This window comes from Pseudomonas reidholzensis, from assembly GCF_900536025.1.
GTDB classification, from domain to species: Bacteria; Pseudomonadota; Gammaproteobacteria; order Pseudomonadales; family Pseudomonadaceae; genus Aquipseudomonas; species Aquipseudomonas reidholzensis.
The window spans coordinates 54,508-104,654 of sequence record NZ_UNOZ01000008.1; the positions used below are offsets into that span (position 1 = coordinate 54,508).

General features: G+C 66.0%; 46 protein-coding genes and 1 pseudogene (1 of these 47 running past the window's edge). 21 read left to right on the top strand and 26 right to left on the bottom strand.

The window, feature by feature from the left end:
* On the top strand, positions 1 to 420 hold the 3' portion of the coding sequence (locus tag CCOS865_RS07200; protein ID WP_119139305.1) for an AraC family transcriptional regulator. It extends 327 nt beyond the left edge of the window; the window shows 420 of its 747 coding nt (coding positions 328-747); the start codon falls outside the window, past its left edge; the stop codon is at positions 418 to 420.
* Between the two features lie 13 nt (positions 421 to 433).
* Here CCOS865_RS07200 and CCOS865_RS07205 read toward each other — a convergent pair whose 3' ends face one another.
* Both CCOS865_RS07205 and CCOS865_RS07210 read right to left on the bottom strand, forming a co-directional pair.
* Entirely contained in the window at positions 434 to 1,027 is a 594-nt protein-coding gene (locus CCOS865_RS07205) for an eCIS core domain-containing protein (RefSeq protein ID WP_119139307.1), read from the bottom strand.
* The gene (locus CCOS865_RS07210; protein ID WP_119139309.1) at positions 1,014 to 1,577 is read right to left on the bottom strand and encodes a TetR/AcrR family transcriptional regulator; all 564 of its coding nucleotides are present in this window, start codon (positions 1,575 to 1,577) and stop codon (positions 1,014 to 1,016) included. Before CCOS865_RS07210 ends, CCOS865_RS07205 begins: the two co-directional genes overlap by 14 nt.
* A 90-nt stretch (positions 1,578 to 1,667) precedes the next feature.
* Between CCOS865_RS07210 and CCOS865_RS07215 the strand changes: the two genes are divergently transcribed.
* Together CCOS865_RS07215 and CCOS865_RS07220 are read left to right on the top strand one after the other, a co-directional pair.
* Positions 1,668 to 2,399, top strand: coding sequence for an SDR family oxidoreductase (locus CCOS865_RS07215; RefSeq protein ID WP_119139390.1), 732 nt, complete (start codon positions 1,668 to 1,670; stop codon positions 2,397 to 2,399).
* Between the two features lie 28 nt (positions 2,400 to 2,427).
* Positions 2,428 to 3,018, top strand: coding sequence for a 2-hydroxychromene-2-carboxylate isomerase (locus CCOS865_RS07220; RefSeq protein WP_119139311.1), 591 nt, complete (start codon positions 2,428 to 2,430; stop codon positions 3,016 to 3,018).
* A 108-nt stretch (positions 3,019 to 3,126) separates the two neighbouring features.
* Here CCOS865_RS07220 and CCOS865_RS07225 read toward each other — a convergent pair.
* The 6 genes and pseudogenes from CCOS865_RS07225 to CCOS865_RS07250 all read right to left on the bottom strand — a co-directional run bounded on the left by CCOS865_RS07225 (position 3,127) and on the right by CCOS865_RS07250 (position 8,319).
* Positions 3,127 to 4,360: pseudogene (locus CCOS865_RS07225) on the bottom strand (DUF1835 domain-containing protein).
* A 150-nt stretch (positions 4,361 to 4,510) separates the two neighbouring features.
* Entirely contained in the window at positions 4,511 to 4,804 is a 294-nt protein-coding gene (locus tag CCOS865_RS07230; protein WP_425272951.1) for a DUF7693 family protein, read from the bottom strand.
* An 8-nt stretch (positions 4,805 to 4,812) separates the two neighbouring features.
* Positions 4,813 to 5,358 (bottom strand): cupin domain-containing protein, encoded by a 546-nt coding sequence (locus CCOS865_RS07235; protein WP_119139313.1) that lies wholly within the window; start codon positions 5,356 to 5,358, stop codon positions 4,813 to 4,815.
* 90 nt (positions 5,359 to 5,448) lie between these two features.
* Positions 5,449 to 6,654 carry an MFS transporter gene (locus CCOS865_RS07240; protein WP_119139314.1) on the bottom strand — a complete coding sequence of 402 codons (1,206 nt, stop codon included), beginning with the start codon at positions 6,652 to 6,654 and terminating at the stop codon, positions 5,449 to 5,451.
* Positions 6,655 to 6,742: 88 nt separating this feature from the next.
* Positions 6,743 to 7,276, bottom strand: a complete 534-nt coding sequence (locus tag CCOS865_RS07245; RefSeq protein ID WP_119139316.1) for a cytochrome b — start codon at positions 7,274 to 7,276, stop codon at positions 6,743 to 6,745.
* Positions 7,273 to 8,319 (bottom strand): catalase family peroxidase, encoded by a 1,047-nt coding sequence (locus CCOS865_RS07250; protein ID WP_119139318.1) that lies wholly within the window; start codon positions 8,317 to 8,319, stop codon positions 7,273 to 7,275. Before CCOS865_RS07250 ends, CCOS865_RS07245 begins: the two co-directional genes overlap by 4 nt.
* 133 nt (positions 8,320 to 8,452) lie before the next feature.
* Between CCOS865_RS07250 and CCOS865_RS07255 the strand changes: the two genes are divergently transcribed.
* Both CCOS865_RS07255 and CCOS865_RS07260 read left to right on the top strand, forming a co-directional pair.
* A complete protein-coding gene (locus CCOS865_RS07255) occupies positions 8,453 to 8,974 on the top strand; it encodes a sigma-70 family RNA polymerase sigma factor (protein ID WP_119139320.1) in 522 nt (173 codons plus the stop codon).
* On the top strand, positions 8,971 to 9,723 hold the full coding sequence (locus CCOS865_RS07260) for an anti-sigma factor family protein (protein WP_119139322.1): 753 nt from the start codon (positions 8,971 to 8,973) through the stop codon (positions 9,721 to 9,723). The genes CCOS865_RS07255 and CCOS865_RS07260 overlap by 4 nt, the downstream gene beginning before the upstream one ends.
* 280 nt (positions 9,724 to 10,003) lie before the next feature.
* On the opposite strand, the gene CCOS865_RS07265 is transcribed toward CCOS865_RS07260, so the two are convergent.
* The gene (locus CCOS865_RS07265; protein ID WP_119139324.1) at positions 10,004 to 10,663 is read right to left on the bottom strand and encodes an HAD family hydrolase; all 660 of its coding nucleotides are present in this window, start codon (positions 10,661 to 10,663) and stop codon (positions 10,004 to 10,006) included.
* 100 nt (positions 10,664 to 10,763) lie between these two features.
* Here CCOS865_RS07265 and lexA point away from each other — a divergent pair, with 100 nt between their 5' ends.
* The 4 genes from lexA to CCOS865_RS07285 are packed head-to-tail and all read left to right on the top strand — an operon-like array spanning position 10,764 to position 16,494.
* The gene (lexA, locus tag CCOS865_RS07270) at positions 10,764 to 11,372 is read left to right on the top strand and encodes a transcriptional repressor LexA (protein WP_119139393.1); all 609 of its coding nucleotides are present in this window, start codon (positions 10,764 to 10,766) and stop codon (positions 11,370 to 11,372) included.
* On the top strand, positions 11,372 to 11,992 hold the full coding sequence (gene imuA / locus CCOS865_RS07275; protein ID WP_119139326.1) for a translesion DNA synthesis-associated protein ImuA: 621 nt from the start codon (positions 11,372 to 11,374) through the stop codon (positions 11,990 to 11,992). Before lexA ends, imuA begins: the two co-directional genes overlap by 1 nt.
* Before the next feature lie 6 nt (positions 11,993 to 11,998).
* Positions 11,999 to 13,417 carry a Y-family DNA polymerase gene (locus tag CCOS865_RS07280; RefSeq protein ID WP_119139328.1) on the top strand — a complete coding sequence of 473 codons (1,419 nt, stop codon included), beginning with the start codon at positions 11,999 to 12,001 and terminating at the stop codon, positions 13,415 to 13,417.
* Complete coding sequence (locus CCOS865_RS07285) at positions 13,414 to 16,494, top strand: error-prone DNA polymerase (RefSeq protein WP_119139330.1); 3,081 nt, start codon at positions 13,414 to 13,416, stop codon at positions 16,492 to 16,494. The genes CCOS865_RS07280 and CCOS865_RS07285 overlap by 4 nt, the downstream gene beginning before the upstream one ends.
* A 9-nt stretch (positions 16,495 to 16,503) precedes the next feature.
* On the opposite strand, the gene CCOS865_RS07290 is transcribed toward CCOS865_RS07285, so the two are convergent.
* The gene (locus tag CCOS865_RS07290) at positions 16,504 to 17,325 is read right to left on the bottom strand and encodes an aldo/keto reductase (protein ID WP_119139332.1); all 822 of its coding nucleotides are present in this window, start codon (positions 17,323 to 17,325) and stop codon (positions 16,504 to 16,506) included.
* A complete protein-coding gene (locus CCOS865_RS07295; protein ID WP_119139334.1) occupies positions 17,313 to 18,218 on the bottom strand; it encodes a LysR family transcriptional regulator in 906 nt (301 codons plus the stop codon). Before CCOS865_RS07295 ends, CCOS865_RS07290 begins: the two co-directional genes overlap by 13 nt.
* A gap of 120 nt (positions 18,219 to 18,338) precedes the next feature.
* On the opposite strand from CCOS865_RS07295, the gene CCOS865_RS07300 reads away from it, so the two are divergent.
* The 3 genes from CCOS865_RS07300 to CCOS865_RS07310 all read left to right on the top strand — a co-directional run bounded on the left by CCOS865_RS07300 (position 18,339) and on the right by CCOS865_RS07310 (position 20,163).
* Complete coding sequence (locus tag CCOS865_RS07300) at positions 18,339 to 19,037, top strand: CoA transferase subunit A (protein ID WP_119139336.1); 699 nt, start codon at positions 18,339 to 18,341, stop codon at positions 19,035 to 19,037.
* 34 nt (positions 19,038 to 19,071) lie between these two features.
* Entirely contained in the window at positions 19,072 to 19,728 is a 657-nt protein-coding gene (locus CCOS865_RS07305) for a CoA transferase subunit B (RefSeq protein WP_119139338.1), read from the top strand.
* 84 nt (positions 19,729 to 19,812) lie between these two features.
* Positions 19,813 to 20,163: a hypothetical protein gene (locus CCOS865_RS07310; RefSeq protein ID WP_119139340.1), complete on the top strand. Its 351-nt coding sequence runs from the start codon at positions 19,813 to 19,815 to the stop codon at positions 20,161 to 20,163.
* A 907-nt stretch (positions 20,164 to 21,070) separates the two neighbouring features.
* On the opposite strand, the gene CCOS865_RS07315 is transcribed toward CCOS865_RS07310, so the two are convergent.
* Both CCOS865_RS07315 and CCOS865_RS07320 read right to left on the bottom strand, forming a co-directional pair.
* Positions 21,071 to 21,955 carry a dihydrodipicolinate synthase family protein gene (locus CCOS865_RS07315; RefSeq protein ID WP_119139342.1) on the bottom strand — a complete coding sequence of 295 codons (885 nt, stop codon included), beginning with the start codon at positions 21,953 to 21,955 and terminating at the stop codon, positions 21,071 to 21,073.
* A gap of 32 nt (positions 21,956 to 21,987) precedes the next feature.
* Entirely contained in the window at positions 21,988 to 22,770 is a 783-nt protein-coding gene (locus tag CCOS865_RS07320) for an aldolase (RefSeq protein ID WP_119139344.1), read from the bottom strand.
* A 164-nt stretch (positions 22,771 to 22,934) separates the two neighbouring features.
* Between CCOS865_RS07320 and CCOS865_RS07325 the strand changes: the two genes are divergently transcribed.
* On the top strand, positions 22,935 to 23,474 hold the full coding sequence (locus CCOS865_RS07325) for a helix-turn-helix domain-containing protein (RefSeq protein ID WP_119139346.1): 540 nt from the start codon (positions 22,935 to 22,937) through the stop codon (positions 23,472 to 23,474).
* A gap of 10 nt (positions 23,475 to 23,484) precedes the next feature.
* A complete protein-coding gene (locus CCOS865_RS07330) occupies positions 23,485 to 24,276 on the top strand; it encodes an AraC family transcriptional regulator (RefSeq protein WP_119139348.1) in 792 nt (263 codons plus the stop codon).
* On the opposite strand, the gene CCOS865_RS07335 is transcribed toward CCOS865_RS07330, so the two are convergent.
* Positions 24,277 to 24,861: a LysE family translocator gene (locus CCOS865_RS07335; RefSeq protein ID WP_119139350.1), complete on the bottom strand. Its 585-nt coding sequence runs from the start codon at positions 24,859 to 24,861 to the stop codon at positions 24,277 to 24,279. It lies immediately after the preceding gene.
* A 278-nt stretch (positions 24,862 to 25,139) separates the two neighbouring features.
* Between CCOS865_RS07335 and CCOS865_RS07340 the strand changes: the two genes are divergently transcribed.
* The gene (locus tag CCOS865_RS07340; protein WP_119139352.1) at positions 25,140 to 26,711 is read left to right on the top strand and encodes a TerC family protein; all 1,572 of its coding nucleotides are present in this window, start codon (positions 25,140 to 25,142) and stop codon (positions 26,709 to 26,711) included.
* Here the strand turns inward: CCOS865_RS07340 and rarD are convergent.
* A complete protein-coding gene (gene rarD / locus CCOS865_RS07345) occupies positions 26,674 to 27,561 on the bottom strand; it encodes an EamA family transporter RarD (RefSeq protein WP_119139354.1) in 888 nt (295 codons plus the stop codon). The genes CCOS865_RS07340 and rarD overlap by 38 nt on opposite strands.
* 33 nt (positions 27,562 to 27,594) lie before the next feature.
* Positions 27,595 to 29,166, bottom strand: a complete 1,572-nt coding sequence (locus CCOS865_RS07350) for an EAL domain-containing protein (RefSeq protein WP_119139356.1) — start codon at positions 29,164 to 29,166, stop codon at positions 27,595 to 27,597.
* Between the two features lie 306 nt (positions 29,167 to 29,472).
* On the opposite strand from CCOS865_RS07350, the gene hppD reads away from it, so the two are divergent.
* Positions 29,473 to 30,549 carry a 4-hydroxyphenylpyruvate dioxygenase gene (gene hppD, locus CCOS865_RS07355; protein ID WP_119139358.1) on the top strand — a complete coding sequence of 359 codons (1,077 nt, stop codon included), beginning with the start codon at positions 29,473 to 29,475 and terminating at the stop codon, positions 30,547 to 30,549.
* 24 nt (positions 30,550 to 30,573) lie between these two features.
* Here hppD and CCOS865_RS07360 read toward each other — a convergent pair whose 3' ends face one another.
* Entirely contained in the window at positions 30,574 to 31,365 is a 792-nt protein-coding gene (locus CCOS865_RS07360) for a CSS-motif domain-containing protein (RefSeq protein ID WP_119139360.1), read from the bottom strand.
* A gap of 132 nt (positions 31,366 to 31,497) precedes the next feature.
* A complete protein-coding gene (locus tag CCOS865_RS07365) occupies positions 31,498 to 32,187 on the bottom strand; it encodes a type 1 glutamine amidotransferase domain-containing protein (protein WP_119139362.1) in 690 nt (229 codons plus the stop codon).
* 201 nt (positions 32,188 to 32,388) lie between these two features.
* Between CCOS865_RS07365 and CCOS865_RS07370 the strand changes: the two genes are divergently transcribed.
* Positions 32,389 to 34,500: an ATP-binding protein gene (locus tag CCOS865_RS07370; protein ID WP_244216071.1), complete on the top strand. Its 2,112-nt coding sequence runs from the start codon at positions 32,389 to 32,391 to the stop codon at positions 34,498 to 34,500.
* Positions 34,501 to 34,507: 7 nt separating this feature from the next.
* On the opposite strand, the gene CCOS865_RS07375 is transcribed toward CCOS865_RS07370, so the two are convergent.
* The 5 genes from CCOS865_RS07375 to mexE form a co-directional block, all read right to left on the bottom strand.
* Positions 34,508 to 36,118 carry a response regulator gene (locus CCOS865_RS07375; protein ID WP_119139366.1) on the bottom strand — a complete coding sequence of 537 codons (1,611 nt, stop codon included), beginning with the start codon at positions 36,116 to 36,118 and terminating at the stop codon, positions 34,508 to 34,510.
* A gap of 102 nt (positions 36,119 to 36,220) precedes the next feature.
* On the bottom strand, positions 36,221 to 37,279 hold the full coding sequence (locus CCOS865_RS07380) for a tetratricopeptide repeat protein (RefSeq protein ID WP_119139368.1): 1,059 nt from the start codon (positions 37,277 to 37,279) through the stop codon (positions 36,221 to 36,223).
* Positions 37,280 to 37,462: 183 nt separating this feature from the next.
* Complete coding sequence (locus tag CCOS865_RS07385) at positions 37,463 to 38,878, bottom strand: efflux transporter outer membrane subunit (protein ID WP_119139370.1); 1,416 nt, start codon at positions 38,876 to 38,878, stop codon at positions 37,463 to 37,465.
* Entirely contained in the window at positions 38,875 to 42,054 is a 3,180-nt protein-coding gene (locus CCOS865_RS07390) for an efflux RND transporter permease subunit (protein WP_119139372.1), read from the bottom strand. The genes CCOS865_RS07385 and CCOS865_RS07390 overlap by 4 nt, the downstream gene beginning before the upstream one ends.
* A 12-nt stretch (positions 42,055 to 42,066) precedes the next feature.
* Positions 42,067 to 43,308 carry a multidrug efflux RND transporter periplasmic adaptor subunit MexE gene (gene mexE, locus CCOS865_RS07395; RefSeq protein WP_119139374.1) on the bottom strand — a complete coding sequence of 414 codons (1,242 nt, stop codon included), beginning with the start codon at positions 43,306 to 43,308 and terminating at the stop codon, positions 42,067 to 42,069.
* A gap of 328 nt (positions 43,309 to 43,636) precedes the next feature.
* On the opposite strand from mexE, the gene CCOS865_RS07400 reads away from it, so the two are divergent.
* Complete coding sequence (locus CCOS865_RS07400; RefSeq protein ID WP_119139395.1) at positions 43,637 to 44,761, top strand: MFS transporter; 1,125 nt, start codon at positions 43,637 to 43,639, stop codon at positions 44,759 to 44,761.
* A 119-nt stretch (positions 44,762 to 44,880) separates the two neighbouring features.
* On the top strand, positions 44,881 to 45,786 hold the full coding sequence (locus CCOS865_RS07405; RefSeq protein WP_119139376.1) for a LysR family transcriptional regulator: 906 nt from the start codon (positions 44,881 to 44,883) through the stop codon (positions 45,784 to 45,786).
* A gap of 72 nt (positions 45,787 to 45,858) precedes the next feature.
* Here the strand turns inward: CCOS865_RS07405 and CCOS865_RS07410 are convergent, their stop codons facing one another.
* Positions 45,859 to 46,275 carry a RidA family protein gene (locus CCOS865_RS07410; RefSeq protein ID WP_119139378.1) on the bottom strand — a complete coding sequence of 139 codons (417 nt, stop codon included), beginning with the start codon at positions 46,273 to 46,275 and terminating at the stop codon, positions 45,859 to 45,861.
* Positions 46,275 to 47,597, bottom strand: coding sequence for a flavin-containing monooxygenase (locus tag CCOS865_RS07415; RefSeq protein WP_119139380.1), 1,323 nt, complete (start codon positions 47,595 to 47,597; stop codon positions 46,275 to 46,277). The genes CCOS865_RS07410 and CCOS865_RS07415 overlap by 1 nt, the downstream gene beginning before the upstream one ends.
* A gap of 333 nt (positions 47,598 to 47,930) precedes the next feature.
* On the opposite strand from CCOS865_RS07415, the gene CCOS865_RS07420 reads away from it, so the two are divergent.
* Positions 47,931 to 48,608, top strand: coding sequence for a DUF1028 domain-containing protein (locus tag CCOS865_RS07420; RefSeq protein ID WP_119139382.1), 678 nt, complete (start codon positions 47,931 to 47,933; stop codon positions 48,606 to 48,608).
* Positions 48,601 to 49,767: an acetylornithine deacetylase gene (gene argE / locus CCOS865_RS07425; RefSeq protein WP_119139384.1), complete on the top strand. Its 1,167-nt coding sequence runs from the start codon at positions 48,601 to 48,603 to the stop codon at positions 49,765 to 49,767. Before CCOS865_RS07420 ends, argE begins: the two co-directional genes overlap by 8 nt.
* A gap of 29 nt (positions 49,768 to 49,796) precedes the next feature.
* Here argE and CCOS865_RS07430 read toward each other — a convergent pair.
* Positions 49,797 to 50,147, bottom strand: a 351-nt coding sequence (locus CCOS865_RS07430; protein WP_147406494.1) for a carbohydrate porin, incomplete at its 5' end; no start/stop codon positions are given.

The window sequence follows — 50,147 nt, forward strand, 5'->3', positions numbered from 1 at the left end:
CCGGATCACCCGCAGGAGGGCCGCGAGGCGCGGATCATGCAGTTGATCCTCGACGAGATCCGCGTGCTGCCGGTGCTCGCGCTGCATGTGCCGTGCCCGGCTGATCGGCAGTTGCTGGCGCTGTGCGAGGCCTTGCGTGCGGCGCCGGGTGAGGACTGGAGCCTGGCACGCGCGGCGGCGCACAGCGGGCTGACGCCGCGCACGCTGACCCGCGGCTTTCAGCGCGAGACGGGTTTGAGCCTGGTGCAGTGGCTGCGCCGGGTGCGCCTGATGGCTGGCCTGGATGCGCTGGCGGCAGGGCAGTCGGTGCTCGAGGTGGCGCTGGACCTGGGCTATGACAGCCCCAGCGCGTTCAGTGCGATGTTCCGGCGCACGCTGGGTGTGTCGCCTTCGGGGTACTTTGGCCGAGCGGCCGGCTAGCCCCGTGTGACGGTCAGCGGGCCTGCCCGGACTGCCGTTCGCGCAGCGCCTTGGCCACCTCGGCCTCGATCTTGTAGGCCGGGCCTTCGAGCTCGTCATAGTTGCGGGTATAGCGCCGCGCAAACTCGTCCACCCCCAGCTGCTGGTACTGCTGCACATGCTTGAGTTCATGCGCCCACAGGGCGACGTTGTCTTCGGCGTCCTTGGCATGCCTGAAGATGATCGTGTCGATCAGGGTCACGGCGTTGACGTCGGGGTTCTGCAGCATCGCGTTGGCTGCGCTGATCTGCTGCTCGTCGCCGACCTGGTAGCGCGCCGCGTCGAGCACGGCGAAGTCGTACCAGGTTTCCAGCTGGGCGCGGATATGCAACGGGATCGGCTCGCTGCCCTTGGCCGTGGCCTCGTCGCGGGCCTGCTGGAGGGCGAAGGCAAGGCTGGAGGAGGCCATTCGCTCGACATCCTTGAGGATCTGCCCGCCCTGCCCAGGGTCGATCGGCGCGCAGAAGCAGCCCAGCAGGCACACCTGATACTGCCCAGGCGGGCAGGCGTTTTCGGCCAGGGCAGGGGCGGCCAGCAACAGGCCCAGCAGCAGGCTAGCGCGCTTCATCCAGTACCTTGCCAACGAGATTGCGACTGGCCTGCAGGACCTCGTCCTGGAACGCTTCGCTGGCCAGCATGCGGCCGACCACAAGGGCGCCTACGCACTGGCTGATGAGTGCCCAGGCGAGCGCCGAGTCCTGCAAGGTTTCGGCCCAGGCCGCCTGCAACGCCACCAGCCAATGCTCGGCCAGCTCGCGCACCGGGCGCTCGGCACGGGCGATTTCCACGCCTAACGGTGGCAATGGGCAGCCGCCCTCGATGTTGTGCAGGTGGGCCAGGCTCAGGTACTGCTCCAGGCAGCGAGCCAGGCGCGCGCGGTCGGCGCCGCGTTCGGCCAGGCGTGCCAGCGGGCTGTTGCTCAGCTCTTGCCGGACGATCTCGCTGAACAGGTCGTCCTTGGATGGAAAGTGGTTGTAGAACGCCCCACCGGTCAGGCCAATGGCGTTCATCAGCCCTGCCACGCCGGTACTGGCGAAGCCGCCACGCTTGGCCAGCGCACCGCTGCTGGCGAGCAGCTTGTCTCGCGTCTGTTGCTTGTGGTCGGTGGAGTAGCGCATCCGAAAAACCTCCGCGCGCTGGCTTGACGATAGGGGCGATCATAGCATAGCGTTCGTTTACTAAATGATCGTTCATCAATGGAGGTGGCCGTGACCGAACAACCCAAAGTCGTGCTGGTGATTGGCGCCGGTGATGCTACCGGTGGCGAGATCGCCAAGCGTTTTGCCCGCGAGGGCTATATCGCCTGCGTCACCCGTCGGCAGGCGGAAAAACTCCAGCCGCTGGTGGACGAGATTCACGCCGCCGGTGGCCAGGCCCACGGTTTTGGCTCGGATGCGCGCAACGAGGACGAGGTCGCGGCACTGGTCGAGACCATCGAGCGTGATATCGGCCCTATCGAAGCCTTCGTCTTCAATATCGGCGCCAACGTGCCGTGTAGCATCCTTGACGAGACCCCGCGCAAGTTTTTCAAGATCTGGGAGATGGCTTGCTTTGCCGGCTTCCTCACCGCGCAGGCAGTGGCCAAGCGCATGGTCACTCGTGAACGTGGCACCTTGCTCTTCACCGGGGCCACCGCAGGCACCCGCGGCGCTGCCAATTTTGCCGCGTTCGCCACGGCCAAGCATGGCCTGCGGGCATTGGCCCAGAGCATGGCGCGCGAGCTGGCCCCACGTAACATTCACGTCGCGCATGTGGTGGTGGACGGGGCGATCGACACCGCCTTCATCCGTGACAACTTCCCCGAGCGCTATGCGCTGAAGGACCAGGACGGCATCCTCGACCCGGCGCACATCGCCGACAGCTACTGGTTCCTGCATGCCCAGCCACGGGATGCATGGACATTCGAGCTCGACCTGCGGCCGTGGATCGAACGCTGGTAAGCCCCTTCACCTCTACAAGGATCGAACCATGAGCAAGTGCGTCGAGTTCTTTTTTGACCTGGGCAGCCCGGCGAGCTATCTGGCCTGGACTCAGTTGCCTGGCCTGTGCGCCCGGCGTGGGGCGCGGCTGGAGTACCGGCCGATGCTGTTGGGTGGGGTCTTCCAGGCGACCGGCAATGCGTCGCCGGTAATGGTGCCGGCCAAGGGTAAATACATGTTTGTCGACCTGGAACGGTTCGCCCAGCGTTATGGCGTGCCGTTCGGGCTGCCGCCAGGGTTTCCGATCAATACCCTGGGGTTGATGCGCGGGCTGATCGGCACCCAGTTGCACGCGCCGGAACGCTTCGAGGCGTTGCTGGGGGTGTTGTTCAGGGCGCTTTGGGTTGATCGGCGGAATCTGGGCGATCAGGCGGTGCTCGATGAGACGCTGGACAAGGGCGGCTTTGATCCCGCTCAGTTCCGTGCGCTGGCGGGTATGGCCGAGGTCAAGGAAGCGCTCAAGCAGGTGACGGAGGAGGCCGTGGCGCGCGGTGTGTTTGGCGCGCCGACCTGTTTTGTCGAGGGGCAGATGTTCTTTGGCCAGGATCGGCTGGATTTTGTCGAGCAGGCGTTGGCTTAGCCGTTATGGCCTCATCGCGGGCAAGCCCGCTCCTACAGCTAATTCGCGCGTTTTTGCATGTCAGCGCGGTCCTGTAGGAGCGGGCTTGCCCGCGATGAGGCCACCCCGTCAGCCGCGCCAGACCGGCTGCAGCGCTTCATCCAGCGCCCAATGCGCCTGGCCTGGCACCAAGCGCACGCCACCGACCCAGCGCTCCTGCCCGATCAATTCCAGGCCATACGCTTGCCCCGCCAGCACCCGTTCACCTTCCTCGGTAAGGCTGACAACCCGCTGCGGCCACGCCAGTTGCTGTTCACCTTCGTGAATCAGCGGCCGCTCTGCATCGATCAGTGGCCGCAACAGCGCATGGAACATCAGGTCGCCCAGAAACGGCAGCGGCTCGCGCTGCATCATCAATACGCCAAACGCCTTGCCCATCGGCATCGGCCCCAGGTCGCGAAGAATCTCCAGGCTCAGGCGCTCGGTCAGCGACAGGCCATCGACCACACTGGGCAGCTCCTGCAACTGCCGCAACAGCGCCGGGCCCAGCAGCGGCAGCGCCTCATGGCGCGTGTGTGCCAGCGCCGCAACAGCCTGCGGTGAAGGCGCGCGATAGGCCGCCCATGCAGCGCGGGCCAGCCGCAATATCGCCGCGTCCACCGGCTTGCGCTGCGGCCACAGCCAGGCCAGCACTTCCGGGGCCAACTGGCCAATGCCAATAAAACGCTGCACCCCCCGGCACCCGGTCGATCTCGATCAGGCTGAGGTTGGCCGGCACCGCCTCGAGCCCGGCCAGCACCCGCACCAGAAACAGCTGGTCGTAGGCATCGGCTTCGCACCAGAGCACCCCTGGCATCTGCTGACCGAGCCGGGCCAGGGCGGTGTATTCATCGTCCTGGCGCTGGCGCACCTGCTGCGGCTCGAGGTTGAACGCATGGCTGATGAAGCTGGCGCGCACGGCGCTGTAGCTGGCTTCGTCCAGTGCCGGCACCGGGCCCATGCACAGCGGGTCGGCATACATGCGCAACTGGCCCTTGAAGCCGGCGACTTTCAGGCTGTGCTGGATGTCGTTGCCACAGCGCCAGTGGCAGGTGTCGGGGGTGTCGCTGGCGACGAAATCGGGGTGGGCGAGGGCAAAGGCGAGGGCATCGCAGTGCGCCTTGAGCTTGGGCCAACTGACGAAGCCGAGGTCACGGGCGATCAGGTATTGCGCATCGGCCAGTTGCGCGGGGCGCTGGGCCGAGAGGTTGGGCAGGCGGGCGTCGGGCGCGCCATTGCGCAAGCGGCGCAGCAGCTCTTTGGCGCGTTTACGTTGCTGCTCGAGGTTGAGCCGGCCGTTGTCGGGCAGGTTTTTAACAGACATGCGAACTCCTTGATGAGCCTTGTCCGCTGTCAGGCTGGAGTCGTCATGGGCGATGTTCCAAGCAGGTTCCTGGGCGCAGCCCTTTCCGCGGACGGGAGGCGTCGGAGTACGCCGCCGCAGACTATAGAAGCCTGGCGGCGGCGATTCAAGTCAGGCGTGGGCCAGCAGGCGCTCGAGCTGGGCGCGCTCCCAGATGCTCAGCAGGTCGACCGGGTTGGTGCCGTAGCGCTGCCAGGCATCGGCGGCGGCATCGACCCCTTGCGGGGAGCGGCACTGGACGCACTGCGCGAGGCCTTCGGGGTCCAGCACCAGGGTCAACTGCCAACCGGCGCTGCGCACCTCGACCCGGCCATCGGCGTGGCGCCCGCAGATCGTCAGGGGCTGCACGCCCAGCGCGGCATCGCGCAGGCACTGGTAGACCTCGCGGCTGCTCGGTGCGGGCAGGGCGTCGGTCAGAAGTTGGCCGGGGTATTGGCGCTGATGATCTCGGCCTCGTCCTGGCCGATGTTCTTGAAGCTGTGGGCGAGGGTGGTGGGGATGTAGTAGCCATCGCCCGAGTTGAGCACGCTCACCTGGCCATCGACCCACAGCTCGATGGTGCCACGGGTGACCAGGCCACATTCTTCGCCTTCAGCGTGCACGATCGGTTCGCCGGAGTCGGCGCCTGGCGCGTACAGCTCGCGCAGCATGCGCATCTGCCGGCCTTCGACGCTGGCGCCGACCAGCAGCATGCGCAGGCCGTTGCGGCCCAGGTCAGGCTGGTCGCCGCCACGGAACACGAAGCGCTCTTCGCGCACCGGCTCGTCAAAGCTGAAAAATTCCGCGAGGGACATGGGGATCCCTTCCAGCAGCTTTTTCAAGGAACTGACCGAAGGGCTGACGCGGTTCTGCTCGATCTGCGAAATGGTCGAGTTGGTCAAGCCACTGCGGCGGGCCAGCTCCCGTTGGGAGAGGTTGTTGCGCTCACGCACCAGTTTGAGTCGTGTCCCCGTGTCCATAGCCGCCTTTTTTGGTGAAAGTGTTCTGAGGTGTAAAAAATAATAAGCGACGCATTAAAACACACTCTCGGCGGCAACGCGCTGTGCTTGTCAACGGCGCGCTGCGGCGGGCATTGGCCAGAGTCCGACCAGCAGCAACAGCAGGGCCACGGCCACGAACGGCAGCCGCGGATCGACCGCGTAGACCAGCGTGCCGGCCAACGGCCCGATCACCGCGCCCATGCCCTGGGCGGCGCCGATGGAGCCGGCGGTAGCGCCTTGTTCGGAGGCGTGCATGGCGTTGGCGGCCAGCGCCGAGAAGGCCGGGAAGACAAAGCCCATGCCGCCGGCAGCGATGAAGAACGACGCCCACAGCCACTCTGCGCTGCCGGCCAGCGATGCTGCGGCGAAGCCGATGGCGGAGAGGCTCGCGCCGACCCGGATCATCTTCAGCGGCGGCCACTCCAGGCGGCGCAGCAGCACCTGCGACAGCATCAGTGCCACGCCTACCGTGGTCAGGGCGATACCCGCCGTCTGGGCCGCCTCGGTGGGGGGCAACTGCAGGCGGTCGAGGGCAAAGAAGCCGACGGTGATCTGCGACACGGTCACGCTGAACATCGCACTGAAGGCCACCAGCAACGGCCGGCGCAGGCGTGGGTCGGCGAGGCGCACCGGGTTGGGCGCGTAGGTGTGGGCCAAGGGTTGCGGCTTGAGCTTGAACAACAGCACCAGAAACGCCATCGCCGGCAGCAGCGACATGATCCAGAACGGCAGGCTCAGGCTGTGCCGGGCCAGCAGCGCCGCAACCGCAGGGCCCAGCACCAGGCCGACCGCGTTGGCGGCGCCCAATGAAGCCATCGCCCGCGCGCGGTGCTGCGGCTCGACGTGGTCGGCAACCAGCGCATTAGCGGCCACCGGCAAGGCGGCATAGAACGCACCGATCATGCCGCGTGCGAGCATCAGGCCGAGAAACGCCAACGACGCACCGGGCAGCCAGTGCAGGGCACCTTCGATGAACAGGCACAGCAACCAGTAGGCCAGGGTGAAGCCGGCGCTGCCCAGCAGCAGTACCCGCCGCCGACCATAGCGGTCAGCGGCGCGCCCCCATGGCCGGGCGAGCAGCACCCAGACCACCCCGGCCACGGTCACCGCCGCGCCGGCCTGCCAGGTGGCCAGGCCGAGCAGGCGGGCGATCGGGCCGATCAGGGCGACGAAGGCCATCATCGACATGGTGCAGGCCATGTTCACCAGCAACAGTGGACGCAAATCCAGGGTGCTGGCGGGTTTCAGAGAAGCAGGATCCTTTGCGGCAGTCATGGGGCAGTCCAGGGCAGTACGACGAAAAGAGCGACGATCTTAATAATGATCATTTGCGTATGTCGACCCTTGGGCTGTCAGGCGGTGCTCATTCGCTGCGGCGCAGGGGGCCTGGCCACATGCTCCGCAACACGCCATCGCGGCGCACCCAGGCGTGCATCAATGCCGCGCCCATGTGCACCAGCACGGTGGCGAACAGCAGGTAGCCGGCCCAGCCGTGGGCGGTACGCAGCACGGCGTAGAGCTGCAGGTCGTGGGGCGCGATCGCCGGTAGCTGCAGCGGCCGCGGATAGCCGCCCGCCGAGAGCATTGCCCAGCCCAGCAACGGCATGGCCAGCATCAACGCATACAGCAGCAGGTGCGAGGCGCCCGCCGCCAGGCGCTGGATCGCCGGCAGGTCGGCGGGCAGCGCCGGGTGCGGCAGGCTCAGGCGCAGGGCGATGCGCAGCACCACCAGCACCAGCAGAGCCAGGCCAGTGGCCTTGTGCAGCTCGACCAGCAGCGGGTGGCGCAGCGACAGGTCGCTGACCATGCTCACGCCGATGAACAGCATGGCCACGATGAGTACGGCCATCAGCCAGTGCAGCAGGCGCGCCAGGGGGTGGAAGGCAGTCGGTTTCATGGGCGGGCTCCTGTGTGCAGCGACTCGCGGCTGCGGCGGTTGAAGGACTCCGAGTAGGCCGCCGAACGGGCAGCGAGGATCGGGTCGGCGGACGGTTCGATGCCGTTGGGCAGGATCAGCGGGTCGAAGTTGAGGTCACGGCAGGCGCCTTGCTCGGGTGCCTCGACGCTGTCGAGGACCAGCGTGCCGGCATCGATGCTGCGCCGCTCCGCCGGCCACTGGCGTGCCGGGTCGTCGATCGGGTCGCCCGGCTCGGCCAGGACCAGGCGCAGGGTCCAGCGCAGCGGGCCTTGTTGCAGGCGGCGTTGCAGGTCGTGCTGCAGGTAGCGATTGTCGTCGACCTGGGCGGGCAGGGCGCTGAACGGTGTCTGCGGCTCGACCTGCCAGCGCACGGGATGCGCGTTGCCGGCGGCGTCGATCAGGCGAAAGGCGTTGATGCTGTGGTAGGACGTGCTGGCGAAACTGTCGCTGGGTTTGTAGGCGCCTGCCCACTGGCGAAACGCCGCGCTTTCCGGGTGGGCGGCGAAAAACGCCTGCATCCGCGCCGGATCCGCCTTGCCGGTGGCCGGGTCGGGGGTCATCGCCAGGACCTGCTGGTAGAACGCCTCGGGAGTGCTGATGGCGAGCACCGGCGGGTTGTTCATGCCGGTACGCCAGACCTGGCCATCGTCGCTGGACAGCTGCAGGGCCAGGCTGCGCACCGGCACCCCGGTGTCTGGGGTGGACGGGTTGGCGCCGCCGATGGCGAAGCGGCCGATCACCGCGACCCGCGGCTGCTGGAACACCCGCGCGGTAGACAGCTCTGCGGCCAGCCCGCTGCTCTCGAAGTAGCCGCTGACGCACAGGCCCTTGGCGTGGTTCTTGCGATAGCCCGGGTGGTGGCCGGCCTGCGCCTCGAAGGTGTCGATGATGCGCTGCGGGGTCAGTGCCGGGGTGCCGATCCAGCCGGCGGCATAGGCGAAGCCGGCACCGACGGCCAGCAGGCCGGCGCCGATCGCGGCCAGGCGCCAGGCCTTGGCGGGGCCGTGCAGGGGAGTGTTCATGGTGGAGGTCCGGGTCAGTGAATGTGCGAGTACGACGCAGCCGGGCGAAACTTATTCCACAGGAGATGGAATAGATTTCGTGACCACGCGTCTGCCCCTTACACTGACTGCCCATGGGGGCCGGAACCTGACCATGCACGACTTGGATGAACAGCAGTGGCGCGAGCTGCTTCAGCGCTTGCGCCGCTTCGCCCTGTGGCTGACCCGCGAGCCGGGGAGCGCCGACGATCTGGTCCAAGGCACCGTCGAGCGTGCACTCAGCCGCCGTGACCAGCAGCGCGAGGCCGACGCCTTGCGGGCCTGGCTGTTCACCATCCTTTATCGGCTGTTTCTCGACGGCAAGCGCCGCGACCGCCTGCACTCGCGTTGGCTGGCGTGGTTCAGCGGTGCCCACGACAGCGGCGAAGCGGTCGGCGACAACACAGAGAGCATCATCCTCGCCCAGGCCGACCTGCAGGCCTTTGCCCGCTTGTCGGCAGAGCAGCGCGCCTTGCTGTTGCTGGTCAGCGTCGAGGGCCTGAGTTACAAGGAAGCCGCCCAGACCCTGGGTATTCCCATCGGCACGGTGATGTCGCGCTTGTCGCGGGCGCGTGCCGCATTGCGTGAACTGACCGAGGGCAGCCCGCCGCCCCCGGCCTTGCGGAGACTGAAATGACACGCCTGATCCCTACCGAGCATGAGTTGCATGCCTACGTCGACGAGCGCCTGGAGCCTGCCCGGCGGGCCGAGGTGCAGGCGTGGCTGGCGGCCAATCCGCACGAGGCGGCGCGCATCGAGGCGTGGCGCAACGATGCCCGGCGGCTGCGCACGGCGCTGGCCGGGCTGGGCGACCTGGGGGGCGGGCCACAACTCGACCTCGGCCAGGTGCGCCGGCGCTTGCGCCAGCGTCGGCAACGGCGCCTGGCCACGGCGGCGGTGTTGCTGCTGACGCTGGGCGTCGGTGGGCTTGGCGGCTGGCAGGCGCGGCAGGTCACCCTGGTCGCCAGCGACCTGCCGATGGCCGATGCCGTGCAGGCGCACCGGATGTTCGTCGCGGCCACCCCGCTGGACATCCAGGCCAGCGATCCGGTTCAGTTGCAGGCGTGGCTGGGCCGCCATTTCAACCGCGTCGGCCAATTGCCGGACCTCGCGGGCTTCGGCTTTCAGCCGGTCGGCGCACGGCTGCTGAGCAATGAACAGGGCCCGGCGGCGCTGCTGGTGTTCCAGGACGGCCAGGGTGAGCGGATCAGTCTGTTCCTGCGCCTGCCCGGTGAGCGCTTTGAAAAAATGCCCAGTGGCCAACGCACCGATGGCCAGCTCGAGGCGCGCTACTGGTCGCATGGCGCCTACAACTTCGCGCTGGTCAGCGCGGCGGACGATCAGCGCAGCGAGTCGCTGCGTCGGGTGCTGGGCGTGAGCCTCTAGGCCTGCGTTCAGTCATGACAGCAATGCGCCGGGCTCGCCGGCTCCCACGCAGTCGTGTTAACGCCCGGATTCCGGAGGCTTCAACACAATCCTGTGTGGGGGCTTGCACCAATGCCGTTCAGTTAAGGAGTTGTTGCCTGTATTGGGGCCGCTTTGCGGCCCATCGCGACACAAGGCCGCTCCCACAGTATCCGCGCATGCCCTGTAAAGATGGGCATGACGCGGTCGGCGTGGGAGCGGCCTTGTGTCGCGAAAGGGGCGCGCAGCGGCCCCAGGATGTTCAGCCTTGCATCGCTTCGATCAACGCCCACAGTCGTGGGTCATTGAAGTCGTCGATCACCAACTGCGCCCCAGCCGCCATCAAGCGCTCTGGCGTCTGAGTGGTCGCGATGCCCACGGTATAGATCCCCGCACCACTGGCGGCTTTCACCCCAGGCAGCGAGTCCTCGAACGCCAGCGCTTGCGCCGCCTCGGTGCCCAGGCGCTGCAAGCCGGTGAGGTACGGCAGCGGGTCGGGCTTGGGCCGGGCCAGCTCGTCCGAGACCAGCACATGCTCGAAGCGTTGCTCCAGGCCCATGGCCGCCAGCATGTGCTCGGCGTTCAGGCGTGGCGCGTTGGTCACCACGCACATGCCGATGCCCTGCGCCTGGCCATGCTCGAGCAGACGCAGCAAACCGGGCAGGGGCTGCAGGTGCGGCGACATCTCGCGGAACAACGCCTCCTTGCGCTCGGCCAGTGCCTGGCATTGCTCGGCACTGGCCGCCGGGAACAGCTCGGCGAACAGTTCGCCGTTGGAACGCCCGCTGACCTGGGCATCGAACTGCGCCTGGCTGAGCTGGCGCCCGTCATAGGCGTGGAGCAACTGGCGGAAGGCCTCCAGGTGCAGGGTGTCGGTGTCGGTGAGGGTTCCGTCGAGGTCGAACAGCAGGGCAGTCAGCATCAGGTATCCAGAGGCGAAAACGTCAATCCTCGGCATGATAGACAATCCGACGACGAAGGGGGCTGTTCAGTGTGCACGGAAAAGAGTACAAATGTGCTCCATGGATAATATGACTCCCAAACGCCGCGCCATCCTCGCCTTCATCCGCGAACGCATCACCGAGCACGCCCAGCCGCCAAGCCTGGCGGATATCGCCGAGCGTTTCGGGTTTGCCTCGCGCAGCGTGGCGCGCAAGCACATCACTGCCCTGTGCCAGGGCGGCTACATCGAGGTCACGCCCAACCAGGCGCGGGGTATCCGCCTGGCCGAGCCTTTGCGCCGCCCGGAAATCCTCGAGCTGCCGGTGCTGGGCCAAGTGGCTGCCGGTGCGCCGATCGGCCCTGACCTGGATATCCACGAACAGTTGCTGCTCGACCCGAGCCTGTTTCGTCGTACCCCTGACTACCTGCTCAAGGTGCGCGGTGAGTCGATGGTCGACGACGGTATTTTCGACGGCGACCTGGTCGGCATCCTTCAGCAGGGCGATGCCCGGGATGGCCAGATCGTGGTTGCCCGGCTGGATGGCGAGGTGACCATCAAGCGCCTGCAACGCACCCCCGAGGGCTTTCGCCTGGTGCCGCGCAACCCGGCCTATGCGCCAATCGAGGTGGGGCCGGAGCGCGAGTTCTTTATCGAAGGGGTCTTCTGCGGCCTGCTGAGGCGTGACTGATGGGCGCGGTGGTCGACCTCGATGGCCTGCTCGATCAGCGCCGGGTCTGGCGAGGCCGGCAAACCCAGGCGCGCCCGCTGGGCCTGCAGCCCACCGGGCATGCGCACCTGGACCATCGCTTGCCTGAAGGCGGCTGGCCGGCTGCAGCGCTCAGTGAGTTGCTGCTGGCGAGCCCCGGCTGTGGCGAATTGCACTTGCTCTGGCCGACCCTCGCGCGCCTCACCGCCGAAGGCGGGCGGGTGGTGCTGGTGGCGCCGCCGTTCATTCCCTACGCACCCGCCTGGCAGGCGGCGGGGGTCGACCTGCGTTGGCTGGTGCAAGTCGAAGCCGACCCCAGCGAGGCCTTGTGGGCCGCCGAGCAATGCCTGCGTTCTGGCAGTTGCGCGGCGGTGCTGTGCTGGCCGCAGCGGGCCGACGACCGCGCCTTGCGCCGCTTGCAGGTGGCCGCTGAAACCGGCCAGACCCTGGCCTTTGCCTGCCGACCGCAGCAGGCCGCTTCCAACCCTTCACCGGCCGCACTGCGCATCGCTATCGACACCCGCCCGGTGCAGTGGCGGGTGCTCAAGTGTCGCGGCGGGATGCCACCGGCCGCGCCTATCGCCAGCCCGGGCCGAGGCTAGTGCACCATGCTCTGGGCCTGCATCGTATTCCCCCAGTTGGCGCTGGATTGCGTCCTGCGTGAGCGTGACGACGTCGATACCCCGCTGGTGTTGATCGGCGGCCCGAGCCAGCGGCGGGTGCTGCAATCGGTCAACCCGGCGGCTGCCAACCTGGGCTTGAGGGCAGGGCAGACACTCACCGCCGCGCGTGCCTTGGCCGACGGCTTTACCTGTGTCGAGGCCGACCCGGTGCGGGCCGCGCAGGTCGAGCAATTGCTGGCTGCCTGGGCCTACCGCTTCAGCGCTCAAGTCAGCCTGCACTACCCGCGCGCGTTGCTCATCGAAGTTGGCTCCAGCCTGCAACTGTTCGGCCCCTGGCCGCTGTTCGAGGCGCGCTTGCGTGCGGAGCTGGATGCCTTGGGCCTGCGTCAGCGGATCGTCGTCGCCAGCAACCCAGTGGCGGCACGCATGCTGGCCAACGCGCATGACGGCTTGGCCGTGACCACTGCCGAGGACACCCGCGCCGCGATGTTGAACCTGCCGATTGGCAAGGTCGGCTTGCCCAAGGAGGCCGCCGAGGCGTTCGCCCGCATGGGCCTGCGCACCCTCGGCGAAGTGCTGGGCCTGCCGCGCGAGGCCTTGGCCCGACGCTTTGCCGCCGGGGTGCAACTGCACCTGGACCAGTTGCTGGGGTTGCGCACCTTGGGCCTGACCTTCTATCTGCCGCCGGACCGCTTCGAAACCCGCCTGGAGCTGAATTTCGACGTCGAGTCGCATCAGGCCTTGCTGTTCCCTCTGCGGCGGATGATCAACGACCTCGCGGCGTTTCTGGCCGGGCGCGACTGTGGGGTGCAGCGCTTTGAGCTGCTCCTGGAGCACGTCGAAGGGCCGGACACGCGGATCCCGGTCGGCCTGCTGGCTGCCGAGCGCGATGCTGGCCTGCTGTTCGAACTGGCCCGCGGCCGACTGGAGCCACTGCGCATCGCCGCGCCCGTGCGTACCCTGCGCCTGCTGGCCGAAGACCTGCCGCCGTTCGTCCCGCAGCACCAGGCGCTGTTCGACCCCCGGGCCCAGCAGGCCCAGCCTTGGGAGCAACTGCGCGAGCGCCTGCGGGCGCGCTTGGGTGACGAGGCGGTGCAGGGTGTGCGCGCCGAGGCCGACCACCGCCCCGAGTGCGCCTGGCAATTGGCCGAGCAGGGCCTTAGCAGCCCCCTGCAGATGCCCCCAGGCAGCCGTCCGGGCTGGCTGCTGGCCGCCCCGCAGCGGCTGCCGGACGGTGGCGTGCTGCGCGTGAGCGACGCCGAACGGATCGAGTCCGGCTGGTGGGACGGTGGCGACGTGCGCCGCGACTACTACCGCATCGAGACCCGCGAGGGCCTGCGCGGCTGGGCCTACCAGGACCTCGCCGCGCCTGGGCCGTTGTGGCTGCAGGGCTGGTTCGCATGAGCACCCAGGCCTACGCCGAGCTGCACTGCCTGTCGAACTTCAGCTTCCAGCGCGGTGCCTCCAGTGCCGACGAGCTGTTCCGGCGTGCGCGTGAGCAGGGCTACCAAGCCTTGGCGATCACCGATGAATGCACCCTGGCAGGTATCGTGCGTGCCTGGCAGGCGGCCAGGGAGCATCAGCTGCGGCTGATCGTGGGCAGTGAAGTGCGGGTGCAGGATGGCCCCAAGCTGGTCTTGCTGGCCGAGGACCTCGGCGGTTACCAGAACCTCTGCGCGCTGATCACCCGCGCACGGCGGCGTGCGCAGAAGGGCGAGTACCAGGTGCTGGCCGAAGACCTGCAAGCCCACTGCCAGGGCTTGCAGGCGTTGTGGATCCCGGACGACCTGACGGACCCGCAGCCAGGCCAATGGCTGCAGCAGGTGTTTGCCGAGCGCCTGTGGCTGGCGGCCCACCTGCACCGTGGCAGCGATGACGGCCGCCGGCTGCTGCAGTTGCGTGCACTCGCCAGCCAGCTGGGCATCCGCGTCGTGGCCTGTGGCGATGTGCACATGCACAGCCGCGGCCGCCGCGCCTTGCAAGACTGCATGACCGCCGTGCGTCAGCATTGCAGCGTCGCCGAGGCCGGCCGCTACCTCTACCCCAACGGCGAACGCCACCTGCGCAGCCTTACGCAACTCGCCGAGCTGTATCCGCCCGAGTGGCTGGCCGAGAGCCTGCTGATTGCCCAGCGCTGCCGTTTCGACCTGAGCGAACTCAAGTATCAGTACCCGCGCGAACTGGTCCCGGCCGGGCAGACCCCGGCCAGCTGGCTGCGCCATTTGTGCCAGCAAGGCTTGCCCAGGCGCTGGCCACAGGGTGCCAGCGCCGAGGTCCATGCGGTGCTCGACAAGGAACTGGCACTGATCGAAGAACTCGGCTACGAGAGTTATTTTCTCACCGTGCACGACATCGTCGACTTTGCCCGCAAGCAAGCCATCCTCTGCCAGGGACGCGGTTCGGCGGCCAACTCGGTGGTGTGCTTCGTGCTGGGCATCACCGAACTCGACCCCATGGAGCACCACCTGCTGTTCGAGCGCTTCCTGTCGCGCGAGCGCAATGAGCCGCCCGACATCGACGTCGACTTCGAGCATGACCGTCGCGAGGAGGTGATCCAGTACGTGTTTCGCCGATACGGCCGCCACCGTGCGGCGCTGACTGCGGTGGTCAGCACCTACCATGCCGCCGGCGCGGTGCGTGATGTCGCCCGGGTACTGGGCCTGCCCGCCGACCAGGTCGACGCGCTGGCCAAGTGCTGTGGCCGCTGGAGTGACCGCATCCCCGACGGGCAGCGCCTGGCCGAGGCCGGTTTCGAGGCGCACAGCCCGTCACTGCGGCGCATCCTGGTGTTGGCCGGTGAGCTGATCGGGTTCCCTCGGCACCTGTCGCAACACCCCGGCGGCTTCGTCATTTGCGAGCAACCCCTGGACCAGTTGGTGCCGGTGGAAAATGCCGCGATGGCCGACCGCACGGTGATCCAGTGGGACAAGGACGACCTCGACCTGGTCGGCCTGCTCAAGGTCGATGTGCTCGCGCTGGGCATGCTCAGCGCCTTGCGTCGCTGCTTCGACCTGATTGCCCTGCATCGCGGGCGCCAACTGAGCCTGGCGACTATTCCCAGCGAGGACCCGGCCACTTACGCGATGATCAGCCGCGCCGAAACCATGGGCGTGTTCCAGATCGAATCCCGCGCGCAGATGGCCATGTTGCCCCGGCTCAAGCCGCAGACCTTCTACGACCTGGTGATCGAGGTGGCGATCGTCCGCCCCGGGCCGATCCAGGGCGACATGGTCCACCCGTACCTGCGCCGGCGGCTCGGGCAGGAACCGGTGACCTATCCCTCGCCCGCATTGGAAGCCGTGTTCAAGCGCACCTTGGGCGTGCCGTTGTTTCAGGAACAGGTGATGGAGCTGGCGATGGTCGCGGCCGACTACAGCCCCGGCGAAGCCGACCAGTTGCGCCGCAGCATGGCCGCCTGGAAGCGCCATGGTGGCCTCGAACCACACCGTCAGCGGCTGCTCGAGGGCATGCAACGCAATGGCTACGAGTCGGCCTTTGCCGAGCGTATCTTCGAGCAGATCAAGGGCTTTGGCAGCTATGGCTTCCCCGAGTCGCACGCCGCCAGCTTCGCCTTGTTGTGCTATGCCAGCAGCTGGCTGAAGTGCCACGAACCGGCGATTTTCACCTGCGCGCTGGTCAACAGCTGGCCGATGGGGTTCTACAGCCCTGACCAGTTGCTGCAAGAGGCCCGGCGCCAGGGCATCGAGGTGCGCCCGGTGGATGTTCTGCACAGTGACTGGGACTGCACCCTGGAGCCGTTGGGGCAGGGCGTCCTGGCGATTCGTCTGGGGCTGCGGCAGATCCGTGGCTTTGCCGAGGCGGACGCCCGGCGGTTGGCGCAGGCGCGGGCGCAGCGCCCCTGGCGTGATGTCGAGGACCTGTGCCTGCGGGCCGGGCTCGACAGCCGTGCCCGTGCGCGGCTGGCGGACGCCGGTGCCTTGCGCGCCTTGGCCAGTGACCGTCATCAGGCGCGCTGGCTGGTGGCGGCGGTGCAGGCACAGTTGCCGTTGTTCGCTGAGGTGATGGCGGCGCCGGAACAGGCAGTCGCGCTGCCGGTGCCGACGGTGGGCGAAGACCTGGTGGCCGACTACGACACCCTCGGCACCACGCTCGGGCCGCATCCGCTCAGCCTCCTGCGCACGCGACTGCGGGCTTTAGGCTGTCGCAGTTCGAGTGAGCTGGCCGGGGTCGAGCATGGCGACAGTATTGCCGTGGCGGGGTTGGTGGTCGGTCGGCAGCGGCCACAGACGGCCAGCGGGGTGACCTTTGTCACCCTCGAGGACGAGGCGGGGATGGTCAACGTCGTGGTCTGGCGCGAGTTGGCCGAGCGCCAGCGGCGGGCGCTGGTCGGCGCGCAGCTGCTCAAGGTGAGTGGCCGGCTGGAGCAGGAAAACGGCGTCAGGCACCTGATCGCCAGGCGCCTGGAGGATGTCAGCCCCTTGCTGCAGGGGCTGGATGTGCGCAGCCGGGACTTTCACTAGCCGAGCGGTTCAGACCATCGCCAAGCGCTGTTTGCGGGTCGGTGGCGCAAACGCCTGGTCGATCGCGCGCAGGTCTTCATCGCTCAGGGTCAGCTCACCCGCCGCCGCATTCTGTGCCACGTGCGGGGGGTCGACCGCCTTGGGAATGGCGATCACGCCGTCCTCCCGGGTGACCCAGGCCAGGCTCACCTGCGCCGGGGTTGCCCCATGCCGCTCGGCGATTTGTGCCATCACCGGGTGCGTGAGCAAGCGGCCGGCCTGGGCCAGCGGGCAATAGGCCATGGTCGGCAAACCGTTGGCCTGGCTCCACGGCAACAGATCGAACTCGATACCGCGCTGGCTCGGGTTGTACAGCACCTGGTTGGTCGCGCAGGCGGCATTGTCCAGTTCGCGCAGGTCGTCGGTGTCGAAATTGGACACACCCCAACGACGGATCTTGCCCTGCTCGCGCAAGCGCTCGAACGCCTCGACCGTCTCCTCCAGGGGATACTGGCCGCGCCAGTGCAGCAGGTAGAGGTCGATGCAGTCGGTCCGCAGGCGCTTCAGGCTGCGCTCGCAGGCCTGCGGCACGCCGCGCTGGCTGGCGTTGTGCGGGTAGACCTTGCTGACCAGAAACACCTGCTCGCGGCGCCCGGCGAGGGCCGCGCCGACCACCTCCTCGGCAGCGCCCTCGGCATACATCTCAGCCGTGTCGATCAGGCTCAGACCGAGCTCGATGCCTTGCTGCAAGGCACTGACCTCGGCGGCCCTGCGCGCAGGGTCTTCGCCCATGTACCAGGTGCCCTGGCCAATGGCCGGGACGGTTGAACCTGCAAGTTTCACGGTACGCATGTCACCTCCTGTGGATGGGTATGGGTCAGCACGACATCGAGCAGCGCCTCGGCTGCGGTAGAAAGCTTGTGGTCGCTCAGCGCGATGACGCCGATGCGCCGCTCGATGCTGGGTTCGACCAGGGGAATACAGCGCGCGCCCAGCTCCTGCATCTGGTTGATGCACAGCGCCGGCACGGCACTCACGCCCAGGCCGTTGGCGACCATGCGCCCGACGGTCGACAGCTGATGGCTCTCGAACGCCACCGTCAGCTTGCCGTGCTCGGCCGCAACGTGCTGCTCCAGCAATAGGCGCACGGCCGACGGCCGCTGCAGGGCAATGAAGTCTTCGCCCAGCAGTGCGTGCCAGGTGACCTGGGGCTGCAGGGCCAGCGGCGAGTCGGCGGGCACCACGGCGACGAAGCGGTCCAGGTACAGCGGATGAAAGCGCAGGCCGTCGAGGTTGTCCGGTTCAAAGCCGATGCCCAGTTCGACGCGGCGGTGGCGCACCAGTTCCAGCACCTGCTCGTTGATCACGTCGTGCACCGTGACATTGACCTTCGGGTAGCGCTGGCGAAACACCTTCAGTGAGTGCGGCAGCAGGTTGCCGGCAAAGGCGGGCATGGCCGCCACCGAAACCCTGCCCAGCTGCAGGGTGAAGCGCTGGCGGAGCATCTCTTCGGTGTCATCCCAGTCGGCCAGCAGGCGCCGCGCCAGCGGCAGCAGCACCTCGCCTTCCGGGGTCAGGCTGACGCTGCGCGTGGTGCGGGTGAGCAGGGCGCCGCCGAGGTTCTCCTCGAGCGCCTTGATGGTCAGGCTCAGCGCCGGTTGCGAGACGTGCAGATGCTCCCCGGCCTGGGCAAAGCTGTGGTGCTTGGCCACGGTGACAAAGGCGCGTAGCTGCTTGACGTTCATGTGCGGGGGCCGACCTTTGTTTTGGAAAATTTATTAATCGATGACGAAAACAAAATTAACAAATCAGTCGCCAGCGGTGAAGATGGCCGCACGCACAAACAACGACAAAGGCGAATCAGCATGGCCGGACTGGACAAGCGCGTTGCAACCTACCAACAGGCCCTCGAAGGCCTGACCGACAACATGACCGTGCTGGCCGGCGGCTTCGGCCTGTGTGGCATCCCGGAAAACCTCATCGGCGAAATCAAGCGCCGCGGGGTCAAGGGCCTGACCGTGGTCTCGAACAACTGCGGCGTCGATGGCTTCGGCCTGGGCGTGCTGCTCGAAGAGCGGCAGATCGCCAAGATGATCGCCTCCTATGTCGGCGAAAACGCCGAGTTCGAGCGCCAGTTGCTCAGCGGTGAGCTCGAAGTCGAACTGACCCCGCAGGGCACCCTGGCCGAGAAGATGCGCGCCGGCGGCGCCGGCATCCCGGCCTTCTACACCGCCACTGGCTACGGTACGCCGGTCGCCGAGGGCAAGGAAGTGCGCGAGTTCAACGGCCGCAAGTACATCCTTGAAGAAGCCATCACCGGCGACTTCGCCATCGTCAAGGGCTGGAAGGCCGACCACTACGGCAACGTGGTGTACCGCAACACCGCGCAGAACTTCAACCCGCTGGCCGCCACCGCCGGCAAGATCACCGTGGTCGAAGTCGAGGAGATCGTCGAGCCCGGCGTGCTCCTGCCCAGCGAGATCCACACGCCGGGGATCTTTGTCGACCGGGTCATCGTCGGCACCTTCGAGAAGCGCATCGAAAAGCGCACCGTCAAGGCCTGAGCGCCCCCTACAGAACAATACAGAGATCCTGACCATGGCATTGACCCGCGAACAGATGGCGCAACGCGTCGCCCGTGAACTGCAGGACGGCTTCTACGTCAACCTCGGCATCGGCATCCCGACGTTGGTGGCCAACTATGTGCCGGCCGACATGGACGTAATGCTGCAGTCGGAAAACGGCCTGCTGGGTATGGGCGAGTTCCCCACAGAAGGCACCCTCGATGCCGACATGATCAACGCCGGCAAACAGACGGTCACCGCGCGCCGCGGTGCGTCGATCTTCGACTCGGCGCAGTCGTTCGCGATGATCCGCGGCGGCCATGTCGACCTGACCGTGCTGGGCGCATTCGAGGTGGATGTCGAAGGCAACATCGCCTCGTGGATGATCCCCGGCAAGCTGGTCAAGGGCATGGGCGGTGCCATGGACCTGGTAGCCGGCGCCGAGAACATCATCGTCACCATGACCCACGCCTCCAAGGACGGCGAGTCCAAGCTGCTGTCGCGCTGCAGCCTGCCGCTGACCGGCGCCGGCTGCATCCGCAAGGTGCTCACCGACCTGGCCTACCTGGAGATCGACAACGGCGCGTTCATCCTGCGCGAGACCGCGCCAGGGGTGAGCGTCGAGGAGATCATCGAGAAAACCGCAGGCAAGTTGATCGTCGCCGATGATGTGAAGGAAATGACCTTCTGAGGGTTGCGTGAACGATGACCGTGCGATGGCACTTTAATGCCGAGGTGCGGTCAGAGCCGGGCACACATTCGAACAGGAGTTGTCATGAAGAAGATTTCACTGTGTCTCGGCGCTGCGTTGCTGACCAGCCTGGTGGGTTGCGCCGCCAACGAGACCCTCGACACCAGCCGTCTGACCAAGGTCGACGAGAACCACGCGAGCATCGAGGCCAATGGCGCGCGTTATACGCTGGACAGCTACATCATTCCGTTCAACCAGCCGTACTTCATCAGTGTGCAGCGTGATGACGGCAAGCCGCTGACCGTTGCCGAGGCGGCGGCGGTTGCCCAGCCGTATATCGAGCCGCGGGGTTGCACCCAGCCGGTGGCTCGGCGTCCGGACCTGGACAAGAGCAACGGTAGCAAGACCCAGTGGATCGTCGGCATCGAGTGCTGAGGTTGGGCGGGTAAAAAAGGGACGACAGGGTCGCCTCTTTTTTTGCGTGGGTTCGGTGTAGATGCGTTGGGCGTTGGGCTTTTTGGGGCTTATCCGTTTGATGTGGAGGCGCTTATGGCCCCTTCCGCCCTTACGGCGGGTCACTTTTTTTCTTGGAAAAAAGTAACCAAAAACCGCCGGCTCCCACATCAGTCCCGCTCGAAGCGGGATTCCCTCACTCCGGCCTTGCTCCCGCGTGGACCGGGCTGTACGGGCCTTCCTGGCCCGCAGCCCTTGCCGGCCTTCCTGGCCGTCACCCCGCTCCGCAAGACCTCCGTTCGGCCTCCTGAGGTCGCCAAGTTAGGGGCGGCGCCTGGGCTGGCGTTATCTTCGACAGTGACATTTGTGGTGGATATTCGAGCCTATTCGCGGGGCAAGCCCGCTCCCACAGGATCTCCGTTGACCGAAAGAGCGACGCTATCCTGTGGGAGCGGGCTTGCCCCGCGAAGAGGCCGGGACTGCCAGTACAAGTTCTGGCGCTGACGCGCTGTACCGCCCTTATAAACCCGCGAGAGCGCAGCGATTCGCCAGCCGTTGCCCTTGATCTTGATCTTGATCTTGATCTGGCTGGTGATCTTGATCTACTGCGACTTCAGGAGGCCGAACGGAGGTCTTGCGGAGTGAGGTGACGGCCATGGATGGCCGGCAAGCGCCGCGGGCCAGGAAGGCCCGTCCGGCGCGGTCCTCACGGGAGCAAGACCGGAGTGAGGGAACCCGTAGCGCAGCGAAGGGCCGTATGCAGGAGCGAGCGGCTTTGCCTACTTTGGCCAAGACCAAAGTAGGCCGCCGTAAGGGCGGAAGGGGCCAGCAGCAGCCCCCCATCAACCGGATAAGCCCAACAATCGAAACGCGCCCCCCAGCCCATCAATCAGCGCAATTGTTCGAGCAACCCCCGCAACCGCTCAGTCCCTGCCTCATCCAGCCCGAACACCGGCCGCCGCGGCTCCCCAACCGGCAACCCGGTCAACCCCAAGCCAGCCTTGATCGTCGCCGGCAAGCCACCCTTGAGAATGAAATCGAGCAACGGCAACTGCCGGTAGAACAGCGCCCGAGCCTGTTCCAGCTCCCCGTCCCGGACCGCCTGATACAAACCCAGGTTCAGCTCGGCAATCAGGTTGGGTGCCGCCGTGCACCAGCCCTTGGCGCCCGCCACGAAGGCTTCCAGCGCCAGCGGATTGCAGCCGTTGTAGAACGGCACCTGGCCCTCACCGAGCACTTGCAGCTGGTGCATGCGCTGAATATCGCCGGTGCTCTCCTTGACCATCGTCACGTTATCGACCTCACGCACGATCTGCAGGATCAGCTCCACCGGCAGGTCGGTGCCGCTGGTGGCCGGGTTGTTGTAGAGCATGATCGGCAAGTCGACGGCCGCACCGATCGCCCGGTAGTGCTGGCGAATCTCGGCCGGGCTGAGCTTCCAGTAGGCCGAGGGCAACACCATCAGCGCATCGGCGCCGTGCGCCTGGGCGAAGCGGGCGCGGCGAATGGCGCCGGCGGTGGTCAGGTCGGAGACGCTGACGATGCTCGGCACGCGCCGGTCGATCTGCGCCAGGCTGTACTGCGCCACCTGCTGCCATTCGCTGTCACTCAGGTAAGCCCCTTCGCCGGTGCTGCCCAGCGGGGCGATGGCGTGTACGCCGCTGTCGATCAGGCGATCGATCGACTGGCCGAGCGCGGGCAGGTCGAGTCCCTCGCCGTCCGGGCTGAAGGGGGTGATGGTGTAACCGATGATGCCGTGGATTTCTGGGGTCATGGGTCTAGCTCCGCAAGCAAGGCGTTCAGGGGTCAGTTCAGGCAATCGGCATGGCCACGCAGGCTCTGCCGGGCGTAGTAGGCGAAGGCGGCGGCGTGGCGTTTGGGGCGGTCGATCCAGTCGTGCGCCTCGCGGCCCAGTTCAGGCGAGATCGGTTTCACGGTGCCTGCGGACATGGCCAGCAACTGCAGGCGAGCGGCGCGCTCGATCAACTGTGCATAGACACACGCCTGCTCGACGCTGGTACCGGTGGACAACTGACCATGGTGCGACAGCAGGATGGCGCGCTTGTCGCCCAAGGCCTGGCTGATGATCTCGCCCTCTTCGTTGCCGACCGGTACGCCCGGCCAGGCGGCGAGAAACGCACAGTCTTCGTACAGCGGGCAGAGGTCCATGTGCGAGACCTGCAACGGTACCTCGAGCATCGACAGTGCGGCGACATGGGTCGGGTGCGTGTGGATGATGCAGTTGACGTCGGGGCGTGCGCGGTACACCCAGCTGTGGAAGCGGTTGGCCGGGTTGGGCATGCCCTGGCCCTCGAGCACCTCGAGGTCCTCGTTGACCAACAGCAGGTTGCTGGCGCAGATTTCATCGAAGCCCAGGCCCAGTTGCTGGGTGTAGAAGGTGCCCGGTTGCGGGCCACGGGCGCTGATCTGCCCGGCCAGGCCCGAGTCGTGGCCATGCTCGAAGAGAATTCGGCAGGTCAGGGCCAGCTTTTCGCGCACGCTCCACGTATTATCGGCGAGTGAACCTTGCATCTGCGTCAGGGCCTGGCGCACCAGTTGCTCTTTGCTGTGTGTCAGGGTCTTGGCCATGGGGGGAAATCCTCGGTGGCGTGATGATGAAGGTCAGTGCTTGCTGGCCCGGACCTGCTGTGTGGTGTGGTGCGGTCTGGGGTGGCAATGCAGATGACACAAACAATCCTATATGACACAAAGTGTCATGCGCAAGTGCGATTTGCCTGGGAAAGCCGCGTCACATGTCTATTCGACTGAAACTGCTGAGAAAGAAACTGGGGATTACCCTCGAAGTCCTCGCCGACAAGGCCGGGATGACCAAGAGCTACCTGTCCAAGGTCGAGCGGGGGCTGAATACCCCGTCCATCGCCACGGCGTTGAAGCTGGCGCGGGCGCTGAACGTCAACGTCGAGGAGCTGTTCGCCGAGGATCAGCCTGACCAGGCCCGCTACAGCCTGGTGCGCCGTGGCGAGCGCCAGGCGCTGGTAGGCAGCGGGGAAGGGCCGGGCTATGCGGTGCTGACCTCGCAGGTCGGCCAACGCAGCCTGTTGCCGTTCCTGATCCAGCCGCCGACCGCCTTTAGCGACCCGACCTTCAAGGAGCACCAAGGTGAGGAGTTCCTGTTCGTCCACGAGGGGCAGGTGGAGGTCGACTTCATGAATGAGCGGGTGCTGCTGGAGCAGGGTGATGCCTTGCACTTCAATGCCCAGACGCCCCATCGCCTGCGCTCGGTAGGCCCCCACCAGGCGCAATTGCTGGTGGTGGTGCAGGGCGGCGAGTGAGGGCCGGGCGATGATCGAGGTGTCGCGGTTCTGGCGCGATCCGGCATTGCCCTTTGTCGAAGCGCGGCGGGTCGGGGACGGGCGCCAGGTGTGCTATGCCGCGCACTCGCACGCGAGTTTCTCCATCGGCGTGATTACCGCCGGGCGCAGCACCTATGTCACAGGTGACACCCACCGAGACGTGGCGGCGGGTGCCACGGTGCTGATGAAACCGGGCGTGGTGCACACTTGCAACCCGATCGATGGCGAGCCGTGGGCGTACCTGATGCTGTTCGTCGATGTGCCGTGGTTGCAGGCGCAGGGCGTTGACCTGCCCGAGGCTACCCTGAGTACATCGACCGCCCTTTACAGCAGGCTGTTGCAGCTGTTCGCCGGCTTGTTCGACGCCGATACGGTCGACCGCGAAGGCCTGCTGGCGGCATTTTTCCTGGCGCTGCCTGGGTACCTCGAGGCTCCGCCAGGGGCCCGCCTTGATGACCATCCGCGGCTCGAGGCCGCCGCCGCGTTTATCCGCGCCCACCGCCTCGATCCCTTGAGCCTCGAAGACATCTGCACGGCCGCGGGGCTGTCACGGGCGTATCTGATCCGTGCCTTCCGCCAGCGCTTCGGGCTGACCCCGCATGGTTACCTGCTGGATCAGCGGGTGCAGCATGCACGCGGCCAGTTGCGGCTGGGCCGGGCGATTGCCGAGGTGGCGCTGGAATCCGGGTTCGCCGATCAGGCGCATTTGCAGCGGGCGTTCAAGCAGCATCTGGCGGCGACGCCAGGGCACTACCGCAGCGGCGGCGCCGCGCGCGGCTGATCACCCGAGGATCAGGTACAGCGCGCTGGCGACCAGCAGCCCCGCCAATGTGCGATTGAACCAGCGCAGGTGTCGCGGGTTGCCCAGGTACTGGCGGATCACGCTGCCGGCCCAGGCCCAACTGGCAATCGATACGAAGCAGATCGGGCCGTAGATCCAGCTGAACAACCACAGCAATTGCTGTTCACCGCCGGTGTAGGCGCCGACGCCAGCGACTGCTGCCAGCCACGCCTTGGGGCTGAGCCACTGCATGGCCGCGCCCTGCCAGGCCGACGGCGCGCGCTGCTCGGTCTGACTGCCCAGCTCGCCCTGGTCAGCCGCCAGTTTCCAGGCCATGTACAGCAGAAAAACCACCCCGCCCCAGTGCAACGCCCAACCGATCAGCGGCCAGCGCAACAACAGCTCGTGCACGCCCAGGCCCACGATCACCAGCAGCAGGCAGAACCCCAGGGTAGCCCCCACTGCATGTTTCAGGCTGGCACGCAGGCCATGCCGCGCACCGCTGCCGAGGGCGACGATATTGACCGGCCCCGGTGAAATCGAGGCCGCCAGGGCAAAGGCGGCCATGGACAGGGAAAGGCTCATGGGTAGACGCTCCAGGTTGTTCATGTGTCCACTATCCTGATCCACAGGCGGGGCAGGGTATTGAACAAAAGTCCCCTGGCGCCGGTACCGGACACGTCCCTTTACAGGTTTTGTAATAGTTTCCCACTGTCAGAAAAGTCTGCTGTGCTTGTAGGATCTCAGTCCGTATTTCTTATCAAGGTATGTATGAACAGCTTCTCGGAGCCCCCCAGTCCCAGGCCGTCCCGGCCATCTTTCTCCCTCCGTCCCCGTGACGTCTCTGCTATGAGTACCCGCTAATGGAATGGCTAGCCGACCCCACGGCCTGGCTGGGCCTGCTGACGCTTATCGTCCTCGAGCTGGTACTGGGTATCGATAACCTGGTGTTCATCGCCATTCTTGCCGACAAGTTGCCGCCGCATCAGCGTGACCGCGCGCGGGTGATCGGCCTGAGCCTGGCGCTGATCATGCGCCTGGGCCTGCTGGCGAGCATCTCGTGGATGGTGACCCTGACCGAGCCGCTGGTGGATATCTTCGGCAAGAGCTTCTCCGGCCGTGACCTGATCATGCTGTTCGGTGGTGTGTTCCTGTTGTTCAAGGCCACCATGGAGCTGCACGAGCGCCTTGAGGGGCATGTGACCCAGGCGTCCGGCGCCCTGCGCCACGCCGCGTTCTGGCCGATCGTGGCGCAGATCGTGGTGCTCGACGCGGTGTTCTCGCTGGACGCGGTGATCACCGCCGTGGGCATGGTCGAGCACCTGTCGATCATGATGATCGCGGTGGTGTTCTCGATCGGCATCATGATCGTTGCCAGCAAGCCGCTGACCCGCTTCGTCAATGCCCACCCGACGGTGATCATGCTGTGCCTGGGCTTCTTGATGATGATCGGCTTCAGCCTCACCGCCGAAGGCCTGGGCTTCCATATCCCCAAAGGCTACCTGTACGCGGCGATCGGCTTCTCGATCCTCATCGAGCTGTTCAACCAACTCGCCCGGGCCCGCCGCAAGCGCAGCCTGCAGCAGCATCGGCCGTTGCGTGAACGCACTGCCCATGCGGTACTGCGCCTGCTCGGCGGGCGTCGGGTAGAGGCCGACGAGGTCGGTGAAGAGATTGCCGACCTGGTCGAAGGTGGCGAAGCACAGGTGCTGTTCGACCGCCGCGAGCGGGTGATGATCAGCGGTGTGCTGAACCTTGCCGAACGGCCGATCCGCACGGTGATGACGGTGCGCACCGAAGTCGATGCGCTGGACCTGGCGCAGCCCGCCGAGGCGATTACCCTGGCGCTGGCCAACTCGCCGTACTCGCGCCTGCCGTTGATCCGTGACGGGCGCAGCGAAGAGCCGCTGGGCTTCGTGCACAAGAAGGAACTGCTCAAGGAGTTGCTGGGCGGTCATGAGCCCGACCTCGAGCGCATGGTGCGCGAGCCGCTGAACCTGCTGGAGAGTTTCAGCATCCTCAATGCCCTGGAGCAGATGCGCAGTCAGTCGACGCACATCGCCTTTGTGGTCAACGAGTTTGGTGAGTTCACCGGTTTGCTGACCATGACCGATATTCTCGAGTCGATTGCCGGTGAGCTGCCGGACGCCAGCGAGGTGGAAGGCCCTGAGATCGTCGAGGAAACCGACGGCTTTGTCGTCAGCGGCGCCCTGAACCTGAGCCAGGTGCAGGCGCGGACCGGTTTCAGCGCCCGCGCCACCGAGGACTACCAGACCCTCGCGGGCCTGGTGATGAGCCTGCTCGACCGGCTGCCGGTGGTCGGTGACTGCCTGGCCTGGAACGGCTGGACCATGACCGTGATCGCGGTGGAGGAGCGCCGGGTGCGCCAGGTGCGCCTTACACCGAGCGCCGACGCTGGCGCAGCAGGTGCCTGAAGCCTTCCAGCACCAGCACCAGCACCGCGGCCCAGATCGGCAGGTAGGTCAGCCACTGGTCGGGGCCGATGGTCTCGCCCAGCAGCAAGGCGACGCCGACCAGCAGCACCGGTTCGACGTAGCTGAGCAGGCCGAACAGGCTGAACGGCAACATCCGGCTGGCCAGCACGTAGGCGATCAGGGCGCAGGCACTGATCGCCCCGAGCAGCGGGATCAAGCCGTACAACCCGGGGTGCTGGAGCAGGTCGGCGGTTGACAGCGGGCCCTGGATGACAAAGTACAGGGCCCACGGCAGCAGCAGGCACATGTCGCACCAGAGGCCGCCCAGGTGGTCGGTCTGGCAGCGCCGACGCAGGACGAAGTAGATCGGGTAGCCGATCATCACCACCAGGGTTTCCCAGGCAAAGCTGCCGTTCTGGTACAGCTCGTGGCCAACCCCCAGCGCAGCGCAACTGACCGCCACCTTCTGCAGGCGTGACAGGCGCTCGCCGTACACCAGCCGCCCGGTCATGACCATGGTCAGCGGCAGCAGAAAGTAGCCCATCGACACTTCCAGGCTGCGCCCATGCAGCGGCGCCCAGAGGAACAGCCACAGCTGCACGCCCATCAACCACGAGGTGCCGACCATGCCCAGCAACAGCCGCGGCCGCTGGCGGACCCGGCCGAACAGCTCGCCGACCCTTTTCCAGTCTTTGCTGACCAGCATGAACAGCGTCAGGCAAGGCAGGGTCAGCAGCGTGCGCCAGCCAAAGATCTCCTCGCCGTCGAGCGGCGTCAGGAGAGAGGTATAGAAGTACATCACGGCGAACAGGCAGGACGCCATGACCGATGAAACAATGCCTTTTGACACGAATGCCTCGGTTACAGGAGAGGAGCGGTTGGATCAGCCGCGCATGATCTCAGGGCGCGCGTCGGGCGGCAACCGGGTACTCCCCGCCAGCGCCTGGAGGAAGTCGTCCAGCGGCATCGGCCGGGCGAACAGGTAGCCCTGCTGGAAGTCGACCCCGTGGCCCGCCAGGTAATCACGCTGGGTCTCGGTTTCGACCCCTTCGGCGACGATCCCCAGCCCCAGCTTTGTCGACAGCTCGATGATGCTGTCGAGGATGTGCTGCGACAGGGCGTCGCCGCCGATCATGGCGACAAAGCTCTGGTCGATCTTCAGGTAATCGACCTTGAACTGGCGCAAATAGTTGAGGCTCGACTGGCCGGTACCGAAGTCGTCCAGGGCGATCATCACCCCCAGCTCATGCAGCTTCTCGAACAGCTCCAGGGTCATCGGCGTGGCCTCGATCAGCTTGCGTTCGGTCAGCTCCAGGGTCAGTACCACCCGCCCCGGGGGAAAATGCTGGAGAAACGTCCGGCAGTCGTCGAGCAGGCGCAGGTCACGGCAATGGTCGGCGGTAATGTTGACGCTGATGTGGAAGCCGTCCTCGAGCAAGGCCGCATACGGCGCCAGGCCCTGCGCGGTGTGCAGCATCAGCGCACGGGTCATGGCGACGATCTGGCCGCTGTGCTCTGCGTAGGGGATGAACAGGTCCGGCCGCACCAGGCCTTCGCGCGGATGGTTCCAGCGCATCAGCACTTCGGCGCCCGCCCAGCGGTAGTCGCCCTTGCGCACCACCGGTTGGAAATACGGCAGGAATTCGTCCGCCTCCAGCGCCCGATCAAGCTCTGCGCGGGACGACGAGGCCCGCCGCAGTTGCCAGCGACAGGCACCGCCCGCGGCCCCGCCCAACAGCAGCAACAGGCTGAGCAGGGCAGGGTAATGCTCGCGCATGCGCTCGGCCTGCTTACCCGCGGCATAGCCGCTGTGCACACTGAACGGGTAACGCGCCGAAGGCTGCAGCACCGCTGCACTGGCCGCCACCGAAGGCGCGCCTGGGTGAACCACGCCGTCCTTGCCCATCCAGTGGTCGCCGACCTGCAATTGCAGCTGTTCATCAGGGCCGATCAGGCGCAAGGCGGTCAACAGGTGCACACCGTCGACCGTGGCGATCGCGGCGCGGTCGGCTTGGCTGGCGCGATAGACCAGCAACGGATGGCCCGGGGTGACTGAGTTGCCGTCCATCAGCCAGAGGCGGCCATCGGTGTAGTCGGCGGGGTCGACCGGCTCATCGTAATCGCCGAACAGCGAGTTGCAGTACAGGGTGTTGCCCGTGACCAGGTTGGTCGAGCGCACGAAGGCGTTGCGGGTGACTTCGCCGCGCATGGCTACCTGAATGTCGGCACACGGCTGCCCCGACAGCGGCAGCAACGCCTCGGTGGCGCCAGACAGGTTGTCGAGGATGCGCTCGACATGCGCGACCACCTGTGCGCTGGTCGCCTGGCTGCTGTTGTGCAGTTCGCGCCCGGTCTGCCAGTACATGACCACCAGGCCGCACAGCACCGGCAGCACGCCGATGATCCAGGGCAGCAGGGCGCGCCAGCGGGCGGGACGTTTAACCGAAAGCGGCATGCTCATCTAGTCTTGTATAAGGAAGTGGCGCTGAGGATAGCCGCTCGTCGGCCTGTCCGGCGAACTAAAAACGCGACAAACCGAGTTACGCCATATAGAATCCGGTTACGAATACAACAATAAGGTCTTCCTTGCCGGAGGATCAAACCCGCCGAGAATGGGTCCTATGACTTACCCTGGGTTCACGCTGATCATTGGTACCTTCCTCGCCCGCAGCGTGCGCGGCATCCCCTGCTCGCCACCCCGTTCGTCCCCCCTCTGAAACAATTGACCGACTGTTTTTACGCTGTAGATGAGGACACGAACATGGCTGATATCTTCGAAAATCCAATGGGCCTGATGGGCTTCGAGTTCATCGAGCTGGCGTCGCCGACCCCGGGCGTGCTGGAACCTGTATTGCAGATCCTGGGCTTTACCAAGGTCGCTTCGCACCGCTCCAAGGATGTCGACCTGTATCGCCAGGGCGACATCAACCTGATTCTCAACAACGAGCCGAAGAGCGTTGCCTCGTACTTTGCCGCCGAGCATGGTCCGTCCGTGTGTGGCATGGCGTTTCGTGTGCGCAACGCCCACCAGGCCTATGCCCGCGCGCTGGAGCTGGGCGCTCAGCCGGTGGAGATCGAAACCGGCCCGATGGAGCTGCGCCTGCCGGCGATCAAGGGCATCGGCGGTGCGCCGCTGTACCTGATCGACCGTCATGAAGAAGGCAGCTCGATCTACGACATCGACTTCACGTTCATCGAAGGGGTCGATCGCCACCCGGTGGGTGCCGGCCTTAAGATCATCGATCACCTGACCCACAACGTCTACCGCGGGCGCATGGCCTACTGGGCCGGCTTCTACGAGAAGCTGTTCAACTTCCGCGAAATCCGTTACTTCGACATCAAGGGCGAGTACACCGGCCTGACCTCGAAGGCGATGACCGCGCCAGACGGCATGATCCGCATCCCGCTCAACGAAGAGTCGTCCAAGGGCGCCGGGCAGATCGAAGAGTTCCTCATGCAGTTCAACGGTGAGGGGATCCAGCACGTGGCATTCCTCACCGACGACCTGCTCAAGACCTGGGACGCCCTCAAAGGCTTGGGCATGCGCTTCATGACCCCGCCGCCGCAGACCTACTACGAGATGCTCGAAGAGCGTCTGCCGGGCCATGGCGAGCCGGTCGACCAGTTGCAGCCGCGCGGCATCCTCCTGGACGGCGCCTCCGAACAGGGCGACAAGCGCCTGCTGTTGCAGATCTTCTCGGAAACCCTGCTCGGCCCGGTGTTCTTCGAGTTCATCCAGCGCAAGGGCGACGATGGCTTTGGCGAGGGTAACTTCAAGGCGCTGTTCGAATCCATCGAGCGTGACCAGGTGCGTCGCGGCGTGCTCACCGCCGACTGAGTCCCGGGCGCACCCCGCCAGCAGCTAGGCGGCGGTGCGCTTTTCTCGGCGATTGCGGAAGATCCCCCAATAGGTGATCGCCGCCGTCACCAGCCCCACCAAGGCCAGCGAAGGCAGAATCTGCAGCATCGACTGGCGGGCCTCCTTGACGAAATGCCCCTCTGCATAGCCAGCCTTGACCGTGTAGTCATGGTGGCTCGAGCGCGCGCTGTGGAAAAACTCGGCCTGCGACGGTCGTTGCGCGTCGCGGCTGTCGCCGATGCTGCCGATATAGTGCTCACCAAACTCCAGCAACAGTGTCAGCTCACCCTGAAAACCATGCAGTTCCTTGCGCAACTCGATGCCATAGCTGGTGGCGACCACGCCCGGGTCGGTGTTGCCCAGACGGTACTCGACCACCACCCCGTTGGGTGTCGTCAGCGAATTGAAATTCAGCCGCAGGTGGCTGCCCGGCTCGAATGCGACCGGGTAGGGCGCGAGCATGGGCATCGAGCTGCAATACACCTGGTTGTCCCGGGTCAGCATCAACGAGCGGATCCGCGGGTCTGCGCTGGCCAGGGCGCGCAGCTCTTCGCTTGCCGAGGCGCAGGCGGCCCCGCTGTAGCGGGCGGCATCGCTCGCCGCCAGGTGCAGGTTGTCGAGCACCCGGTCGATCGCGAACAGGGCTTCGTGGGTCGAGACCCGGGCGTCGTCCTGGAACTTTCTTTCCAGCTGGTACAGCATCACCGCCAACCCCGAGGCCATGGGCACCAGCCCGATGGCCAGGATCAGCAACAGCTCGAGCAAGCTGCGTCCCGCATGCATGAATTTCGACATCAGCCTTCGGCTCTCCGGTCAACGGCTGTCCTTGGCTGGACAGCTTCCACCAGAGAGTACGGAGGGCCGCGCCCACGAGCTGTAGGCTATTGTCGGTCTGCGCTGAGGTAAACCGGTCGCGAGGTGTCGGAGTCAGGCCTCGCGCGCGAGCGTTTCGAGCACTTTGCGGGCGACCTGTGCGCTGGATGCCGGGTTTTGCCCGGTGATCAGGCGACCATCGCACACGACGAATTCCGCCCAGGCATCGATGTGGCTGGAATACTTGCCGCCGCGCGCGACCAGCTCGTTTTCGGTGAGAAAGGGCACCACCTTGTCCAGCTCCACCAGCTTTTCTTCGGTATTTGAGAAGCCGGTCACTTCACGGTCTTTGACCAGCAGGGTGTTGTCGCTGAGCTTGATGTTGAGCAAGCCCACCGCGCCATGGCACACCGCGGCCACCACGCCGCCCTGTTCGTAGATGCGCCGCGCCAGGTCCTGTAGCGCACTGTCGTTGGGGAAGTCCCAGATCACGCCGTGGCCGCCGGTGTAATAAATCGCGCTGTAGTCCTCGGCCTTGGCTTGGCCGGGGCTCAGGGTGCTGCCGAGGCGGTTCATGAAGGCCTTGTCGGCATACCATTGCCAGTCCAGCTCGGGCGCCATTTCCAGGCTCTTGGGGTCGATCGGCACATAGCCACCGTTGGGGCTGACGAAGTCGACGGCGTAGCCGTGCGCTTGGACCTCGTCGACAAAATGGACCGCTTCGCCCAGCCACAGCCCGGTTGCACGGTTGAGTGTCGGGTACTTGGCAGTGTTGGTCAGCACCACCAGGATCTTCTTGTTCATGGCCACGCTCCCATCGACAGCAAAGGGCCCGGTTGCACCGGGGCGCAGAGAAAACCTACTCAGCATAGCTGCCGATCAGGCCGACGCCATTCGCCGTAGGGCTGGCAACGCGCAGCCGCCCTCTGCATACCCCGGACGAATGTGCGCAGCCCGTGCCACGCCTGCTCGCAAGCATTGCAGAAAGCACCGTTCAGGCAGATGATGCGCGCATTGGGCGGCAACCCACCACATCAAGGATTGAACACAGTGGTCGCTAAAGGCAACGCACCCGGTCCCGCCATTCAGGTGGTCCACCTTACCCCCGCCGCAACGGTCGACGGCATGAGCGAGTCGATCAGCTGTCACGATTGGGCGCAGACCCGCCTGGGCGCGCTGCCGCACTGGCCACCGGCGTTGCGCATCGCCGTCGACATGATGCTGCAGTCGCCCTTTCCCTCGGCGTTGGTCTGGGGCACCGAGCTGACGGTGATTCACAATGACGCCTACCGGGCGCTGCTGCCGCGCCCGGATGGGGGCTTGGGCGCTGCGTTCGATACGTTGTGGCGCGAGCACTGGGCGAACATCGGCCCCTGGGTGTTCAAGGCGCTGGGCGGGCACTCCAGCTTTGTCGAGGACACACCGGTCAGGATCGCGCTACCGGGCACGGGCGGGCACGCCTGGTTTGCCTTCAGCTATACCCCGATCAGGGACGACCACGGCGCGGTGGCCGGCTTTCTGCACACGGTGATCGACACCACGGCGAGCATCGAGACCATCGACGCCTGGCGCGAGCGCGCGTTGACCTTCGAAAAGCAGATCGCCCGCTACCGGGTCGACCGCGATCACATCTGGCAGTTGTCTCAGGATGCGATGATCGTGGTCAGCCGTGACCTGCGCCTGCAGGCGGCCAATCCGGCCTGGTACCAGATGCTCGGCTGGCGCGAGACGCAGTCGCCCGGCATGCCGCTCATCGACCTCGTCCACCCGGCCGATCGCCATGAGGCGTCTACCGCAGCGCTTGAGGTGTTGCACGGCAAGGGCGTCGACCAGATCGATACGCGGGTGCGCCACAGCGAGGGGCATTACCGCTGGTTCCGCTGGAGCGCGCGGCTCGAAGGCGAGCTGTTGACGGCCGTCGGCCGAGATATCAGCAGTGAGCGCGAAGAGGCCATGCGCCAGACCCAGGCGTTGCTGCGCAACAGCCAGCGCCTGGGCGCAGTGGGTCAGTTGGCCGGCGGCATGGCCCACGAGATGAACAACCTGCTCTCGGGGATCGGTGGCAGCCTCGAGTTGCTGCAACGGCGCTTCGCCCAGGGGCGCCTGGAGCGTATCGACAACTACGTGCAGCTGGCGCGCGACTCGGTGCAGCGGGCGATGCTCCTGACCCATCGCCTGCTGGCGTTTTCCAAGAACCAGCCGTTGTCGGCCAAACCCCTGGAGGTCAACCAGCATCTGCTGGCCCTTGAGCCGATGTTGCTGCAGGCGCTCGGCCCCGAGATGCGCCTGCAATGGCAACTGGACATGGCGCCCTGGCGCGTGCGAGTGGATGCCGGCCAGCTGCAGAACGCCCTGATCAACCTGTGTGCCAACGCTCGCGATGCCTGCCTGCCGTCCGGCACCTTGACCCTGCGCACCGCCAACCAGCGGCTGACCAGCAGCGACCCTGAGGACAGCGGCCTGCCGGCCGGTGACTACGTCGCGATCCACCTCGAAGACGATGGCCATGGCATGACCGCCGAAGATGTCGCACGGGCATTCGAGCCGTTCTTCACCACCAAGCCTGCTGGCCGCGGCGCGGGGTTGGGGCTGTCGATGGTCTATGGGTTTGTCAGCCAGTCAGACGGCCATGTGTGGATCGAGTCGACCCTGGAGCAGGGTACCCGGGTCGTGCTGCTGTTCCCGCGCTGCCTGGAGGCGCTGGAGGAACCTGCGCCAGTCGAACCGCTGGCGGCCCTGCAAGCGGCGCGCGGCGAGCGCCTGCTGTTGATCGACGACGAAACCAACCTGCGCAAGCTGATGAAGGAAGCGTTGGTCGACCATGGCTTCGAGGTGCATGACGTGGCGGATGCCAACGCCGCCATGGCGCAGTTCCGCCATAACGGCGCGTTCGACCTGGTGATCACCGACATCGGCTTGCCGGGGGGCTTCAGCGGGCGTCAGTTGGCCAAGGCCATGCGCTTGCTCAAGCCAGAACAGAAGATCCTCTTCATCACGGGCTACACCGAGGACCCCGTCGAACAGCAGTTGCTCGACGAGCCGGGCACGGCCCTGATGCTCAAGCCGTTTTCCCTGAGCCTGCTGGTCGGCCAGGTGCAACGCCTGTTCAACCCCTGACGCGGCGTCATTGCTTGCCGAGGATTCGCGCCACCTGCTCCTGCAGGTGACCCAGCTCGAAGGGCTTGCAGATCAGTTGCATGCCCGCCTCGAGAAAATCTTCGCGGGCCATGGCCGTCTCGGCATAGCCGGTAATGAACAGCACCGGCAGGTCGGGGCGCAGCTTGCGGGCGATTTCCGCCAATTGCCGGCCGTTCATGCCGGGCAGGCCGACATCGCTGATCAGCAGGGCGATCGGCTGTGGTGACTGCAGGACCTGCAGCGCTTCGTTGGCATTGCTGGCGGTGTGGCACATCAGGCCATCGTCGCTCAGCGCCTGCGACAACAGCTGGCGCACATGCCGGTCGTCTTCGACCAGCAGCACCTCGGCGCTGGCCCCCGACGGCGGTCGCGCCACCGTAGCCGGTGGCGTCAGCGGTGTGGCTTGGCCCGGGTGACGTGGCAGGTACAGGTCGACCTGGGTGCCACGGCCGATTTCGCTGTGCAGCACCACATGGCCCTGCGATTGCTTGCTGAAGCCATAGACCATCGACAGCCCCAGGCCGATGCCCTGGCCCACCGGCTTGGAGCTGAAAAACGGCTCGAAGGCGCGGTCCAGGGTACTTTGCGACATGCCGTGGCCCGTGTCGCTGATGCTCAGGCACAGGTAATCGCCACTGTGCAGTTGCGCGCCGGTGAACCGCGAGCCGTCGATGTGCTGGTTGCTCGCCTCGACCTTCAACTCACCGCCACTGGGCATCGCCTCGCAGGCATTCAGCAGCAGGTTGTCCAGGGCCTCCTGGAGCTGCGCGCCGTCGGCTTGCACCGGCCACAGGTCGGCGGGTACCCGCAACTGCAACACCACCGAGGCATTCACGCTTGCCCGCAAGCCCTCGGGGGCGAGCATCGTGCGCAGATCGACGCTGCGGCTGTCCAACGATTGCCGAGAAGAAAACGCCAACAAGCGGTGGGTCAGGCGGGCGGCGCGTTGCACCGCTTCCTGCCCCATGCGCAACACCCCGGCGAGTTTCTCCGGGCGGCCGTGCTGCAGATGTCGGTCGATCAGCTCGAAGCTGCCGCCAATGCTGGTCAGGAGATTATTGAAGTCGTGCGCTACGCCGCCGGCCAACTGGCCAATGGCATCCATCTTGCGCGCCTGGTGCAACGCCTGGACTTCGTGGTGACGCTGCTCCAGCTGTTTTTCCAGCTGTTGATTGAGTTTGAGCAGTTGATCGCGCGCCACGTACTGCCGGCGCCGCGCGCGCAGGGCAGACTGGCTCAGGTTGAGCAGCTGACTGTCGTTGAGCGGCAGTTGCAAGAGCAGCAGGTTACCCAGGCGTTCGCGTGGCGGCCCGGTTGCCGGGGCGTGCTGGGCAGACAACAACACGATGGGCAGATCGGACCAGTCTGGCTGGCCATCGATAAAAAGCTGCAAGGGCGAGTGCTGGTCGTCCGACAGGCTTTCTTCGGCGACGATCGCCACGCCTACGCCTTCCTCCAGCCAGCCGCCGAGGCAGGCGATGTCGGTGGTGCGCTGGCAACCGATCCCGGCAGCCGCGAGCATCTTGCTGGCGTGCGCACCCATTCGCGCTGGCGCGAGGATCAGCGCACGCTCGTCAAGTGACAGCGAAGCGGCCAAGGTGACTCTCCTGAAAACACTGGGCAGGCCCGGGAATGACCCTACCTTCTATGCTCTGGACCACCGCCCTTCGGCCAGGGTTCAATTGTCTTGATGACGTCGCTACAGGCCTTGCTGAAGGAACGGGTCATCGGGGTTTTGCCGCTCCAGTTCGGCAAGCAATACCTGCACATTCTGCAGCTGCCCGGTTTCTTTCCAGTACTGGATCAGCAGGACCCGTGCCTTGCGATTGGCCGGTTGCCGCGCCAGCACGGTCTCCAACTGCTTCTGCGCCGCCTCGACCTGCTCCAGCTGGTGCAGGGTCACGGCCAGCTCGTAGCGATAATCGGTATTCTCGGGCTCCAGTTCGACCGCGCGGGAGAACGCCAAGAGGGCGTATTCGGCCTGTGCGTGGCGGGTCAGCCAGAGGCCCAGCTGGTGCTGCAGGAACGCCGAGTCCGGGCGCAGCGCCAGGGCTTTGGCGAGCACTTGGCGGGAGGCGTCGTGCTGGCCCTGCTGTTCCAGCACGCGCACCTGGGTGGCCAGGGCGTCGAGGTCGTCCGGGGCTTGCTGGAGGCTGCGTTGCAGAGCGGCCTCGGCTTGCGGGTAATCGTCCTCGTGCAGGTACAGGCGGGCCAGGTGAACCTGCGCCGCCGGGTCGTCGGGTTGTGCCTCGAGCGCCTGTTGATACTGTTCGAGGGTGTGCTGCAGCGGCCCGAAGTACAGGCCGATGGCATCCGGGTCCAGGCCCAGCAGGGCATCCACGGCGGCGAAACGCACGCTCTGCTCGTCGTCGTCCAGCAGTGGCCCGAGGACCAGGCTGCGCTGGGCGGCGGGCAGTAGCCGGCGGATACTCGCGATGGCGGCGCGGCGCACCAGGGGGTCGCCGTGCTGCAGGTCGAGCTTGGCCAGTTCGAGGGCCTTGGGCGACGGGTAATTGGCCAGTTCGGCGTACAGCGCCGCGCGGCGGATGGGCGGCAGGTCATCGCGCTGCAGTTGTTGGTAGAGCACCCGTGCGGCGCCGGGCAGGCCTTCGTGGGCCTGGCGCAAGGCTTTGCCGTAGCTGTGTGGCGGCAGGGCCGGCGCGAGGGTGGGGGCGTCGCTGCGCGACAGGTAGCCGATCACGGCCGATACCAGGATCAGGAGCAGCAGGGCGATCAGGTAGCGACGGTGTCTGGGCATCGGCCGGTCCGGTGGGGCAGGAGGGATGAGCTTGGGGGAGCTGGGTGGGAAATGCAATCTTGCCGGGGGCGAGTTACCTGATGGGCCTGAACCGATCAACAGGCAAAAAAAGCCCCGCAAGCCAAAGACCAGCGGGGCAAACGGTTGGGGGAGGAGCCAACCAAAGGAGTCGTTGAAACAGGTTTACTTCACGCTGGCCACCGCCTCAGGCTGCCAGCCGCCACCCAGGGCCTTGTAGATCGCGACAATCCCGCGATACAGCTCGACCTCGCCCTGGGCCTGGGCATCTTCGGCGCTCAAGCGCTCGCGCTCGGCGTCGAGCAGCACCAGGTAGTCCACCGTGCCCTCGCGATAGCGCACCGAGGCCAGCTCGGCCGCCCTGCGGCTGGCATCGCTCTGGCGCATCAGCGCCTGCAGGCGCTGCTGACGCTTGCCGTAATCGCTGAAGGCATTCGATGACTCTTCCAGCGCCAGCAGCACCTGCTGCTCATAGGTCGCCAGGGCCCCGTCGGCATCCGCCTTGGCGCCGCGCAAGCGTGCCCGCACGCTGCCCAGGTCGAAGGCTGCCCAGGTAATGCTCGGGCCAAGCGCCCAGGCATTGGCCGCCGACGAACCGATCTGCGAGCCGCGCGCCGCGGTAAAGCCCAGGAAGCCGCTGAGGCTGACCCGCGGGAACAGGTCGGCCGTGGCCACGCCGACCGTCGCCGTGGCCGCCGCCAACTGGCGTTCGGCACTGCGAATGTCCGGGCGACGGCGCAACAGCTCACCCGGGTCACCCACCGGCAGCGCCTTGGCAATCGCCGGCAACTGCTTGGGCGACAGGTCGACCGTCAGCGCATCCGGGCGCTGGCCGAGCAGGGTGGCGATGCGGTTGCGGGCGCGCACCTGCTCCGCCTGCAGTTGCGGCACCGTGGCTTCTACTGCCGCCAGGCGCGCATCGGCGCGGACCACATCGAGCTCGTTGCCGACACCGGCATCGCGCAAGGTTTCGGTGATGCTGCGCGAGTCCTGCTGGGTCTTGAGGTTGGCCAGGGCGATCTTCTCGCGCAGTTGCGCACCGCGCAGCTGGCCATAGGCATCCACCAGCTCGGCGATCAGGCTGACCTGCAACTGCTGCAGGTCGGCTTCGGCCGCCGCTTCCTGGGCCTCGCTGGCCTCGATCTGGCGCTGGATGCGGCCGAACAGGTCGAGCTCCCAGGCCATGTCCAGGCCCAGGTCGTAGCGCTCGCTGTTGACCCGCTGCTCGGTCTGGCCAGGCACCTGACCTTTGCCGAGGTCGCTGCTGGCACGGCTGCTGACCACCGGCAGGTTGTCGTTTTCGGCATCCTCGCGGATCGAACGCGCCGCCTTGAGCCGAGCGAACGCCACGCGCAGGTCGCGGTTGCCCTCCAGCGACGCCTGCACCAGCTGGTTCAGCGCCGGGTCGTCGAACTGCTTCCACCACACCGCTTCGAAGCGGCTGCGGTCGAACGCCTTGGCCTGCAGCTGGCTGTCCAGCTGCGCAGGCTCGGTGGCCGGCGCCTGGTAGTCAGGGCCTACTGCGCAGGCCGCCAGGGCCAGTGCCAGCAGGCTTGGGGTCAGGGGTTTGAGCAGGTTCATGCGTGGTGCTCCAGCGGTTTGGCGTGCGCCGCCTTGCGGGCCTGGCGACGCTCGACGGATCGACGGATGAGGACGAAAAACACCGGCGTCAGGAACAGGCCGAACACGGTCACGCCGATCATCCCGGAGAACACCGCGACGCCCATCGCATGGCGCATTTCGCTACCGGCTCCGGAGGAGAACACCAGCGGTACCACGCCCATGATGAAGGCGATCGAGGTCATCAGGATCGGCCGCAGGCGCAGGCGGCAGGCTTCCAGCACTGCAGCCAGCGGGTCCAGGCCCTCGGCCTGTTTGTCCTTGGCGAACTCGACGATCAGGATCGCGTTCTTGCACGCCAGGCCCACCAGCACGATCAGGCCGATCTGGGTGAAGATGTTGTTGTCGCCCCCCGACAGGATCACCCCGGTAATGGCCGACAGCAGGGTCATTGGCACGATCAGGATCACCGCCAGCGGCAGGCTCCAGCTTTCGTACTGAGCGGCCAGCACCAGGAACGCCAGCAGTACGCAGAGCGGGAACACCAGCAGCGCGGTATTGCCCGAGAGGATCTGCTGATACGTCAGGTCGGTCCACTCGTAGGTCATGCCGTTGGGCAGTTCTGCCTTGAGCAGCTTCTCGACGGCGGCCTCGGCCTGGCCCGAGCTGTAGCCCGGTGCCGCGCCACCGTTGATTTCAGCGGTGATGAAGCCGTTGTAGTGCATCACCCGATCCGGCCCGGAGGTGTCGCTGACCTTGAGGAAGGTCGCCAGCGGGATCATCTCGCCGACGTTGTTGCGCACCTTCAGCTGGCCGATCTGCTCGGCGTCGAGGCGGAACTGCTGCTCAGCCTGGACGTTGACCTGGTAGGTCCGGCCAAAGCGGTTGAAGTCGTTGGTGTACAACGAACCCAGGTAGATCTGCAGGGTGTCGAAGATGTCGGTGATGGCCACGCCGTGGGTCTTGGCCTTTTCCCGGTCGATGGCGGCATCGACCTGCGGCACGTTGACCTGGAAGCTGGTGAATAGCCCGGCCAGTTCCGGCACGTTGTGGCTCTTGGCGATGATGTTCTGGGTTTCCTGGTACAGCGCTTCGTAGCCCAGGTTGCCACGGTCCTCGATCTGCAGGCGGAAACCGCCAATGGTGCCCAGGCCTTGTACCGGCGGCGGCGGGAAGATCGCGATGTAGGCGTCCTGGATGTCGGCGAACTTGGCGTTCAGCGCGGCAGCGATGGCCGCGGCCGACTGGCTCGGGTCCTTGCGCTCATCGAACGGCTTGAGCGGGGTGAACACGATGCCGCTGTTCGGGCTGTTGGTGAAGCCGTTGATCGACAGGCCCGGGAAGGCCACCGAGTCGGCCACGCCAGGTTGGTCCAGGGCGATCTCGCTCATGCGCTTGATCACCGCTTCCGTGCGATCAAGGCTCGCCGCGTCAGGCAGTTGGGCGAAGGCCACCAGGTACTGCTTGTCCTGGGCCGGGACGAAACCGGTCGGGGTCGACGAGAAGCCCAGGTAGGTCAGGGCCATCAGCCCGGCATAGACGAACAGGGCGATGCCGCTGGAGCGGATGACCCGGCCCACGCCGGCGACATAGCGAATGCTGGCGCGGTCGAAGAAGCGGTTGAACGGGGCGAACAGCCAGCCACCGAACAGGCGCTCGAGCAGGCGCGAGAAGCGGTCCTTGGGTGCGTTGTGCTCCTTGAGCAGCACGGCGGCGAGGGCCGGCGACAGGGTCAGCGAGTTGAAGGCCGAGATCACGGTGGAGATGGCGATGGTCAGCGCGAACTGCTTGTAGAACTGCCCGGTGAGGCCCGAGATGAACGCGGCCGGCACGAACACCGCGCAGAGTACCAGGGCGGTGGCGATGATCGGCCCGGTGACTTCGCTCATGGCCTTTTGCGTGGCCTCGAGCGGTTTCAGGCCAAGGCCGATATTACGCTCGACGTTTTCCACCACGACGATGGCGTCATCGACCACGATGCCGATCGCCAATACCAGGCCGAACAACGACAAGGCATTGAGCGAGAAGCCGAACAGGTGCATCACCGCAAAGGTACCGATCAGCGACACCGGCACGGCCAGCAGCGGGATGATCGAGGCACGCCAGGTCTGCAGGAACAGGATCACCACCAGCACGACCAGGATCAGCGCTTCGAACAGGGTGTGCACCACCGCTTCGATCGAGCCCCGGACGAACACGGTCGGGTCGTAGACGATGCTGAAGTCCATCCCCTCGGGGAAGTCCTTTTTCAGCTCGGTCATCTTCGCCCGGACCTCGTCGGAGATCTCGATGGCGTTGGAGCCTGGGCGCTGGAAGATCGGGATGGCCACTGCCGGCTGGTTGTTCAGCAGCGAACGCAGGGCGTACTGGCTGGAACCCAGCTCGACCCGGGCGATGTCCTTCAGGCGGGTGATTTCGCCATCGGCACCGGCGCGGATGATGATGTTTTCGAACTCTTCCTCGTTGACCAGCCGGCCCTGGGTGTTGATCGACAGCTGGAAGCTGGTCGAGCCGGGGGCAGGTGGCGCACCGAGCTGGCCGGCGGCGACCTGGCGGTTCTGCTCGCGAATGGCCGCGACCACGTCGGTGGCGGTCAGGTTGCGCGAGGCGGTCTTGTTCGGGTCGAGCCAGACCCGCAGCGAGTAGTCGCCCATGCCGAACAGCTGCACGTCACCGACGCCGCCGAGGCGGGCCAGCTCATCCTTGATATTGAGGATGGCGTAGTTGGACAGGTAGAGCATGTCGTAGCGCTGGTCTGGCGAGGTCAGGTGGACGACCATGGTCAGGTCCGGCGAGGCCTTGTCGACGGTGATGCCGATGCGCGTGACTTCTTCCGGCAGCTTGGGCTGGGTGCGGGTCACGCGGTTCTGCACCTGCACCTGCGCGTTGTCCAGGTCGGTGCCCAGGGCAAAGGTGATGGTCAGGGTCAGCTTGCCGTCGGCGGTGGACTGCGAGGACATGTAGAGCATGTTCTCGACACCGGTGATGGCTTGCTCGAGCGGCGCGGCGACGGTATCGCCGATCACCTTGGGGTTGGCGCCGGGGAAGTTGGCGCGCACCACCACGGTCGGCGGTACCACTTCCGGGTATTCGCTGATCGGCAGCTGGAACAGCGCGATGGAGCCTGCGATCAGCAGGATCAGCGACAGCACCGCGGCGAAGATCGGCCGGGTAATAAAGAATTTGGAGAAGTTCATCGGTATCGTCCCTTAACCGCGCGGTGCTTGGGCACTGGCGACTTTGACACTGGGCCCGGCCACCTGCGGCGCCGGATTGCTGGCCTCGAGGGCCTGGCGCTGGCGGGCGAGGGTAGCGAGGGTCTGCTCACTGGCCATGGCGGTTTCTTCTGGCGTCACCGGCGAGCCCGGGCGTACCCGTTGCAGGCCTTTGACGACGATGCGGTCTTCCTTGGCCAGGCCGTTGCGGACGATGCGCAGGCCTTCGAGTTTCGGCCCCAGCTCGACGGCGCGGTAGGCGGCCTTGTTGTCCTTGTCCATGACCAACACGAACTTCTTGCCCAGGTCGGTGCCGACCGCTTCGTCATTGATCAGCACGGCGTCGTAGGTGGCGCTGCCGACCAGCTTGAGGCGCGCATACAGGCCTGGGGTGAACTGGCCGTCGCGGTTGTCGAACACCGCGCGGCCGCGGATGGTGCCGGTGCGCGGGTTGACCTGGTTGTCGACGAAGTTCATCTGGCCCAGGTGCGGGTTGCCGGTTTCGTTGGTCAGGCCCAGGTACACCGGGGTGCTCTGGCCACGCTGGCCGTCGCGGGCCAGCTGGCTGTACTTGAGGTAGACGCGCTCGTCGGCATCGAAGTAGGCGTAGACCTTGTCGGTGGAGACCACCGAGGTCAGCGGCGTGACATCGGCGGTGACGATGTTGCCGGCGGTGAACGCGGCGCGGCTGACGCGGCCACTGATCGGCGCGGTGACGCGGGTAAAGCTCAGGTTGAGGCGGGCCAGGTCGAGTTGCGCCTGGATCGCCGCGACACCGGCGCGGGCTTCGGCCGCGGCGCTGGTGCGCGACTCGGCAAGCTCTGCGGAGATGGCGTTGCTGTCGCGCAGGCGCTCGCCACGGCGTGCTTCGTTGTCACTGCGCACGGCGGTGGCGCGGGCTTGTTGCAGTTGTGCTTCGAGGCGGCGGACCTCAGCCTGGAACGGGCGTGGATCGATCTGGAACAGCAGGTCGCCCTTGTTGACCTTGGCGCCTTCGGTAAAGCCGACCAGGTCGATCTGACCCGAGACGCGCGGGCGTACTTCGACGGTTTCTGGCGCTTCGAGGCGACCGGTGAACTCGTCCCACTCGTTGATCGGTTGTTCGATCACCTTGGCCACGGTGACCTTGGGCGCGGCGGGAGCCTGCGCGGCATCGGGGGTTCGGCCGCACGCGGCGATCACCAGCACTGCCAGGGCAGCGAGGGGATAGCGCAAGGGTTTGAGTGATTGTTCCATGGAGAAATCCGCCAATGTATGGATAGTGGGGCGAATTCTGCGGTCCGCGCGCGTGGGGAACGAATCGAATGGGGCGAAGGTTATTATCACGCAGAATGATAGGAGGGCATGGTCCATCGATGATGGGCATGGTTCTGCGGCCCTCATCGCGCGGCACGTCGCCTCGGCGATGGCCTCAGTGCAGGCAGCAAATGCCTCTACTGAGGGGCATTGAGGTAAGCTCGCACCCCGAGCCCGCACACCGGGCGATACGATTCCAAGGCGATAAGGCTGTCATGTGACTACCGATGTTCGACACCCCAGCGCCTCGGCCATCATCGGCCTGGGCGTGCTGCAGATCCTGGTCTGGGGCGGTTCTTTCTTCATCCTGGCGGTCATGGCCGAGCCGATCATGCGCGAGACTGGCTGGGCCAGTCAGTGGGTATACGGCGCGTTGTCATTGAGCCTGATGGTCTCGGCCGTGCTGGCGCCGTTGTCCAGCCGACTGGTCGCGCGTTATGGCGGTCGGCCGCAGCTGGCCGGCAGCGGTGCGGTGGTGGCGCTGGGCCTGTTGATCATGGCCGGCAGCCATGGCCTGCCACTGTTCCTGCTGGCCTGGGCAGTGATTGGCGTGGGCATGGCGATGGGCTTGTACGAAGCGCTGTTCTCGACCCTGGGCGCGTTGTATGCCGAGGGCGCCGGCCGGGCGATCACCGGCATCACGCTGATCTCCGGCTTCGCCTCGACCTTGTCGTGGCCGGCGGTGGCGCTGCTGATCGAGCACGTGGGTTGGCGTGAGGCCTGTGTGGCCTACGCCTGCGTGCTGCTGGTGGTGGTCGCGCCGCTCTACTTGAAGGTGCTGCCCAAGGGCGGCCAGCGCGAGCAGGCCAAGCGGGCCAGCAGCACCGAGACTGGTACGGTGGACCGGCGCCTGTACCTCCTGCTGACGGCCATCTTCGCCCTCGGCGCGATCATCATGACCGCCGTGGCGGTGCAACTGGTGGCCGTGCTGCAAGGCCTTGGCCACTCGCTGCCGGCGGCGATCGGCCTGGCAGCGATGCTCGGCCCGAGCCAGGTGGCTTCGCGCATCCTGCAGATCATCGCCGGCAAGCGTCATCCGATCTGGACGGCGCTGTTCTCCGTGAGCCTGGTCGCGCTAGGCCTGCTACTGGTGGCATTCGCCCCGGGCATCACCGCGCTGGGCCTGCTGATCTTTGGGTGCGGCAATGGTCTGCGCGCCATCGTCCGCGGCCTGCTGCCGCTGGCACTGATGCCGCCGGCGCAGTACGTGCTGCTGATGGGGCGCATGTCGCGACCGTCACTGATCGGCCAGGCCCTGACGCCCTTGGTCGGCGGTTATCTGTTCGCCCATTTTGGCGCCATGGGCGTGCTGGGCACCTTGTGCCTGCTGGCACTGGCCAATGTGGTGCTGGTGCTGGTGGTGATGCGCCAGGTGCGCGGGCAAGCAGCCTAGGCAAACTATCTTCAAGGCATAGGCAAATCCTTGCACGGCCACGCGCTGGGCTGGCCGGGGCTAAGGTAAGGTGACAGGAATAATTCGAGCACGCCGCCTACGGCGTCAAAGAGGTGCCTGTGGCTTCCTATACCTTGCGTCAACTGAAGTATTTCGTCACCACGGTGGAGGCCGGCAGCGTCGCCGAGGCGTCGCGCCAGCTGTACATCGCCCAGCCGTCGATCTCTACCGCGATCAAGAGCCTGGAAGAGAGCTTTGGCGTGCAGCTGTTCATCCGCCACCACGCCCAGGGTGTATCGCTGACGCCGAGCGGCAAGCGCTTCTATGCCAAGACCAAGTCGTTGCTGCAGATGGCCCACGAGTTCGAGCAGAACGCCCTGGCCGACAACGACACGGTGGCCGGGCAGATCGACATCGGCTGCTTCGAGACCGTCGCGCCGTTGTACCTGCCACGGCTGATCGCGGGGTTTCGCGAACGCTATCCGGGGGTGGATATCCGCTTGCGCGATGGTGAGCAGCAGGAGTTGATCCAGGGCCTCACCGCGGGGACCTTCGACCTGGCGTTTCTCTACGATCACGACCTTGATGGCACCATCGAGGCCGAGCCGTTGATGGCGCCACAGAAGCCTTATGTGCTGTTGCCGGAGAAGCACCGGTTTGCCGGGCAGGCCCAGGTATCGCTGCGTGATTTGTGCCCGGAACCGATGATCCTGCTCGACGTGGCGCCGAGTCGGACCTATTTCGTCAGCCTGTTCAACGAACTGGGGCTGACGCCGAACATCGTCTTCAGCTCGCCGTCGATCGAGATGGTACGCGGGATGGTGGGGCAGGGCTTTGGGTTTTCACTGCTGGTGACCCGGCCGCATTCGGAGTGCACCTATGACGGGCAGCGCTTGGTGATGGTCGATATCGCCGAGCCGGTGAGCCTGTCGGGGCTGGCGGCGGCGCATCTGAAGCGTGTGCAGTTGACCAAGCCCGCGCAGCTGTTCGTCGAGTTTTGCCGAGAAGAGTTGGCCAAGTTCTGAAACGCATCGCGGGCAAGCCCGCTCCTACAAGGTCTGTAGGAGCGGGCTTGCCCGCGATGCTCTCTCAGCGAATCACTGCGGGTCCGGTACCACCGCGATCACATCGATCTCCATCAACCATTCCGCCTGGGCCAGCCCGGCCACCACCAGCCCGGTGGAAATCGGGAACACGCCCTTGAGCCACTTGCCGACCTCCTGGTACACCGGTTCGCGGAAGCGTGGGTCGGTGATGTAGGTGGTGGTCTTGACGATGTGCGACATGTCCGAGCCGGCTTCCTCAAGCAGCTGCTTGACGTTCTTCATGGCCTGTTCGGCCTGGGCGCGCGGGTCGCCGAGGCCGACCAGACGGCCTTCGAAGTCGGTCCCGACCTGGCCGCGCACATACACCGTGTTGCCAGCCCGCACGGCCTGGCAGAGGTCGTTGTCGAGCGACTGGTTAGGGTAGGTGACCTTGGTGTTGAACATGCGCACGCGAGTATGAGTAGGCATCAGTGGGCTCCGAGGGTGCTGACGTTGCTGATCGAGGGTTGAGTGTCGTGGGCATCCGCGTCGCGTTGATCACGGTCGCGGTAGGCCAGGTAGGTGCGTTGCGTGGCGATGTGCCCGGCGACGTGCTTGGCGTCGTGCCAGACACCCCAGATGAACGACGAACCCCGGCGCGACAGCCACGGCAGGCCGAGGAAGTACACGCCATGTTCCTTGGACACGCCGCGCTGGTGCACCGGCTTGCCGTTGGCATCGAACGCATCGACCTGCAGCCAGCTGAAGTCGACGCCATAGCCGGTGGCCCAGATAATCGTAGTGACACCGGCCTGGGCCAGGTCCAGCTCGCGGATCGGCTGGCTGATGCACGCGGGGTCGGCCAGGCGCGTGCGCGCTTCGGGTTCTTCCGGCAGGTCGAGGCCGTTGCGCTCGATATAGGCATCGGCAGCATCCAGCAGCGCCAGGTAGTTCTCATCGCCGCGGTTGATGTTCTCGGCGAGGTTGTCCTGGAAGCGCACCTTGCCGTCTGCGAACGACTGGGTCAGGCCGACCAGGGTCATGCCTTGGTGGGCGAGGGCACGGAAGTCCACGGTGTGGCCGCCGCGCGCGCCGCTGACGGCGATGGTCACGTGTTCGCGGCCAGGCTTGGCGATTTCCGCGTCCCACTCCCCGAGCACGCCCAGCCACCAGCAGAAGTCGCGGTTGCGGTAGGCGCGCGGTGGGCGGTCATGGGCACCGACCGACAGGTACACCTGGCGCCCGGCGCGCATCAGCTCTTCGGCGATCTGCACACCAGAGGAGCCGGCGCCCACGACCAGTACCGCGCCTTCAGGCAGTTGTTCAGGGTTGAAGTAGGCGGCCGAGTGGATCTGGTGCAGGCGCTCGTCCTTGGGGGCGATGGCCGGGATCACCGGGCGCTGGAACGGGCCGGTGGCAGCGACCACGCGGTTGGCGCGGATCGTCCCCTGGTTGGTCTCGATGGTGAAGCCCGGGCGGTCGGCGTTGCGTACCACCTGCTTGACCTCGACCCCGGTGCGCACCGGCAGGTTGTATTTGCGCACATAGCGCTCGAAGTAGTCGGCGACCTGCTCCTTGCCGGCGAAGGCGTCGGCGTCGAGGTCGAATTCCAGGCCCGGGAAGCGGTCGTGCCAGACCGGGCCGTTGGCGACCAGCGAGTCCCAGCGGCCCGTGCGCCAGGCTTCAGCGATGCGGTTGCGCTCGAGCACCAGGTGGGGCACGCCGAGTTTGCTCAGGTGTTCGCTCATGGCAACCCCGGCCTGGCCGGCGCCGACTACCAGTGTGTCGATTTCGATATTGTTCAAAGTCATGTCTGAGCCCTTCTTGGAAGGCGGGTTTATTCAGGTCGGTGGGTGGACCGCCTTTGCCTGGAGCCAGACTAGGGACGTGCTGTGAATGGCGAAAATACTATTTAGCTAATGATTGCCGATAGTTTGGCGAAGGCCCCGTCGTGCCTGGGCTGCAGCAGTCTCTGGGCGGTATTTGAAGGTGCATTTCGTGGGTTTTGCGGGGGCTTAGTTTTTTCCTCTTCAAGGGTGAGGAAAAAGTTGGTTTCGTGGCCTGGGGGCTTCTGTCCAGAATGCATGCAACGACTCGCGAAAGTGCGCTTTCGCTGCGCATCCGCACAGAACAGGAGCTGCACCATGACCTTCTCTATCATTGGCCGCTGCCAGGAAACCGGCCAGGTCGGTATCGCCATCAGTTCATCGAGCATCGCCGTGGGCGCGCGTTGCCCGTGGGTGAGGGCCGGTGTCGGCGCCGTGGCCACCCAGAACATCACCTTGCCGGCGCTCGGGCCGCAGATCCTCGATGCGCTCGAACAGGGCCAGTTGCCGCCCGCCGCTGCGCTGGACCGGGTGCTCAGCGCCAATGGCTGGAGCGAGTACCGCCAGGTGACGGTGATCGACAGCCACGGCCAGGTCGCGCTGTTCACCGGCAAGGAGGCCTTGGGCGTGCACAACGCCGTGGCCGGCGAGCAGTGCGCGGCGGCGGGTAACCTGCTGTCGTCGCTTGCGGTGATCGAAGCGATGGTTGCCGCCTTCGAACAGTCCGGTGGTCACCTTGCCGATCGACTGCTGGCAGCCATGCACGCGGCGGTCGCGGCGGGTGGCGAGGCGGGGCCGATCCACTCGGCGGCACTGAAAGTCGCCGGCGAGCTGACCTGGCCGCTGGTGGACCTGCGCGTCGACTGGGCCGATGAAGACCCGATCGGTCAGCTGGACGGCCTGTGGCAGGCCTATCGGCCACAGATGCAGGACTACGTGACCCGTGCGCTGAACCCCACCAGCGCGCCGAGCTATGGGGTGCCGGGCGATGAATGAGCCGTTGTCCAGCTGCGAGCTGCTGGCGCGGCTGATCGGTTTTGCCACGGTCAGCCGGGACTCCAACCTGCAGTTGATCGGCTTCATCCGCGATTACCTGGCTGGGCTGGACGTAGAGAGCGAGCTGTTTCACAACAGCGAGGGCACCAAGGCCAATCTGTTCGCCACCATCGGCCCGCGTGACCGGGGCGGCGTGGTGCTCTCCGGCCACACCGACGTGGTACCGGTCGACGGCCAGGCATGGACGCTAGATCCGTTCTGCCTGACCGAGCGCGATGGGCGCCTGTATGGCCGTGGCGCCGCCGACATGAAGGGCTTTATCGCCTCGGTGCTGGCGGCAGTGCCGGCGTTTCTCGCGCAACCGTTGCAGACGCCGGTGCACCTGGCGTTTTCCTACGACGAGGAGGTTGGCTGCCTGGGCGTCCGTTCGATGCTCGAAGCGCTCGCACAGCGCCCGCACAAACCACGGTTGTGTCTGATCGGCGAGCCGACCGAGCTCAAGCCGGTGCTGGGGCACAAGGGCAAGTTGGCCATGCGTTGCCAGGTGCACGGCGCGGCGTGCCATTCGGCCTATGCGCCGTACGGGGTGAACGCCATCGAGTATGCGGCGCGGCTGATTGGCAAGCTGGGGGAGATTGGCGATGCCTTGGCCGAGCACCAGGATGAGCGTTTCGACCCGCCGTTCTCGACCGTGCAGACGGGTGTGATCAAGGGCGGCCGGGCGCTGAACATCGTGCCCGAGGAATGCGAGTTCGACTTCGAAGTGCGGGCGTTGCCGGGCTTCGAGGCGCAAGGGGTCGCCGATCAGTTGCAGACCTACGCCGAGGCAGAACTGTTGCCGCGCATGCGGGCGGTGAATGCCGGGAGTGATATTCGGCTACAGCCGTTGAGTGCCTATCCCGGGTTGGCCACGCCGGCGGACAGCGATGCGGCGCGGTTGGTGGCATTGCTCAGTGGCTCTACGGAGTTTGGTACCGTGGCGTTTGGTACCGAAGGCGGGCTGTTCGATCAGGCGGGGATACCGACCGTGGTGTGCGGGCCGGGGAGCATGGAGCAGGGGCACAAGCCGGACGAGTTCGTCAGTGTCGAGCAGTTGGCGGGGTGTGATGCGATGTTGCTGAGGCTGGTCGAGTATCTCAGGGCGGGTTGCCCGCGATGAGGGTGCAACAGACGGCACATCAACTCAGGTCAGAAGCTGGCCTTGACCTGCAGACCTACCACCAACGCATTGTCGATGTTGGCCCCGGAGAACGCCCCCGGCTCGATGATGTACTGCACGTCCGGACGCAGGTTCAGCCAAGGCGTCGCCTGGTAGCCATAGCTCCGCTCGATCAACTGCTCGGCGCTGTCGATGTCCGGGAAGCCCTGGCCGCTGGCCAGGGCCGCGTCTTCCAGCACCTCACGGCTGCGCGGGTTAGGCTCGGCGCGCCCATAGCCCAGCGCCAGGGTGTCGCGAGGACGCCCTTCGAACGGCTTGTACAGCACCACGCCGGCGCCGTACCACTTGGTGAACGGCGAGGCGGCCTTGCTCGACGCCGA

Coding starts and splice junctions, on each gene's coding strand:
- CCOS865_RS07205 (WP_119139307.1), bottom strand. CDS start 1,027: ATGAAGCGCGCTAGCCTGCTGCTGGGCCTGTTGCTGGCCGCCCCTGCC.
- CCOS865_RS07210 (WP_119139309.1), bottom strand. CDS start 1,577: ATGCGCTACTCCACCGACCACAAGCAACAGACGCGAGACAAGCTGCTC.
- CCOS865_RS07220 (WP_119139311.1), top strand. CDS start 2,428: ATGAGCAAGTGCGTCGAGTTCTTTTTTGACCTGGGCAGCCCGGCGAGC.
- CCOS865_RS07235 (WP_119139313.1), bottom strand. CDS start 5,358: ATGGACACGGGGACACGACTCAAACTGGTGCGTGAGCGCAACAACCTC.
- CCOS865_RS07240 (WP_119139314.1), bottom strand. CDS start 6,654: ATGACTGCCGCAAAGGATCCTGCTTCTCTGAAACCCGCCAGCACCCTG.
- CCOS865_RS07245 (WP_119139316.1), bottom strand. CDS start 7,276: ATGAAACCGACTGCCTTCCACCCCCTGGCGCGCCTGCTGCACTGGCTG.
- CCOS865_RS07250 (WP_119139318.1), bottom strand. CDS start 8,319: ATGAACACTCCCCTGCACGGCCCCGCCAAGGCCTGGCGCCTGGCCGCG.
- CCOS865_RS07255 (WP_119139320.1), top strand. CDS start 8,453: ATGCACGACTTGGATGAACAGCAGTGGCGCGAGCTGCTTCAGCGCTTG.
- CCOS865_RS07260 (WP_119139322.1), top strand. CDS start 8,971: ATGACACGCCTGATCCCTACCGAGCATGAGTTGCATGCCTACGTCGAC.
- CCOS865_RS07265 (WP_119139324.1), bottom strand. CDS start 10,663: ATGCTGACTGCCCTGCTGTTCGACCTCGACGGAACCCTCACCGACACC.
- lexA (WP_119139393.1), top strand. CDS start 10,764: ATGGATAATATGACTCCCAAACGCCGCGCCATCCTCGCCTTCATCCGC.
- imuA (WP_119139326.1), top strand. CDS start 11,372: ATGGGCGCGGTGGTCGACCTCGATGGCCTGCTCGATCAGCGCCGGGTC.
- CCOS865_RS07280 (WP_119139328.1), top strand. CDS start 11,999: ATGCTCTGGGCCTGCATCGTATTCCCCCAGTTGGCGCTGGATTGCGTC.
- CCOS865_RS07285 (WP_119139330.1), top strand. CDS start 13,414: ATGAGCACCCAGGCCTACGCCGAGCTGCACTGCCTGTCGAACTTCAGC.
- CCOS865_RS07290 (WP_119139332.1), bottom strand. CDS start 17,325: ATGCGTACCGTGAAACTTGCAGGTTCAACCGTCCCGGCCATTGGCCAG.
- CCOS865_RS07295 (WP_119139334.1), bottom strand. CDS start 18,218: ATGAACGTCAAGCAGCTACGCGCCTTTGTCACCGTGGCCAAGCACCAC.
- CCOS865_RS07300 (WP_119139336.1), top strand. CDS start 18,339: ATGGCCGGACTGGACAAGCGCGTTGCAACCTACCAACAGGCCCTCGAA.
- CCOS865_RS07305 (WP_119139338.1), top strand. CDS start 19,072: ATGGCATTGACCCGCGAACAGATGGCGCAACGCGTCGCCCGTGAACTG.
- CCOS865_RS07310 (WP_119139340.1), top strand. CDS start 19,813: ATGAAGAAGATTTCACTGTGTCTCGGCGCTGCGTTGCTGACCAGCCTG.
- CCOS865_RS07315 (WP_119139342.1), bottom strand. CDS start 21,955: ATGACCCCAGAAATCCACGGCATCATCGGTTACACCATCACCCCCTTC.
- CCOS865_RS07320 (WP_119139344.1), bottom strand. CDS start 22,770: ATGGCCAAGACCCTGACACACAGCAAAGAGCAACTGGTGCGCCAGGCC.
- CCOS865_RS07325 (WP_119139346.1), top strand. CDS start 22,935: ATGTCTATTCGACTGAAACTGCTGAGAAAGAAACTGGGGATTACCCTC.
- CCOS865_RS07330 (WP_119139348.1), top strand. CDS start 23,485: ATGATCGAGGTGTCGCGGTTCTGGCGCGATCCGGCATTGCCCTTTGTC.
- CCOS865_RS07335 (WP_119139350.1), bottom strand. CDS start 24,861: ATGAGCCTTTCCCTGTCCATGGCCGCCTTTGCCCTGGCGGCCTCGATT.
- CCOS865_RS07340 (WP_119139352.1), top strand. CDS start 25,140: ATGGAATGGCTAGCCGACCCCACGGCCTGGCTGGGCCTGCTGACGCTT.
- CCOS865_RS07350 (WP_119139356.1), bottom strand. CDS start 29,166: ATGCCGCTTTCGGTTAAACGTCCCGCCCGCTGGCGCGCCCTGCTGCCC.
- hppD (WP_119139358.1), top strand. CDS start 29,473: ATGGCTGATATCTTCGAAAATCCAATGGGCCTGATGGGCTTCGAGTTC.
- CCOS865_RS07360 (WP_119139360.1), bottom strand. CDS start 31,365: ATGTCGAAATTCATGCATGCGGGACGCAGCTTGCTCGAGCTGTTGCTG.
- CCOS865_RS07365 (WP_119139362.1), bottom strand. CDS start 32,187: ATGAACAAGAAGATCCTGGTGGTGCTGACCAACACTGCCAAGTACCCG.
- CCOS865_RS07370 (WP_244216071.1), top strand. CDS start 32,389: ATGCGCGCATTGGGCGGCAACCCACCACATCAAGGATTGAACACAGTG.
- CCOS865_RS07380 (WP_119139368.1), bottom strand. CDS start 37,279: ATGCCCAGACACCGTCGCTACCTGATCGCCCTGCTGCTCCTGATCCTG.
- CCOS865_RS07385 (WP_119139370.1), bottom strand. CDS start 38,878: ATGAACCTGCTCAAACCCCTGACCCCAAGCCTGCTGGCACTGGCCCTG.
- CCOS865_RS07390 (WP_119139372.1), bottom strand. CDS start 42,054: ATGAACTTCTCCAAATTCTTTATTACCCGGCCGATCTTCGCCGCGGTG.
- mexE (WP_119139374.1), bottom strand. CDS start 43,308: ATGGAACAATCACTCAAACCCTTGCGCTATCCCCTCGCTGCCCTGGCA.
- CCOS865_RS07410 (WP_119139378.1), bottom strand. CDS start 46,275: ATGCCTACTCATACTCGCGTGCGCATGTTCAACACCAAGGTCACCTAC.
- CCOS865_RS07415 (WP_119139380.1), bottom strand. CDS start 47,597: ATGACTTTGAACAATATCGAAATCGACACACTGGTAGTCGGCGCCGGC.
- CCOS865_RS07420 (WP_119139382.1), top strand. CDS start 47,931: ATGACCTTCTCTATCATTGGCCGCTGCCAGGAAACCGGCCAGGTCGGT.
- argE (WP_119139384.1), top strand. CDS start 48,601: ATGAATGAGCCGTTGTCCAGCTGCGAGCTGCTGGCGCGGCTGATCGGT.